Below are 57,671 nucleotides of genomic sequence, written 5' to 3' on the forward strand. Positions count from 1 at the left end.
TAGTTACTAAAAACTTTATTGATTACGTTTTGCTTGTTCAGTTTTCAAGGTTCATTATTTAATAGTTACAACAAGTAACTTTTTATAATTTAACATAATGTTAACTTCGTGTCAACTGTTTATGTTAATATTTTATAAGTTGTTCGTTTGTTTCGTAACAACGTGTTTAAATATATCATCATAAAATCTAGTTTGCAAGAGTTTCATTAAAGTAAAACTATTCTCATTATTTAAAATCAAGTTTCTTCTATATAATGTAGAAAATTAATGATTTAAATTTTTAGGCAGGCTCTATTTTTATTACTTAAAATTCCAAAATAGCTATGTGTTATTTTTGTTGTCAAAGCAGAAAAAGCATCTCAATTGTTAGTACCTTACCTAACAATTGAGATGCTTTTTAAGTATGTTTAACTATCTTACCCAGATGAAGTATGCAAGAAAGACAAAGAATAAACCGTACATCATAGGATGAACTTCTTTTTTACGACCTGCTAATAACATTGTAATTGGATAGAATACGAAACCAATTGCAATACCAGTAGCAATTGAATAGCCCAGAGGCATCATTAGTACTGTAAAGAATGCTGGTACTGCTATTTCAAATTTATCCCAATCAATTAAACGTAATGATGATACCATCAGTACACCTACAATTACTAATGCTGGTGCAGTAACTGCTGGCGTTACTACCGCCAATAATGGAGAGAAGAATAACGCTACTAAGAATAAAACTGCTGTTACTACAGCTGAGAAACCAGATCGAGCACCCGCAGCTACACCAGAAGTTGACTCTACGTATGCAGTCGTCGTTGATGTACCAAATAAAGAACCGATTGTTGTTGCAAGTGCATCAGCCATCAAAGCACGACCTGCACGTGGTAATTTATTATCTTTTACTAAACCTGCCTGTGTTGCCACGGCCATTAAAGTACCTGCTGTATCAAAGAAATCAACAAACAAGAACGTTAATACAACTACTAAAAACTTCACGTTAAATAGTGATTCAATATCTCCAAGTGGTTGTAGTGCGACCATGAATGTAGAATCCACACTTGGAATAGCAGAAACAACTGCCGTTGGAGGTTCAATAATACCTGTCACCATACCAATAATCGCAGTAATAACCATCCCTAAGAAAATACCAACACTGCGTAATTTAATAATTAGAATAACAGAAAGAATAATTCCGAATACCGCTAGTAATGTAGCTCCAGTAAAAGTTCCTAAAGTTACTAATGTAGCTGGACTATCTACAATAATTCCTGCACCTTGTAAACCTACGAAAGTAATAAACAATCCAATACCTGCTGAAACAGCATATTTAAGTTGCACTGGAATGGCGTTAATAACTGTTTCACGAATACCTGTTAAAGATAAAATGATAAAGATAATCCCTGAGAAGAATACACCAGTTAAACCAGTTTGCCAAGGAATACCATAAGCACCTACTACAGTAAAGGCGAAGAATGCATTTAATCCCATACCAGGGGCCAGTGAAATTGGGAATTTAGCGAATATACCCATAATCAAAGAACCAACTGCTGCAGCTAATGCTGTTGCTACGAAAACAGCACCTTTATCCATCCCCGCATTTTCTAGAATACCTGGGTTAACAGCTAGAATATATGCCATTGCAAGGAAGGTTGTAATACCGCCTATAATTTCGCGGCGATAATTAGTTCCTAATTCATCAAACATGAAATATTTTTTCATTATAAAAAAATCCTCCGTGTGGTCGCCTTCAATATCGAAAACAAAAAAGACACGCTGACTACTCTACTAGTCGCATGTCTACGATATATTTCATCACTATTAGTGTGTGAAATAAATTAGTGTTTATACATCTTTATATAAACCCAAATCGTAGTCAAGTTATTTACGGTAACTTGGTAGAAACTCACGGGCCTTATTCCCGACATTATACGACGACTTATTTAATTTACATTCGTAATATATCATTTCACATTTTAGATTTCAACCCCATTTCCGAACATTTTCATAAAATAAAATACGAAAGTTCGTGTAAAATTCTTATTTAATGTTCATGTTCTAATAAATCCTTGCTAAATTGACTAAGTACTGAACATTACATAACCCAGCAATAACTAAAAAATCCCCCAGAATTCATTCGAATTCTAGAAGATTCTCTGATTGCTCTATGTCTTAATTCATCACTTTACTTTCCAAGAGTTGAATTCTTTTTTCTAATTTTTCTTTCCAATCTTCTGCTAACGCATCCACTGCTTGTATTCGTTTCATAGCAATCGCATCTTTGTTTTTAAAGTACTCTTCATTGCCATATAAAACTGAAATACGCGCAGGATGCTTTTCAACAACTTCAATTGTTGAATCTGCACAAATTACCCCTTCTTCCAGTACGCGTGCGAGGTAGCCTGTATAACCTGTTTCAATTAAACGTTTAAGTAATGTGTTTGCCTCTGTATACCGATCAATCGTACTACATGGAATACGTCCTTGTGTAATTTGGATGATAGCATCACCTATTTTATAAATATCACCGATACAAATATCCGTTTCTAACATATTCGTTACTGTTAAGTTTTCGCCAAATGCAGCAGTAGGCAACGCTTTACCAAGTTCCTGTTCCCATTGTTGGTAATGTTCCGCAGGGTATAAACAAACTGCACGGTCAGGACCACCATGATGTTTTTTATCTGCCACATCATCTCCCTCAAAGCCATGAGATGACAAATAAACTTCTTGTATTTGTTGCTTTTCAATCCCTGTAATCATTGAACGCCCTTTGCTATCAAGCAACTCTTTCGGCATTCCAACAGCAAGTGTGTGAATCATTGGCATATTTTTCTCCATTTAAATCCCCCTAATCTAAATAGTACAATCCTTTTGCATTCATTTAGTTTACTACATACAACACTTTACCAGCAATTGTTGCTTTAACCTTGATATAATTCGAATCACACAATCTATGTATAGCCTAGAAGTGATCAAATCAAAAAACCCTAAAAATCTCTTAAGGCTTTTAGGCCAGTTGCTACTATTCCCACGCAATCATCACTGGTGGTTTAGAAGTAATGTCATACAGTACGCGGTTAACACCATTGATATATAAGGGATATACGATTTTTATCAAAACGAAAAATCAGTTCAATCAATGTAATTCTTGTCTCAAATTGTAGCAGGTGCCCCTGTATGAAGAGTTTTTTGGCACCGAATATAAAATTTAGGAGAATAATAACCGCTAGCATCAAATGAAAAAAAGAACTTCAAATAAGAAAAACATAGGGAGATTTTATTCTTCCTATGTTTTCATTCTTATTTATCTGTTTGGTCTTGCTTCTTTTTCAAATACTCCGCACGTATTTTTTCAAGTTGTTGCTTTTTATCAAATTTGACAGGCTTATGTTTTTCATGATACTTTGCCACAGCTACCTTACCTTTGGTATCCAATTGATATTTCCCCACTTTGTTCACCTACTTTTCTTGTCTTTAATGAGAATCTATTCAACAAATATAATATACCTTATTTTACTGAAGTAAACTTTATTAGTGTACTGCCTAACCTTCATCTATCAGTAAAAACATAAAAAACTTAGCAATCGCCAAATGGTATTCATTATACTTATCTTCGCAACCTTGAATTTTGACAAAAAAAACCCCTTCTAGTTACTTGTTATAAATAACTAAAAGAGGGTTTAATTTTTGAAATATAAATAGTTGCACGTTAATCACGATGTAGTTCTTAACAAACTACACTAGACATTGTTATGACTACAACCCGTTTGAATTACTGAACAGTCCTATTCCCACTCAATTGTTGCTGGTGGCTTAGATGTAATGTCATACACTACGCGGTTCACGTGTTTTACTTCGTTTACTAAACGGACAGAGATTTTCTCTAGGACATCCCATGGGATACGTGCCCAGTCAGAAGTCATACCGTCGATTGATGTTACGGCACGGATACCGATAGCATAGTCATACGTACGTGCATCGCCCATTACGCCAACTGAACGGATATCAGGTAATACCGTGAAGTATTGCCAGATGTCACGATCAAGACCAGCATTTGCGATTTCTTCACGTAGGATGAAGTCTGATTCGCGAACGATTTCTAATTTTTCTTCTGTTATTTCACCAAGTACACGGATTCCTAACCCAGGACCTGGGAATGGTTGACGCCAAACGATTTTTTCATCAAGACCAAGTTCTAATCCTAGCGCACGTACTTCATCTTTAAATAATGTTTTCAGTGGCTCGATTAATTGGAATTGCATATCTTCTGGGAGACCACCAACGTTATGGTGTGATTTGATTGTTTGTGCAGTTGAAGTACCCGATTCAATGATATCAGTGTAAAGAGTTCCTTGTGCTAAGAAATCCATACCTTCAAGTTTTGATGCTTCTTCATCAAATACATAAATGAATTCATTACCGATAATTTTTCGTTTTTTCTCTGGATCAGATACACCTGCAAGCTTGTCCATAAAACGTTTGCGTGCATCAATTTTAATAAGATTCATGTCGAAGTCTTCTGTGAATGTTTTCATTACTTGTTCAACTTCACCTTTACGGTTTAAGTTGTGGTCTACGAACATACAAGTTAATTGATCACCGATTGCTTTGTGGATTAAAACAGCCACAACTGATGAGTCAACACCACCAGAAAGTGCACATAAAACTTTTTTATCGCCTACTATTTCACGAATCTTAGCGATTTCAAGTTCAATGAAGTTCGCCATTGACCAATCGCCTTTCGCTTCACAGATATCAAATACGAATTGACGTAATAAGTCATTACCGTAAACAGAGTGACGTACTTCTGGATGGAATTGTACAGCATACAGTTTGCGTTCTACGTTAGCCATTGCAGCAATCGGACAAGATGCACTTGTTGCGATTACTTCAAATCCAGCTGGAACTTCTGTTACATGGTCACCGTGGCTCATCCAAACGATTTGCTCAGTTGGTAACTCACCAAATAACTTATTTGAAGCAGTTACTTTGATTTCAGCTTTACCATATTCACGCGTTTCTGCCCCTTCAACTTTACCGCCATTTGTATGGGCCATTAATTGCATACCATAGCAAATACCTAAGATTGGTAAGCCTAAATCAAAAATGGCTGGATCCACATGGAAAGCATTTTCATCATAAACAGAGTTTGGGCCGCCTGAAAAAATAATTCCCGCTACGTTCATATCTTTAATTTCTTCTGCAGTCACTGTATGTGGATGTAATTCACTGAAAACACCAAATTCACGGATACGACGTGTAATTAATTGGTTAAATTGGCTACCAAAGTCAAGTACAACGATTTTTTCTTGCTCTTTTATTAAAGGGCTAGCTGTCAAAATTTCCACCTCTTCTATTATTTTTTAAAGGATATTTTCATTTGTTCATAGAAAAACGCGAAGAAAGTAAAAAAACTCTCTACGCGTTCATAAGCTCTTGATTATTTATAAAGGCGAATGCGTAGCAAAGTAAAGTGATTTACTATACTTTTCACCTAACGAAAACATCCGCCTTCATAGAGAAACCATTTAAGGTGATTTCGTAGAAACATCCGAACCCTATTATCGAACTTATATGAAAGCAATCCTTGCATTTAATTTTTTTCATTTTACTCTTTGTCTAGGTTAAAATCAACTGATAGTGCGATTGATTAAATATTCCCAACTTTCTTTCAGCTTTATAAAATCAACTTCATGTTTATCCTTCCCATAAACATGCTGCTCATAAACTGCCGTCAGCTTTTGCATTTCATCTGTCTCTAGAGATGCATCTACTCGCTCTGCAAACGTATGTAACGTTTCCCCATCTCTTCTGCGCAGTCCAATACGAGATAACTGCTTCAATAAAACATGGTAAGAAGAATCGAAGTTAGACCAATCCGCTACTTTTTTGCGATATACTCGCACATGCATCTTCGGAATCCATGTTTTACGCTGTAAGAATAAAGAAATTCCACCAATAACCAGCAAAATAATGGTGATAATCCAAACATAAGTGAATTTCTTCACCCATGTCCACACCGCATCAAAGCTAAATGTTGAGTTAGACTCTTCCTTCTTTGATACCTGTTCTTGTGGTTTTGGTTGCTCTGGTTTTTTCTCTGGCTGTAACACTTCATCCTGTTCAGACGTATCTAATTGGATATCATAATCAATGTTAACATTGCCTGTAAAGCCAACGGTAGGTTCAAACTCCATCCAGCCCGTTCCAGGTATATACGCTTCCACCCAAGAGTGTGCATTGTCATTCGTAATTACATATTCACGTAGTCCGTCTGACATTGGTCCTGCAGTTCCTGGCGCAAAACCTTTAACCCATCGAGCAGGAATTCCTACTGAACGTAAAAGAACAATCATTGAAGTTGAGAAATTATCACAATACCCTATTTTTGTATCAAACAAAAATTGATCAACATAATCTTGATCTTCAGCAGGAATTGCCACTTCTGTTTTATCGTATCTAAAGCCGTTAGTCCTAAAATAATCTTCCACAGCCTTAATTTGATCGTATACAGTACCTTTATCTTGCGTTATTTCATACGCCAAGTCCCTTACACGTTGTGGAAGTTGGTTTGGTAACTGTAAAAAACGGTCAAACGATGAGTCCAATGTTTCAAGCGTAGTAGGATATGACAATTGGAGTTGATCCATACTATAGACTGGTTCACTATAAGACAACGAATAATTTGATAATGATTTTGATTCACCCACCTGCTGCTCTATTGTCATCTTTTCAGTCTGCTCATCTTGAATAAATAAAGTGGCATCTTGAGCCGAAACCGATAACAAACCATACGTTTGAATTAAAAACGGCATTGGAACAGCAATATCTAATTGAATCTGTCGTTCATTTTCAGGTGATCCCACTTGTAAAGAGGTCAGAATTGGTGTATCTGTCTCATAGACGTTTTTCCCAAAGTTCCCATCTGAAACAATCCAGCCTTTCGACGTATACGTATCTTTTGTTTCAATGCGCCAATAATGACGATCACGAGATGAGGCAGTGAAAATTAATGTATTATCTCCTTGAAACGGTCCACCTAGTTGACTATCATCTTGGCTATAACCAACTGATTTTTTACCAGTTCCACTTCCATCTTGCCCAGTAACTCCTTGGATAAACGGTACGGGATCTGCCCATGTTGGTCCCGTTTTTGGTAAAAAGAATGCTACAGAGCTGACAAGGAATACCGACACAAGCATCGGAATAACAATTTTCCATTTCTCCATTACAGTACTAGTCGTTTCAACTTGAAGCCATAGACGTTTGACAAAGAGTACACCTGTCATGATTAATCCTAGAACAATTACTTTTACAATAGCCGCTTTACCATCGTAGTCGCTAAACGTATCTAATGTGGCAATGAAGAATACCGTCATGACAAAAAAGTAGAATATATTTTTCCGCACTGAAACCCAATGGTGGATTAAATAAACGAGCATCCAGATCAACACAAGAAACAGCACTGTTCTAAAAGCATCTGATACTTGCCCAAAATCCCCTGATAGTAAAGTGGTCATATTCCCTTTCCATTCAGACAATAAGAACGGGAAAGTCTCTCCGGATAACACAGGACTCTTGCTATAAACGAAGACGACAAACCAAGTAATATAGCCAAACTTCACTAATCCCGATAATACAGGATGTACTCGGAATAAACTTAGTGCTAGAGACAGGCCTATAAAGACTAAGAAGAGATTCATTCCACCAGTATTTGTTAGTTGCATAATAGGAATAAGCCATTCCCGCAAAATAAAGAATACAATCACATAAGCAATGGTTAATTCCAAAAATTCCATTAACGATTGTTTCACGGCTTCATCACCTCCGTGAATAAATCATAAAAATCTGTTGGGTCTACATAAACAATTTGAATATGTTTATAACGCATCATAAACTCAGAATGCATAGGTGGCTGTTTTGCCACTACAAAACAAATACAGCTCTTCACTATATTCGCAAGAGTATGTAATACTTCATTTGATACATCACTTGTCACATAAAGCAATGTTGCAACTTGCTTAAAGGCTTGTTGGTCATAAAATCGGAATTTGACATTCTCTGTGGGTTTTATAGCCGCTAAATGATACATTACCTGATCTAACTGCTTCTCACCCTGTATAACTGGGAATACTTTCGTCACTTCCCCAGCGGAAATAAAAGATATATCTCCTCGTTCTTGAACGATCATCTGTAGCATAGATGCCACTAACTCCACCTTTTCTTCAAACATGGAGGATTTTTTTGCATCGAGTACTAACATTAACTCAGAAGATTGTCGATCCTCGAATTCCTTAGATTGTAAGGTCTGCGTTCTCGCAAATGATTTCCAATGAATCCATGAAAAACGATCCCCTGGAACATATTCTCTTAAGCCAACAGCCATGGATGTATCCTTTACAATGGAATATGGTGACATCATTGGACCAACATCATATTTTGTTTGAAGAGCAGTGTATTTCATCTCCCTTATCCTCGGGTAAACTAAAATAGTTTGTTCCTTTTCTGCTACGACAATCTTTTTTGCCCAGCCAAAAAAATCATAGAAAACTAAAGTAACCCCTAAGTAGCGATGTTCCCCACGAGGCATATTTTCCAAGTCATAATGCCAGCTAAATTTTTTTCTAAAGCCAACGAATTTAACAGCATTCGAATTTTGTATTTTAGCTGTGACTAATTCCTCACTATCTACAAGTTCCTCCATCATGATATATGCGAACGGAAAACGTGTTTTTCGTTCTATCGTAATAAAAACCTTCGCTGATTGCCCTCGTTCTATATGCATTGGTTCAATTTTTCGTTCTACTAATAAAATATTTTCTCTAACAATTAAGAACATTAGTGCGTACACTAAAAAAGGACTAACCGCAAAAAACACAAACCAGCTGACAAATCCGCCTTGAAACATAGCATAACAAAATGTTACAACCATCAAGAAAGTAACTAATAGGAAATGTTTACTTTTCTCTAAAAAAGCTTTCCATTGCGTCATTGTTCTGCAAACCTCTTTGTCGGAACTGGTGTTTTGGCAATAATACGCTGGATAATTTCGGCTGCTGTTACGTTATCATAGCGTGCATCTGGTTTTAACACTAAGCGATGACTAAAGACAAACGGCATTAGGTACTGAACATCATCCGGTGTAACAAAGCTACGACCTTTCATAAATGCGTAAGCTTGAGAAGCTTTCATTAGAGCTATCGTTGCCCGTGGGCTCACTCCTAAATGAACATAGCTATTTTCCCTCGTTTGGGTAGCTAGCTCCACCATATAATTTTTGACCGAGTCTTCAACATATACACCTTGAACAAGCTCCTGTAATTCAATTAATTGTGCTACAGTTAATACCGCTTCGATTTTTTCAATCGGCTTACCATTTTCAGCTCTACGCAATATCTCTACTTCTTGCCCTCTTGAAGGGTAACCCATTTTTATTTTCAATAAAAAGCGATCCAATTGCGCTTCCGGTAACGGATAGGTACCTTCGTGTTCAATTGGGTTTTGTGTGGCCATAACAAAAAACGGCTGGTTAATCATCATTGTATTACCGTCAATTGTAACTGAAGCCTCCTCCATACCTTCCAACAAGGCTGATTGCGTTTTTGGTGAAGTACGGTTTATTTCATCTGCTAGTACAACATCCCCCATGATCGGCCCTGGGCGAAATTCAAACTCCATTGTCTTCGGATTGTAAATGGAGATCCCAACTACATCCGATGGCAATAAATCTGGTGTAAATTGAATACGCTTAAACTGAGCGTCAAAAGATTTTGCAAGTGCGCGTACCATCATCGTCTTTCCAACTCCAGGTACATCCTCTAACAATACATGTCCTCTGGCTAATAATGCGACAAGGCTCAGCTCAGCAACCTCTCTTTTACCAATCATTACTTTTTCTATATTTTCTAAAATATCCTGTATTTGAGAATTCATATGTCGAAAAACCTCCCATTCCATCAGACAATTGTGTGAATTGCATGATAACTACTAACATAAGCATATCGAAATCTGTCTTGTAAAACAATTATCAGAAACTTCTTCCTGCTACTAACATTAATAAAGAAGGCTTGTTTGAATGTTATCAAACAAGCCTAAACTTTATTATATAACGCCATTATGAAATAGAATGTTACAATTTTAATCTTTTTAACCATATTTCTTCTAAAGATGTAGAATTTTCTTGTAAAAAAATATCAGCTATCGCCCCAGAAATAATAATTTTCCCTTCATGCAGAACTAATACATCCTCCGCTATTTCTTCAGCAAAAGATAGTAAGTGTGTAGAGAATATGACCGTATTTCCTTTCTCCTTTTCCTCCAACATCATATTTTTCAGCTGCGCTATCCAAAATGGATCAAGGCCATTTGTTGGTTCATCTAAGATCAGCAAAGAACCGCTGCCGAGTAAGCTTTGCGCAAGGTTTAATCGTTGTAGCATTCCCTTAGAAAACTGTTTAGCTTGTTGCTTGCGAACATCCCACAAAGAAACACGCTTCAATACTTGCTCTTGTTCATATTTATCTACTTGTTTTAAAGATGCCAACAACTCGATAATCTCAGCGGCAGTTAGCATAGTGGGGAAATGTACATCGTCAGGCATATAACGAATTGCTTGTGGTTTATGCCAGATTATATCACCGGATTTTTGCTTTTCTTGACCCGTTAATAAACGAATCAACGTACTCTTTCCAGCTCCATTACCTCCAACCAACGCTAGAATTCGACCTGAATGCAGTGTAAATGTAGCTTCTTTTAAACCCCTATCATTCTCATAGACATTGGCTACATTTTTCGCTTCTAAAAGAATCATCGTTGCCGGTCCTCCTTTAATAACTTCGTAGCAAGCATAAGCGGTAGAACGATCCAAAGTGTCGTTACGATCCCGTATATCACGTGGCCCAATGGCGACATATAAAACTTCGTTACTCCATAAAACGCTGGCCCAAGCACACTAGCTTGATTGCTGAATATAAAATAACCAAAGCGCAGCCATTCCACAGGATTTATATGTATCGTTACAATGATAAGCTTTTGTAAAACATGACCAGCTACAAACGCACCTAGCGCCATTAAAGCATAAGAAATGAGCAATAAAAAAAAGGACCATACAACAAGCGATAATGCTAATGCAAACAACTTTGTTTGGGCAAATGCCCCCAGTACAATACCTACTGATACAAAAATAAAGATACATAATAACGTAAGGATAACTAAAACAATCGGTAATCGTACGCCGCCTAAAAAACCACCTAATGCTAATACAACACCAAATGCCACTAACACCACTAATAAAAAAGCAAGTGATGTAGCTACATATTTACCTATAATATATTGCCGACGTTTCATCGGATAGGTTTTTAATAACGAATACCAGCCAGATTCTATATCACCAGCTATATTCATACTTCCAATGCTCACGATAAATAATGGCAATAGAAACAATAACACATTTAAAAATGATGCTGTTTGCCGTGTAAAGCCCTCGGTCTCAGGTAAAGCCATTTGTTGAATGACAATGATCGCTACAAAAACAAATGTAAAAAGAAAGGCTACTAGTTGCATCCAACGGCTTCTTAAAATTTGCTTCAGTTCTATTTTCACAAACATCACTCATGAATCCCCCAATTAAACGTTAGCAAATCCTGATAAGCTAGTAATTGACCATCTCCTTCATTAGTCATCCATTTTTGCGCTTCGTCTTTTGTCGCAAATGCGAGAACGCCATAGTTCATCGGAGTCCAATAATCTTTGTTGTACACAAAGGTCGCTTTATAAATGTCAATCCATTCATTGTTTGCTTTATTTTTAATATAGGCTGCACCAACTTCATCCTCACCATTTAGTTCAAGATATTCCATCAGACACCCAATATCATCAAAAATCTCGTAATCTCCATTTTTCAAAACAATTTGTCCTGCATATTCATTATGAACAATACTCATATTACAAATTTTACAAACATCTGTTTCACTGATAATCTCACGTGGTTTATATGTTCTATCGCTGCAACCTACCAAAATGGCACCGCATAAAATAACAATAGTTATCCACCTATTCATACTCGCATCCCCCTTTTCCAAAACCATAAGCCACACATTGACACCACTAAACCAATGAGCAATTGTATGCTATTTATCGAAAATGCTGTCTCTTTCATATCACTGAGCAATTTCGGTTCATTATCTACGAGTAGGTTTTGTTCTGTTTTATTAATTTGCTGATCTAGTGACGTCAGGATCATGACGCTTGGTGATGCTACAAAAAATTGATAAACTGGTTGTCTCACCATCCACTGTCCAAAGCTCGACACAGCCACGTATGGAACATCCCCGAAACCATCACCCGCAACATCTATCCCTGTATAATCATCATAAAAATTGCGAACGAGACGAAAACCTTGATGATCTGATCTTGCCGTTAATATATTTCCTGTAAACTGGTTATCGTTTACGATTGAGCCATCATCTACCTTTGTACCTTCTAATGCAGTCTGATTCATCTGAAAGCGATTTTCTTGTATTTGAATGACTGAACTTTTTTGCAACGCTACACCTACCCGATTATTTTGAAAACTATTTTTTCTTATCATTGCCTGCTGAGTATCATACATTAAAAGACCATAGCTATTGAAATCGTTATGGCTACTGACGGTATTATTGGCTATTTCTAAGTTGGTAGTCATCATGACCATAAGACCTGTAACATTATGTAAATACGTATTAAAAAGTACCTCCACACCACTTGAATACATAAAGTGTGTCCCGTAACGGCTATTTTTCACCTTGTTTCGTTGAACATTGATTTGCTTCACTTCTTCTACGTATATACCATCTTGCACTTGTTCAATAGTATTTTGTTCGATGGCAATGTCCTCACTTTTAAACACAGCAATCCCATTACCTTTTTCAGCATAATGTGACTGATTACCAACAACTCTATTTTCTAAAATTCGAACATGCTTAGAACGTTGAATATGGATACCCACTTGAACATCTTTTACCTCAATCGCTCTCAGTTCTAAATTCTCTGCTTCATGAGCAACAATTCCTTTGTTTTTTGCACGTATCATTATATTTTCTACAGAGACATTAGCAGCATGTTCAATTTTTAATACAGGATTATTATTTTGAGAATACAGCTCAACCCCTTCTTCTCCGCGCAGTATAATTGGTTTCTTCACCATGAAATTTCCTTCGTAACGACCAGCAGGAATATGAATAATATCTCCAGTTTTTGCTTGATCAATTGCAAATTGAATATCAAATTCCGCATATGCCGTTTGACTTGTAAATAGAAAAAACAAAAGGAAAAAACCTAGTTGCTTCATCACTCTTTACCTCCTCATTCAGCATGAAAAGACTAGAGGAATGCCCCCTAGTCTATGGTGTTAATGACTGTGTCCCTCTTGTTCATGATTCATCTCATTCGAATGCACGGAACCAGATTCACCATTTTCTTCCTCAGCCTTTTTTTGCATCATTTTCTTACGTCTCTCTAATGCGTCATCTGTAATTTTTTGTAGATCTTCAACATAAGCATTCGAATTTTCTTGGATATATTTATCCGCTTCAGCCTTGTCCACGAAATAAATATAGCCCCAGTTCATCGGAGATTTCAGCTCTGTTTTCACAATAGTTACATCTTCAACCTTTGCCCAATTCTTCGTAACAAAATCACGGACAAATTTTTCATTTTTTTCTTCATTAGCAACCTCTGCATTTAACAAACAGCCAATATCGTCATAAAAAGCAATGGACCCATCTGCTTTTATTGCTTGCGCTGAAAATACGCCCATCTCATGATCTTTCATGTAAACCTTCATATTACACATTTCACAAACTGTGTCTTCCTTTGGCTCTTGTAACCGTGGATCTACTAGTGAAGCAACTTGTACAGAATCTTTCATTGTTTCTGTTTCATTTTTCGTAGCCTCTTGCTCCGTTTCCTTCTCTTTATCTTGGGCTTTTTCGCTACCACATGCTGCAAGTACAAATAATAATAGTAGTGCAGGTAACCATAATTTTTTCACAACTATTTCCTCCAAATTTAGTTTTCTGTTGCCATACTCTACATTACAGATTAGTTGTGAAATTAGTTAAAAATCGCGGTGAAGTATTGGAAAAATTCTCTTGAACATTCAATGAACATCTTTACTTCAAATATTTTGAATTGAGAGCAATTCTTTCGTTCACTCTCATCAACATAAAAACTCTCCACACCCATAGATGTGGAGAGTCCGGCACTTATATGGAAGAACGGTAACTACTGAGTCGCTTCTTTTGTTTGCTTAAACGACTTAGCTTTATTGCTGTTTCATTTAAATCATGACGAATTTGTAAATCACTAGTACTATTCATATGAATAGGTGCACTATTTTTAAGTTGTTGCTGTTGTTTTGGCCCAGTAATCGTACCGTGCTTCTTCTCTTTATTTTTTTGCAAACTATTTTTAAATTGCTTTTGTGGATTTTGCCCAAAGTTATGGCTAAGATCACCAGCATGTAAATACTGATTTTCCTGCCGAAAAATACTACTTGTCGTTGCACTTACTCTAGAAGTCCTCATAAAAAGTTACCCTCCTCTTCATTTTATTATCCCTATAGGTAATACTATCGACATTATATGCTGTTACTTAACAACATAGAACTAAATAGCATAAAAAAAGAGAGAAAAGAGCTATTTTAAAAGTGAATTTCACTTTTTTATAACTCTTTTCACTCATCTTACTTCCAAAAATCATCAAATATCGTAATTGGCATATGGCGTTTATGTTGAGAACGTAAATAATATCCCTCTAATATCCGACGAGGTTCTTCAGGAATTTCCTTCCCTTCTAGGTAATCATCAATTTGATCATACGTCACGCCAAGTGCCACTTCATCTGGCAATGACGGGCGATTTTCCTCTAAATCAGCAGTTGGCACCTTCATATAAAGATGCTCAGGACATTTGAGTGCTGCTAGTAATTGTTTCCCTTGTCGCTTGTTTAAACGAAAGATTGGCATTAAATCTGCTCCACCATCGCCAAATTTTGTATAAAAACCAGTGATGGCTTCAGCAGCATGATCTGTTCCTAAAACAACTGCCCCATTCATTGCAGCAATCGAATATTGCACCTTCATACGCTCACGTGCTTTTTCGTTCCCCTTCACAAAGTCATTCAGTTCAACACCTGCATCTCCTAAGGCCATCACACTGGCATCAACAGCATTTTTTATATTTACTGTAAAGGTTTTCGTCGGCTTTATATAATCAATCGCATCCTGACAATCTTGTTCATCTGCTTGCACGCCATATGGTAAACGGACAGCAAAAAATGAGTACTTCATTTCTCCGGCTTCTGCATTTAGCTCATCAACTGCCAACTGTGTAAGTTTCCCTGTTAACGTCGAATCTTGACCGCCTGAAATACCAAGAACAAATCCTTTTACAAAGCTATAGCGTTTTGCATATTCCTTTAAAAAATCAATGGATTTACTTATTTCATCCTGCACTTTAATGTTAGGTAATACGCGTAATTCCTCAATAATTTGATGCTGTAAAGTCATTGTACCCGTCACTCCTCCTATTACATTTGCTTAACCATACTGTGTACTTCTTCAATATTCCGCATCTTATTATCCCAGCATTTTTGACTTAGATCGACTGGGTATTCTTCAGGATTCATCGCTCGTTTATATTCATCCCACAATAATTCTAAGTTTTCTGCAGCATAATCACGCATTTCCTCTAAAGTAGGATTTCGATAGTTTATTTCACCATTTTTAATCACATGCTGATGTAAATTTTTTGCTTCGAAATTTGTGACAAACTTTGATACGAACGTATGGATTGGATGGAACATTTTAATACGTTCTTCAGCTTGAGGATTTTCATCTTGCATCGTGATGTAATCTCCCTCTGCTTTTCCATTCTTTTTATCGATAATACGATAGACATTTTTTAGTCCAGGCGTTGATACCTTTTCAGCATTTGCTGAAATTTTTATCGTATCTTCCAGTTGTCCTTCGCTATTTTCGATAGCAACCATTTTATAAACAGCACCTAATGCAGGCTGATCATAAGCTGTTATGAGCTTTGTGCCAATTCCCCAAACATCTACTTTTGCACCTTGGGATTTTAAATTTAATATTGTATATTCATCTAAATCATTTGAAACAATGATTTTGGCATCAGGGAAACCAGCAGCATCTAACATACGACGAGCTTCTTTTGATAAAAAGGCAATATCTCCACTATCTAAACGTATGCCAATGAAATTAATTTTGTCTCCTAGTTCTTTGGCTACTTTAATAGCAGTTGGAACACCAGATTTCAATGTATTATAAGTATCCACCAAGAACACACAATCTCGATGACGTTTAGCATAGGAATGGAATGCATCATAATCATTTTTATAAGCTTGCACTAACGCATGTGCATGTGTACCAGATACCGGAATATTAAAAAGCTTACCTGCTCGCACATTACTAGTGGAAGCAAAACCTCCGATAAACGCTGCACGAGTCCCCCAAATAGCAGCATCCATTTCCTGCGCACGTCTTGTACCAAATTCCATAGCCACTTCATTTTTTATAATTTGTTTAATACGGCTAGCTTTTGTAGCAATTAATGTTTGGTAATTAACAATGTTAAGTAATGCCGTTTCAATAAGCTGTGCTTCTACTAACGGAGCTTCAATCCGGACAATTGGTTCATTCGCAAAAACAAGTTCCCCTTCTACCATGGAATACATATCCCCTGTGAATCGAATATTTTTTAAATACTCGATAAAGTCCTCTTTGTAGCCTACTTCCTCACGTAAATAGGTAATATCGGATTCACTAAAATGAAAATCACGTAGATAATCAAGCATTCGCTCTAACCCAGCAAATATGGCATAGCCATTACCAAAAGGTAATTTTCTAAAATATAATTCAAAAACTGCTTTTTTATTATGTATGCCATCCGCCCAGTAGGACTCTGCCATATTAATTTGATATAAGTCTGTGTGTAGCGCTAAGCTATCATCTGCATAGTTTGATCTCACAAGAAACCCCTTCTTCCGCTTTGATAATTAGTCCTAGTATACACTATATACCCAAATTCTTGCGTTTTACATTCCTTCTATTACATGTTAGGTTTTCTAACATAAATAGTCAGAAAATTTTGAACTGTTCACATTTTAGACACAACTTTTAATACCGCTTTCATTCCCTTTCTAAAAACCTTTTAATCAATATATTTCGTGAGCAGAAATATATCATGTAATAAAACCTAACACACATTTCAAAAAAACAATTGCACAGTTTTCCATACCGTTTTAACATGTAAATTAAATTTACGCAAGGAGCTGGTACAAATGAAAAAAATAGAAGCAATCATTCGTCCTGAGGTTTTTGGAGCTGTTCGGGACGGACTTGCACAGGAAGGAATAGCAGGTTTAAGCGTTTCTGAAATTGCCGGCTGTGGTCGTCAGTTAGGTAGAACGGGTCTATTTCGCGGCAATACGTATGAGATTGAATTTTTGCCCAAATTAAAATTAGAAATGATTGTGGATGACGGAAAGGTCGATGCTATCGTAGAAATATTGTTGCGTGAGGCAGCAACTGGCAAGGTTGGAGACGGGAAGATTTTCATTTATCCAGTAGAACAAGCAATTCGCATCCGCACAAAAGAAGTCGGATCGATTGCAGTAGAATAAGGGGGACGATATAGATGGATGAAGTACTATTATCTGTTAATTTAATTTGGGTGATGCTCGGCACTATTTTAGTATTCTTTATGCACGCAGGTTTTGCCATGGTTGAGGCAGGATTTACCCGTTCAAAAAATGCGGTCAATATCATCATGAAGAATTTCCTTACTATTTCACTTGGAGGCATCGTCTATTTTTTATGTGGCTACGCCATTATGTTTGGTGACACAGTAGGTGGTATTTTCGGTACTAGTGGCTTTGCATTAAAAGGGGTTGATGATCTTTCATTCTTTATCTTCCAAACGATGTTTGCCGCAACAGGAGCAACTATTCTATCTGGGGCTGTTGCAGAACGTACTAATATTTTTGCTTATATCGGAGTCATTATACTCATGTCTTTAGTCGTTTATCCTGTTGTAGGTCACTGGGTTTGGAGTGGCCAAGGTTGGTTAACTGATCTAGGTTTTGTTGACTTTGCGGGCTCTACTGTTGTTCACTTAACAGGTGCTGTAGCAGCATTTGTCGCGGCTGTTATGGTTGGACCACGACTTGGTAAATATGAAAATGGTCGAGTTAATGTCATTACAGGACACAGTATTCCATTAGGAGCTCTAGGTGTATTTTTACTTTGGTTTGGTTGGTTCGGCTTCAATGGCGCCTCTACTTTAGCCGCAGATCCTGAACTCGTTCCTAGTGTCATTGCCAATACATTTTTTGCGGCAGCTGCTGGTGTGGCTGCTACCGCCTTCTATACAAAATTTCGATATGGACATATCGATGGCTCCCTTACATTAAACGGTGCATTAGCAGGGCTTGTAGGGATTACAGCTGGTGCCGCAAACGTCAGCATTACCGGCTCTCTTATCATTGGCATGATCGCTGCTCCATTACTTGTCGAAGGTGTACGTTTCCTAGAGTGGAAGCTAAAAGTTGATGATCCAGTTGGTGCGATTGCTGTTCATGGTATTTGTGGTATCTGGGGGACATTGGCAGTTGGTTTATTTGACATTGGTGGTCAAGGCTTATTTTATGGCGGAGGCTTTGGTCTCCTAGGTATTCAAGCAATTGGTGTCATCGCAACAATTGCCTGGGTTAGCGTATCTGTGGCAGCTGGTTTATTCATCATCAAAGCATTTGTACCATTACGCGTAACAGCTGAAGAGGAGATTGCTGGTTTAGATGTAATTGAACACGGAGCTCCTGCCTACGAATTCCAAGATATTTTCAAAAGCTCTGCAATACGAGGAGAAACCTTCGCTCACCGTTTAACACACTTCGGTAAAACACAGAACAATGCACAGGAAGAACAACACGTATAGCTAGTAAAAAAACTGCCCCTTATCTATAGATCTGGGGCAGATTTCCTTTTTTAATGAACTGCTCTGATTGATTTTAGGAGCACATTGTTCATCTCTTTATCGAGAAAGCTCGAAGCGATTTATATCTTTATCAAAAGTACTTTTAACTACGCTTAAAGTGATCATTCCTGTTAAACCCTTAATTTGACCTCTTAGTAACCTACTTTTTAAAAATTTAAACTTTCTCTAACTCAAGTAAAAACTGTTTCATATCTAGGCCACTTCGAAAACCTGTTAATTGACCGTTTTTTCCAATAACACGATGGCATGGGATGATAGCTAAAATTGGGTTCGCACCAATCGCACTACCTACAGCTCTAACTGCTTTAGGATTACCAATCCGTTGTGCGATATTTCCATATGATGTTATTGAACCATAGGGTAATTCTTTTAAGGCGTCCCAAACTGCTAATTGAAAAGGTGTTCCTTTCACATGGATCGGTAGGTCAAACTCTGTAAGCTCCTTATTAAAGTAGGCTGTTAGCTGATCTTTATACGGTTGTAATTTTTCCGAATTTTCTTCAAAACAATACCCTTTAAAAGGTTTTTTAGCCCATTCTTCAACTTCATTGAAAGATGCATTCGGTGTCCCTATATAAACAAGCCCTATATTTGAAGCCACTATATACATATCCCCCTGTGCATACATTAATGTATCAAAATACAATATTTCCATTCCCACATCTCCCCTACTTTCTTCTATATTAATCTGCAACTCCAGTCATTTCATGCTACAGTTATTTTAATGACGATAACAAAGGAGTATCAGTAAATGAATACGCTGTATGAGCCTGCCATTCACTTTCAACAAGTTCATTTTTCAGTAAATGACAAAATGATATTAAAGTCAATTACTGGATCTTTTCCAAAAGGTAAAATTACTACCCTAGTTGGCCCTTCTGGTGCAGGTAAAACAACTTTACTTAAATTATGTAATGGCCTACTTTCACCAACAAAAGGGCACATACTAATTGATAATCACCCCATCTCTACATATGAGCCCACAGCTTTAAGAAGACATGTTGGTATTGCTTTACAAGCAGCTCCAATGATAGCTGGCACTGTGCTAGAGAATCTTGCACTCCCTCGCATACTACAAGGAAAGGAGCTGTCACAGCAGGAGGCTGTTCAATATTTAGAGGATGTCGGATTAGACGCAAGCTTCTTACAGCAATCAACAAACGAATTATCAGGCGGACAACGCCAAAAGGTATCCATTGCACGAACTCTTATCAATCAATCCTCTATTTTGTTATTAGACGAAATAACATCTGCACTGGATCGTCAATCCGTACAAGAAATTGAAAAGTTAATAGCCACTATTAACAAAAAATACAATGTCACTATGATTTGGATTACACATAATTTGCATCAGGCATTAACGATAGGTCACTATACATGGGTTATGATGGATGGCGAATTAATCGAAACTGGTAAAAGCGCTTTACTCAGCGCACCGACGAACCCACGTGTAGCAGAATTTGTACAGGGGGTAAACAAATGACATTTACTGCTCTATCCCTAACATTAATTTTTGTATGTATTCCTCTACTTTTATCCAAAACATTAAGGTTAGGGCTTGAAAAAGAAACGCTTATTGCGACCTTACGATCCATTATTCAATTGCTCACTGTTGGCTATATTTTAAAATTTGTTTTTGACGGAAGCAGCTATATCTATATTTTTCTCATGGTAGCACTAATGATTATAGTTGCTACGTTAAATGCACGAAAAAAAGGCGAAGGCATTAAAGGAATCACCTCGAAAATAGCACTTACACTTGTTGTGATAGAAATTGTTACACAAGGTGTCTTATTAGGCTTCAAAATTGTTCCAGCAACCGCCCAGTATATAATCCCCATTAGTGGTATGTTAATTGGCAATTCGATGGTGCTGTCCATTTTATTCTTAAATCGTTTTACAGCTGAAATTACTAGCCATAAAGATCAAATGGAATTAATTTTATCGCTAGGTGGCACACCAAAGCAGGCCGTACATCGACAACTAATCAATGCCGTAAAAGCGAGTATGATTCCTACTATCGAAAGCCAAAAAACAATTGGTTTGGTGCAACTACCAGGTATGATGAGTGGGCAAATCATCGGCGGTGCTGACCCGATCCAAGCTGTACAATTTCAACTTTTAATCATTTTTGCACTTCTAACAACTGCAACATTATCCAGCATCATGATTGGCTTTTTAAGCTATCCTGTGCTATTTAATGAACGAATGCAAATACTCGATATGAAATAATTGTTAAGCTGAATTTAATATAGTTTAAATAATTTGTGTTATACTAAGAAGAAAATGCAGTTAGGAGAATGACCATGTTATTACGCGATTTTTTCATCCATTTATCTGAAAACCAACTATTAAATAGTACTGCAAAGAAATATGGCCTAAAATTAGGAGCACAAAGTGTAGTAGCTGGTACAAATATCGAAGAAACAATTGCAAGCATCAAAGAACTAAATGCACATAATATTTCTTGTACAGTAGACAACCTAGGTGAATTCGTTTCAAGTAAAGAAGAAGCAACTGCCTCAAAAGAAAAAATCCTTGCTGTGGTCGAATCCATCCATGAGAACGGTGTTGCTGCACATATTTCATTAAAACCATCTCAATTAGGTTTAGACATCGATGTTGATTTTTGTTATGACAACCTGTATGAAATCGTAGAAAAAGCCGCTTCTTATGATATATTTGTTAATTTTGACATGGAAGACTACGGTCGTCTTCAAACATCATTTGATATGGTAGAAGAGTTATCTAAAACATTTAATAATGTTGGAACAGTAATCCAATCATACTTTTACCGTGCAAAAGATGATATCGAAAAGTTCAAGGACTACCGTTTACGTATCGTAAAAGGTGCTTATAAAGAGCCTGTCGAAGTAGCTTATCAAGATAAATTAGATATCGATTTAAACTTTATTGAGTTGATTGAATATCATTTGCTACACGGCAAATTTACGTCAATCGCAACACATGATCACAATATCATCGCACATGTTAAACGCTTTGTAGCTGATCATAATATTCCGCTTGATAAATTTGAATTCCAGATGTTATACGGTTTCCGTACTGACATGCAGAAAGAGCTTGCAAAAGAAGGCTATAACTTCTGTGTATACGTTCCATTCGGTGAAGATTGGTACGGCTATTTTATGCGCCGTTTAGCTGAGCGTCCTCAAAACCTTAACCTTGTAACAAAGCAAGTGTTTACGAAAAAAACGAATACAGTTCTTGCTGTAGCAGCTGGTGCATTCGTTCTTGGACGTTTAACAAAACGTAATAAGTAAAAATAGAAAAGAACCTTTCCGCTAATGCGGTAAGGTTCTCTTTTTATTTGTTCCATCCTTTTTCTTTAAAGCGAGCAATGGCCTCAATACGATTACCAACGTTTAGTTTTTCTAAAATCGTTGAAATATAATTACGAACGGTTCCAGCAGATAAAAATAGCTCTGCGGCAATTTCCTTCGTAGTCTTACCTTCTGCCACAAGTGTCAGTACCTGACTTTCCCGATCTGTTAAAGGATTTTCGCTATCATCTTCATAGACAAAATCAACGAGTTCTGGTGCATAAATTCGTTTGCCGTCCATTATTGTGCGAATCGCACTCACTAATTCCTCTATAGGACTATCCTTTAGTAAGTAGCCTCTTACACTTGCTTTTCTAGCGCGCTCGAAATAACCTGGTCTAGCAAATGTAGTTAAAATGATGACTTTACAATCAGAGCCAGAGCTATGCATTTCTTCTGCTGCGTCTAGTCCCGTTTTAACTGGCATTTCAATATCCATAATACAAATATCAGGCTGATACTCTTGCACAAGCATCAATGCTTCCTCACCATTTTTTGCTAAGCCAACGACCTCCATATCCTCCTCCATACTAAGTAAAGAGCGAAGAGCGCCTAATAGCATCCCCTGATCTTCAGCAATCACAATTCGTATCATGTCCACAAGCCTCTTTTCTATATGTTCTTCAGATTTCCTTTGCCATTCTGATGCGTAATAGCCACTGGAATGGTTACCGTTAATGTAGTACCTTCAACACTTTCAATCTTAACGGACCCATTGATAAACTCTAAGCGTTCACGCATTCCTTTCAATCCGTTACCAGTTTTCCATGCTTGTTTTTTCGTAATCCCTTGTCCGTTATCTCGAACTACTAAGTAAACTTCTTTAAAGTTTTGATGGAAAGCAATTTCGCATTTTGTTGCCCCACTATGTTTTACAACATTATTGACCGCCTCTTTTAAGCACATTGATAACACATTTTCTACAAGCGGTGGAACTTGCAATGCGTTTTTATCGCCATCAAAGACAAATTCCATTTCTGCCGCCTTTAATATTTGAGAGATTCGCATTAGCTCATCCTCAAATTTCGCGGTGCGCATCCCTGAAACTAATTCACGAACCTCTTTTAAGGCAATACTAGCAGTTTGTCGTATATCCTTAATCTCAATTAAAGCTTGCTGTGGGTCACGTTCAATCAACCGAGAGGCTAGGTCACTTTTTAAACCTATCATGGATAATTTTTGTCCCAATGTATCATGTAAATCTCGAGCTATACGTTGTCGTTCCTCAAAAATAATTAACTCAGCAATACGTTCATTGGCTGTTTCTAACTGTCCCTCTAGGTTTTCACGTTTATTTTTGGAATAAATCGTTAATGGCAATAGCACAACAGCTAATATGGTTAACACAACAAAAGGTAGCTGCGATAAAAATAACTGAAGCTCAACAAAGAAACCAACACCTGTAGAAATAACTGTAAACCCTATATGTAGACCGTACATAATATAAAAGCCGACGGGTCTTCTTATGTTTCCAATAAAAAATGCTGTGAAAATGGATAGATATACATAGCCATATAAAATGGTCATGACAATATTTATGACCATTTCAAAGCTGATCCACATATAAACTAAACCGCTTTTCGAATTCATGGAAAATCGATAGAAAATAAAATAGAGCATTAAAAACGTAATTCCTATAGAAATTTCTATATAAGATGATTTCCTAAAAATGAAGAAAAACGGTAGGAAACAAAAAATAATCCATAAATACACACTGAGCATTGGACTATTCGGGATAATACTATGCCATTTCCTCAACATAATCTCACGCTCTTTCCTACTTTTCCCTTATTATAACAAGAAAATTGATTTTTTGCCTGTGCATGCTTTGGACAAGCCCCTTCCATTTACATAAAACAGCCATCTCCCTTTCAGAGATGGCTGTTATTAGTTAAGCGGCAATACTGCCTCTAGCTTTGCGTTTTATAATTTCATTTACTTCTTTAAACGAAATAAATTTACCTTGCTCTTCATCATACAACTTGTAACGTAATGATTCTAAACTTGTACCTAAAGTAATTGTTGTCGCCATGTGCAATGGTGGTGTTTCATTGTGTGCCTTTTCAAGATTATAGTTCGGTACACGAGGAGCTAAATGATGGACATGATGGAAACCGATATTCCCTGTAACCCACTGTAAAATTTTTGGTAATTTATAGTATGAGCTACCTTCAACTGCGGCTTTTACATAATCCCACTCTGTGTCATGTTCAAAGTAAGAATCTTCATACGTATGCTGAATATAAAATAACCAAATACCTAGGGAACCTGCAATAAATAATGTAACGCCTTGGACTAATAAAAATGCTTGCCAGCCCATGAAGAAAATTAAAGCGGCACAAAGTCCAACAATGACAATATTCGTTAACATTGTGTTGAAACGTTCCTTTTTCTTTGCATCCTTACGATTAAAACGATTTAAGACAAGTACCATATATAAAGGTCCTAACCCAAACATAACGAATGGATTACGATAAAAACGATACCATAATCGTTGACCCTTTGAGGCTTGCATATATTCTTCCACTGTCATCATATCAATATCACCGATACCACGCTTGTCTAAGTTCGAGCTTGTTGCATGGTGAATTGTATGTTCACGTTTCCATTTTTCATATGGGAATGATGTTATCACTCCTGTAAAAAATCCAACCCAGTCGTTTGCCTTTTTACTTTTAAAAAATGAACCGTGTGTACAATCGTGAAAGATTATAAAAGTTCGTACAACAAATCCAGCTGAAATAACACTTAAACCGGCTGTTAACCAAGGTGAAACATCCACTAACAAATAACCAGCCACCCACAACGCAATTAACGGTACAATTGTATTTATCATTTGAAAAACACTTTTACGCATATCAGATTTAGCAAATGGCGCTACATCTTGGCGTAACTTTTTCGTTTTTTCTTTAATTGTTGCCATCTTTTACTCCCTCGTTTCCTTTTCCTTATGATCTCATCATAAAGCAAGAGTACAAGTCAGTAACAGACGCAAACATCACAAAAAGGATATGACATTTGTCATATCCTTTTATGATTTTGGTCCAATCAAATGTAGCTGATAGAACACAAGGTCTAGCCATTGTTCAAACTTATAGCCTGCATTTTTTATTGTCCCTGCATATTCAAAGCCTAATTTTTCATGTGCTTTAATACTACCTATGTTTTCTCCGTCTATGCCAGCTACAAGTGTTTTTACACTATTCTCTTCTGCAATTGCTATCAGTCTGTGCATGAGCTTTGTAGCAATGCCTTTTTGATAATGCTCTTTATGCACGTAGACGGAGTGCTCCATTGTATGTTTATAACCTGGATAAGGACGGAATTGACTATAGGTTGCAAAGCCAGCAACAACACCATTTTCTTCAAATACTAGCAATGGATTTCCTAATGTTTGCTGCTCCTTAAACCATTGCTCTTTTTCATCTAAAGTTTGTATTTCATATCGATAGACTGCCTTGCTTGTTAAAATAATATCATTATAGATGTCCAAAACCTCAGGTATATCTTTTATTGTCATAAATCGAATCACTTTGCTCACGTCCTTCCGAAATTATCCTCATGTTTAATGGCAAGAGAAGTAGATATAGATAGGCTTTCAATCCACTATCTATATCCATCCTATTTTACTCCCTATACATTGAAGTAACGAGCATCAGGATGAGCAAAAACAATTGCTGATACAGATGCTTCTGGCTCCATCATAAAACCTTCTGTTAGATGAACGCCAATATCCTCAGGCTTTAATAAACCAAATAGTTTTTCCTGATCCTCCAAGTTAGGGCATGCAGGATAACCGAATGAAAAACGTTGGCCTTGATATTTTGCTGCAAAACGATCTCTCATTGTGAAGTCTGTTGCATCAGGGAATCCCCATTGGTCACGAATTTCTTGATGCATACGTTCAGCAAAGCCCTCTGCTAATTCTAGTGCAGTTGATTGTAAGGCATGACTTTCAAGGAATTTACCATCCTCTTTTAATTGGCGAGCTTTGGCCATAACACCTTGTCCTGCTGTTACCACCATGAGAGAAATATAATCCATTTCACCACTCTCCACAGTTTTTAAGAAATCAGCAAGACATAAAAATGGTTCAACCTGCTGACGTGGGAAGGTAAAACGTTCAATTTCTGTCTTTCTATCAGCAGGATCATAAACAACTACATCATCGCCATCTGCTTGAGCAGGGAAAAATTGATACAAACCTGAAGGCTTTAATAGATCACTTTTTAAATAATCATCTACTAAATCCTTTAACTCTGTTGCTCTTGTATCACCAGCATCAAGCAACTGCTGAACTTGCCCTTTCAAGCCTAAATGGTGTCCCAGTAATGTACGCATATTAACATATGGATATAAATGCGATACTGCATAATCTTTCTTCACATGGCGGCGTAAATCAGCTGGTAAAAATACGGATGCTTCCTTTACTGTACGCGCAGGCTTTATCGTTACCTCTTTCGCGGGACGAGCAGCTCGTTTTTCATCAGCCTCTAACCGTTTTTGACGAGATTCCGCAATTTCTGCTAAGAAGTTTGCACGTGTCCCATCACCCATCAATAAATTTGCTTGCTCTAATCCTTGCATAGCATCCTTTGAATAAATAACTGGACCATCATATTCATTGGCAATTTTTGTTTCTGTAAAGCGTCGAGAAAGTGCAGCTCCACCAACTAAAATAGGTACATCTATTCCAGCCTCTTTGAAATCTTGTGCAGTAGTGACCATCTGCTGCGCTGATTTAACCAGTAAACCGGATAGCCCAATAAAATCTGGTTTTTCCTTGCGAATAGTTTCTATCAATTGTGCAGGCGTTACTTTAATTCCTAAATCCACAACCTTAAAGCCATTATTACTTAAAATAATATCAACAAGATTTTTCCCAATATCGTGCACATCACCTTTTACAGTGGCAAGTACCATTTTCCCTTTACCGGCACTCTCTTCATCCTTCTCCATGAATTGCTCTAAATGTGCAACAGCAGCCTTCATAACTCCTGCTGATTGTAAAACTTCTGCTACAATGAGTTGGTTATCATTAAATAATCGACCTACCTCAGCCATACCCTCCATTAAAGGACCATTAATAATATCAAGCGGTGCCTCAAAGATTTCACGTGCAGCATCTAAATCCTCAATTAGACCTTCTTTTGTACCTTCTAATATATAGTAAGCTAAACGACCTTCAACCGTTTTCGGAATATCTGCTTCGGTTTTTTCCTTCTTTTTATCACGATAGAAATCTGTGAACACAGCCAATGTTTCATCATTTGTATTAAACAGCAAATCATTTGCTAGTTTAATTTCCTCTTCAGGAATGGATGCATAACGCTCCAGCTTCTCTGTATTAACAATGGCATAGTCTAAACCAGCCTGTGTACAATGATAGAGATACACAGCATTAAGAACTTCACGACCGACTGGTGGTAAACCAAATGAGATATTACTTACACCAAGTACGGTTAATGTCTGTGGCAGTTTTTCTTTGATCAAACGAATCCCCTCAATTGTTTCAAGAGCTGAGCCAATATACTGCTCATCTCCAGTACCTACTGGGAACATCAATGGATCAAAGATGATATCTTCTGGTTCAATTCCCCATTTTTCGGTTAATAGCTGATAGGACCGTTCAGCAATTTCAAGCTTGCGATGACGATCAACCGCCATTCCTTTTTCATCAATTGTTCCAACGACTAAGGAGGCGCCATACTTCTTCACGAGTGGCATTACTGCATCAAATCGTTCTTCATCATCTTCTAGATTAATAGAATTAATGATGGCTTTCCCTTGGGAATATTTTAATGCTTCCTCAATTACTTTTTCATCTGTTGAGTCAATAACAAGAGGAACCTTAACTTTTTTCACAACCTCCTGCATAAAGCCACGCATATCAGCTAATTCATCACGATCTGGGTTGGCTAAGCAAATATCAATAACATGGGCACCATTTTTTACTTGTGCACGTGCAATTTCCGCTGCTTCCTCAAATTTCCCATCAATAATCAAGTTCTTAAATTTTCGAGAGCCAATAACATTCGTTCTTTCGCCAATAAATAATGGGCGCATAGAATCGTCATACAATAATGGCTCAATACCTGACACTACGTGACCATGTGTTTTTTCTGGTAGCTGGCGGGGTTGTTCATTTTTTAAAACTTCACGAATGGCTGCAATATGAGCTGGAGTCGTCCCACAGCATCCACCTACAATGTTAAGCCAACCTTTTTCTGCAAAGCCTTTTAACTTTTGCGACAAAGAATCTGGAGACTCATGATAACAACCTTCTTCATCCGGTAAACCTGCATTCGGATAACAGCTAATATAGCCTGTTGAAAGTTCTGCTAATGAACGAATATGATCCGTCATAAACTCTGGTCCTGTCGCACAGTTTAAACCAACTGATAATGGTTTAATATGCTCTATAGAAATATAAAAAGCATCAATCGTTTGCCCTGCAAGTGTAGTACCCATAGGCTCAATTGTTCCTGATATCATGACCGGTAGCTCTTTTCCAGTAGCTTCGAAAGCACGTGCTACGCCAAGTGTACCTGCTTTTACATTTAACATATCCTGACTTGTTTCTAGTAACAGCACGTCTGATCCTGCCTCTATTAATGCTTTCGCTTGTACATAGAAATTTTCCTCAAGCTCATCAAATGTAATACCACCTGTTACTGACAACGTTTTTGTTGTTGGACCCATAGCTCCTGCAACAAATCGTGGCCAATCAGATGTTGAAAAATTATCAACTGCTTGTCGAGCAATTTCGACAGCACGTTTATTAATTTCTTCTGCTTTTGCGCCAAGATCATATTCATTTAATACAAGTGGTGTTCCGCCAAATGTATTCGTACAAATAATATCTGCGCCTGCCTCTAAATATTTTTGGTGAATTTTCTCAATGACATCAGGTCTCGTTAGCACAAGATTTTCATTACAACCATCAAGCTCCTCACCACCAAAATCCTCTGCTGATAAGTTTTCGTTTTGTAGCATTGTTCCCATTGCGCCATCAAGAATTAAAATACGTTTCTCTAGTTGTTCTTTAATCAAGTGCTTAGCCATGTATACTTACTCCTTTTTTCTGTTCATCCAATTGCTCTATATATTTCATCAACTCTAGTGTCACATCGTAGCGTAAAAATGGTGTAATGAGGTAAATGCCGTTGAAATATTGTGCAGCCACTTCTACTAATTCCTTGGCAATGGCAATTCCTTCAAAGGTTGCACGTTTCTTATCATCACCACAGGCCTTCATCCTCGCTAATGCATCTTCAGATAATTTTATGCCCGGTACTTCATGATGTAAAAATTCAGCACTTTTATAACTCGTAACGGGCATAATCCCAATATAAATCGGTGCTTGTAAATGCTTTGTTGCCTCATAAATTTCCACAATTTTTTCCTTTGTGTACACTGGCTGTGAAATAAAGTAGTCTGCACCATGTTCAATTTTCTTCTCTAAACGTGCCACAGCACGATCTAATACACGGACATTTGGATTAAATGCAGCAGCAACTGAAAAATTTGCTTTTTTACGAAGTGGTTTACCTGAGAATGAGACCCCTTCATTTAACTGCTTAATTAATTGGATAAGTTCCATTGAAGATACATCATAAACACTTGTTGCACCTGGGAAATCTCCAACTTTTGTTGGGTCACCTGTAACAGCTAATACATCATGAATCCCTAATGCATTTAACCCCATTAAATGTGATTGCAGACCAATTAAATTACGATCTCTACATGTAATATGTGTAAGTGGTCTTACACCATAAGTGTTCTTCAACAATGCCCCCATGGCAATATTGCTAATTCGTGGGGAGGCTAGTGAATTGTCCGCCATCATGACTACATCTGCGCCTGCATCATATAATTGTTTTGCTCCTTCAAGGAATCCATCAATCTCTAAATGTCTAGGTGTATCTAGCTCTACAATTACAGAGCGTTCACGTTTTACTCTTTCATGAAGAGGTTCATATTTTGTTGGCTCTGCTTCGCGAACAACCTCAATCTTTGCTGGTTTTGCATGTTTTTCATTAACGGGTGATAACTCTTCTAAATATTTCTTCGCTGCTGCTATATGCTTTGGTGTCGTACCACAGCAACCACCAATTAAGCGCATTCCTTGGTCACGCAGCTCCACAGCCGCTCGACCAAAATAATCAGCCTCTGACTCATAAACAACACGCCCATCTTCTAAGTCTAGAAGTGAAGCATTCGGATAAGCTGACATAAATGCCTTCTCAGGAAGTTCTACACCTTCAAATGCTTGAATTGTATGATGTGGTCCTAGTCGACAATTGACACCAACAATATCTGCACCTAGTGCCTCTAGTTCATGTAGGGCGTTATTTAAAGACATACCATTTTGTAAAACACCAGGCTCATGCATAGACACTTGTGCAATAATCGGTAGATTTGTTTTTGCACGTAGCATCGTTAATGTAGCTGTTAATTCTTCAAAATCATAATAGGTTTCGAGTAAAAGGCCGTCTGGATTACCTGCAAGTAAAACACTCGCTTGTTCTTCAACAGTCGCTATTATTTCATCTAATGTTGCATCACTTTTACGAATACCACGAATACCTCCAATTGTCCCTAAGACAAATTGACCTCCGTCTGCCGCAGCTCTCTTCGCAATTGTGATAGCCGCTTCATTGAACTGTTGGACACGTGATTCTAATCCATAGCGAGCTAATTTGATGGCATTTGCACCGTACGTATTCGTTTGAATAATGTCAGCACCAGCCGCAATATACTCTCTATGAATCTTTTCAATTAACTCTGGTCTTTGAACATTCATTTCCTCATGACAATACTCCAAACCATAGCCATAAAGCACTGTCCCTATTGCACCGTCTGCCGTCAATACATGCGTTTTTAACCTTTCAAGCAATCCCATAAAACTAGCCTCTCTTCCTATATCTCTGTATAATAAAAAGCCTTCTTTTATAAAAAGAAGGCTTTAACGATTCGTCATTGTTGTTCCTTCTCATCTTCGACTCAGCGGTCTTCTGGATTTAGCACCTGACAAAAAGTTGGTTGCTGAAGCTTCAATGGGCCAGTCCCTCTGCTTCTCTTGATAAGAATTAAGTATGAATTTTTTAAATAATTAAAAGAATCATATCGTTTACTAACGAATGAGTCAAGACTATTTCACGTAACAAAGTAATTTTTCGCTTAAAATCTTAGAAATTGGCTAGATCCTCCGCAAGCGCCTCTCCAATTTTTTTCCCATTTTGAATGCAAGCACCAATACCTACTCCAAAATAAGAACAACCTGCAATCGATAGATTCGGATAGTTTTCATTCAGCTCCTGTAGTAACCCTTGTAACGCTTCTCGGTGAGCTAAGTCATATTTAGGCATCTGATCAATCCATTTAGTTACATTAACAACTGTTGGCTTGTCCTCTATTCCGAGGCTTTTTCTAACATCTTCTAAAGCAACGGCTGTCAATTCTTCGTCAGTCATAGCACGTAATTGCTCATACGCTGGATTGATACTTTTATAAAAGAGTCGTACAAGTAATTGGTTGTCTTTTGATGTATGCTTCCATTTACGGCTTGTCCAAGTTGCGGCATTACAAGTAACGTCAGAATGATGTGAGACGATATAGCCAGTACCATCTGCTGGCAGTTTAGAATCTGGCACATCAAAACCTAAATACATGGTAATCGCTGATGCTGTAGTAAATTGGTCAAAATAACGGTTTAATGATTCATCCTGTATTAGACTTTGTACAGCTTCATTCGGTAATGCTAGAACGACATAATCTGTCTCAATATTTTCTCCATTTGCTAAGGCAATCGTGTACTGGTTATGTTGTTTTTTAACATTTATTGTTGCGACACCTTTGATGATTTCTACATCTGTTAATGTTTGTTCAAGTCGATCGATTAAAGAAGATAAACCATTTTTAAAAGATATAAATTTCTTGTTAGCAGCTTTAACAAATTGCTCACGATTCGCATCAAAACCTTTAATGATGCTTCCATAATCATTCTTATAGTCAATCAAATACGGTAAAGTAGAGGCAATGGAAAGCTGGTGTAAGTCACCTGAATAGACACCTGCAAGAACTGGTGCAATTTGATTTTTCACAAGCTCCTCCCCTAAATAATAGGTTAAAAACTCTCCTATCGAGCTTTCTTTCGTGAAATCTTGGTTTGGTAACGTCAAATCCTTTAATGCTTCTTGTTTACCTTGCTCTGAGATCAGTGTACTTTCCTCAAGAGATGCCAAACTCATTGGTATACCGAATGTAGAATCTGCTGGAATAGCATGGAGTTCATTATTCGTATAAATATAGGAAATACCTGTTTCGTTGTAAACTAGATCCTTTTCAAATCCAAGCTCCTGAACTAACTCCATCACGCCTTTATGACGGGCTACAATTGAATCCGCACCCGTTTCCATGATAAAGCCTTGTTCATACGCTGAATATAATTTACCACCTAAATATGTATTCTTTTCTACAAGTACTAGCCGAACATCTAAATGCTTTTTCTTCACTTGACGTTGTAAATAATGCATTGTGCATAATCCTGTAATACCGCCACCTAATACAACTACTGTTTTCATAGTAAACCGCCCCTATTTTTAGTTCTTTCTATAAGTATAAACCTATTTTGATTTAATATTACGTTCAATCCTTTACAAATTTAGCAAAAATAGAGCTACCTCATCATTGAGATAGCTCCTTCTTTTTGGATTTAGAAATATGTAGCTCTTTAAGATCCAAGTATTATTAGATGGACTACACAACACACATATTAATAGGTACTATAGTGTTTAATAAGCCTAAAAATATGAAAACATTGAAGTGACTACTAGTAGTCTATCCTTTTAAATTTTGGGCAAAGCTCGCTAAATTCTCTGCTGAATTCGTTACTTCAGTAAATGAAGTACCTAACTCACCTAATATAGCAACGATTGCTTGTATTTTCGTAGCCATACAATCATTTTGATCTTTTGCTTCTGTCATTGCCCCCAATATGCTTGTAAATTGGCCTTCTGTCTGTAACATATTTTCCTCACCAGACGCCACTTCTTCTTGAATATTTGTAAGCGAAAGCTCTAATTTCTCTGTCCGTTCACTCGTTTTTTTCAATAGCAATGCAACTGCTGTAACCGATTCTTTTGTTTGAATAGATAATTTACGAACTTCATCAGCTACTACACTAAAGCCCTTACCCGTTTCTCCAGCGCGGGCAGCTTCAATTGCAGCATTCAAAGCCAGCAGATTAGTTTGATTAGCAATATTAGTAACGACACTCATAATCGTTTCCATTTCCCTAGACATACCTGATAATTGTTCTATGTTTTCTTCTATATCATGAAGTAAATGAATAATATTGTGCATATTCTGTGATTGATTTTTTAGACGTTTTCGACCTTCAAGTGCTTGATTTTCAGCTAATGTAGACACATCAAGTGATTTTTTAGCCAGTAGTTTAATTTCATCAGATTGCTTACTTAGGTAGCAAAATGAATTATTTGTCTCCTGAGAGATTGTTGCAAGTTCTTCGGAAGAATCTACAATTTGTCGTTCGATTGCTTCTTTCTCATGCTCCATTTTTTCTTTCAATTGTTCGACAGTGTTTTCAAAAGCTTCTAAAACGAGCTGTTGCTCAAAATTACAAATTTTCGATATAGCTCTTATCGTATTAAACTGATCTTGGGGGTGTTCTATATTTTTTTCAACCAAATCAATAAATGATATAGATAAATCTTGGAATGCACATATATACCATTGTGTTCTAAGCCCAATGTGGACATGCACCTTTGCAATCTTTACACGCCTTTGGTAATACACCTCATCAATCGTTCCGTTAAACATTTCAATAATATGCTGTCGTAACGTTACTTTAAGCTTTTCTACTGAACTATGATGACTAATAATATCTACCAAATGATGTTCTGTTCCTATCATGTTGTAAAAACGGTTTACGATGTGATCTACATTCTCCTTAACATATGGCTGGAAAGCCTTTAAATATTGTAAGTCTTGTTTTGTTAAGTTCAGCATCTCAATTTGCTTCACCATAGATTGGCTATTAGACAAATCCATTTTCACTGTGTATTGCTGTAAATCCAACACCTTGGTCTTTCTCTGCTTTTGAAAAATCACACATCTTCCCTCTTTCATTCCGTTTACTTTCAGCAGGCTGAGAAACATCAAATACCCTTTAACATATTGATTGATATAAGAAAAAATACCGATAAAATCAGATTAGCCCTATTTCTATGTTTACATAGGCTAGTTCTATTTTATCTGACCCACTTCCTCCAAAAGCGTGTCGAACATCTTATAAAAGGTAATCTGCACTCAGCTAACAGATCTAGTCAATACATGACTAACAGTAGTTTTATTTAAGTATGCTTCTTTTCAAAATCACTCATATACCTTAATCATTTTATAAATGACTGTCAATCTTATAAATACCATTTATTTACATAAAATGCACAGAAAGTCCTTCTAGTCAAAATAATTATAGTAGAAAAGAAAAAAGCTACCACTATATCATTTGGTAGCTTTTTCACCTATTTTCTTGTTTAATATGCATGTTTTTTTTATATTTTTTCTATTTTCTTATTTATCTTCTTTAAATTTCACTATATTACTATTTTTTAGCTTACTCTACGATACCCTTATATACCTAATTAAACATAGATATAATAAACATAAGTACCTACATTACATAGTTGAATAAATAATTCTAAATTCCTACGTATTATTTACACGAAATTTACAATCCTTTAAGTTCCTGTAATATTTTAACGGCATCTTCAATGCCAGCATCTACTGCGAGTCCATACCACTTGATGGCTTCTTTCAGATTTCTAGCAATTCCTTCACCTTTATTATAAATATGCCCAAGTTGTAGCTTTGCATCAGCATCCCCTTGAAGTGCAGCCTGTTTAAACCAATGGATACCTTTTTCAACATTGCGTATACCTGCTAATCCATTACTCCATATATATCCTAAATCATAGAAGGCATCTACATGATATTGAGAAGCGGCTCTTTCATACCAGAATAGTCCACGATTTATATCTTTCGTTTGCCCTAATCGCCCCTCTAAATATAGCCCACCAAGACGATATTGTGCTTCCACATATCCGGTTTCAGCAGATTTTTTATAAGCACTGAAGGCTGCTTCTTCATCTATTTCAACGCCTAACCCCTGCTCATAGATAATCCCTAGTGTAAACATCGCCTCTGCAACGTTCTTTTTAGCAGCATAGTCAAACCATTTTTTTGCTGATGTAAAGTCCTTTAGTACACCCTCACCATTAAAGTACATATCTGCTAAATTATTAGCAGCATCCGCATGTCCCTGTAAAGCTGCTTTTTCATATAATGAAAATGCTTGAGCATAATTTTCTTCAACACCAATGCCCTCAAAGTAAAAATTCCCTAGCACATATTGGGCATCGGCATTACCCTGAACAGCAGCTAATTCAAACCATTTTAAAGATTTTTCAGGTTGAAAATGTTCGCCTTCTTTCGCGTTGTAGTATTCCCCTAGTTGATATTGGGCGTCAGCATCCTGCTCCTCGACCGCCTCTTTATATAAATCAATAATTACCTCATGATCTAAATCCTCTTCATCTAAAATAACGACTTGTTCATCTTGATGACGGAAATACCATTCAACAATATCAAGTACATCATCTACAACTTCTATATTATTTGCTAATTTTTCTAGCGAAGAAATTTGCCAAACAAGAATATAGATAGGTTGGGGGATGGCATCACGCAAGACATCATCATATTCCGCTAACAGTGTTAATACATTCTCCTGTACGGATTTGGCCTGTTCTGAATGGACAATTTGTAAATGACGTTGTTGCTGTTCTTTTAATAGCCCCCGCACTATTTGATACAATATTTTTTGCAAGGCTGTTAGGTTAACTTCAGCAATTGTAAGTAATTTTATATTTTGAGCAAACCATTGATTTTCTGTTTGTGTTAGATTTTGTAGGGAATCAATTCGTTCTTTATTTCGCTTAGCTAAAATTTGCTCGTACATTGTTTTCCTCCCTTGCGCACTATGTAAAAAAACTGTCTTGCCACTATTATATGGAAGACAGTTGAAATTTGGTTACACATATGCTCTCAATAGTAACCCTACGAATAGCGTAATGATTAAAAAAACTGTAATATGGGTCCATTTATACATCTCTAATAAGCCTATAAATTCTCGTGTAAAGGCATTTGGAACATAGTAAAAAGCTGTCTTTGAACCAATTCCTTCTGCATCTAGCTTTGCCTTTTTAGCATAGATACTTGCGCGAAACACGTGAAAATTATTCGTAACAAATATGGACCGATATTGTTCTACTTGAGCATGTTGGTCCATTATTTTTTTCGAAAAGGCCATATTTTGTTCCGTATTGGTCGATTGATCCTCCATCAGAATCTTGTCAGTGGGAATATGGTGTATATCTAGTAAGTATTGTTTCATGGCAAATGCTTCTGATACCATTTCATCATTCCCTTGACCACCTGAGACAATGATAAAAGGTCTCTCTCCATACTTTCTATATTGCTTGACTGCTTCATCTAATCGACTTGCTAAAAGTGGAGGTACTTTATCACCAATTAACCCTGAGCCCAGTGCAATGATATAATTTGGTTCATAACGTATAGGTGTAAAATGATACAATGTGGCATAAGCAAGGACACTTGTGTATAAAAACATTGTATAGCCAAAAATCAAAAATGCATAGAAGAAAAGAATATGCCAAAATACATTTTCAATTTGAATAAAAATGATGAATACATACCCTATCATCATAATCACAAAACTTAGACCCAAGATGGCTAACATTAAATTACGTACTTTACGCCCTTCCTTCTCAAGCAATACTTTACTATTGAAAAACATGGCTATTGATAAAATAAACATGATGCTTGGAAAGCTTCCTAATATAATAAATATCCCCATTTCTGAAATAATTCCCTGATCATCTGGTAGCAATAAAGGATAATGAATAATGAGCGCTCTGACAATGTATACACCTATCAGACCAAGAGCTACCGCGTTGAGAAAGCGCCTTTTTTCTGTCAGGAACAATATCAAAAATATTGAGATGAAAATTGTTAAAGTTAGTAGCATTGTTTCACTCCTTTCTATTGCATAGCTTTTACAATTACTTCTTTTGTCACTACTTGTTCAAATTTTTAGATATAGCTCAATTATTGAAAGCGTTTATTTTATTTTTCACTATAGTTCATGTAATATTACTATATAAGTAATAGTTTATGACCAAATTCAAAATACTATTGGAGGAATGTAAGTAATGAAAAAAATTCTTGCCGCTCTTTTTGCAGCGACACTGATATTTTCGACTGTTGGTGCAACATTATTCATTTCGGATACACCAACGGCAGAAGCTAAATCTTATAAATCGGGTAAAAAAGGCTTCTCTAACAACAATAATAGCTCAAATATCCAAAATTCTAAGGATACTTCTAAAGATCAAAACAATGCAACAACAAATAAAAATAATTCTACAAATAAAGCAGATACTACTAAAAAAGGTGGCTTTTTCTCAGGTGGCCTGATGAAAGGTTTAATGCTTGGAGGTCTTGCTGGTTTATTATTCGGTAGTCTTTTTAGTGGCATGGGGATACTTGGTAATATTTTAGGTTTATTAATTAACGTAGCTGCAATTGTCGTTATTGTGATGCTTGTCGTAAAAATTATGAATATGTTTAAAGATAAAAAGCGCAAAGAGGAAGCACAATGGCACAAATAATCATCGAACAAGACATTATTAATGCTATTTGTTTATCTCAAGCTTATTATAAAAACATTCGTCCAGAGGATGTTCTTGTTGAATTGACATACGATGATGATGCAGGCTTTGGCGCAGAGGTTGAAGTAAACGGTCAAATCGAGATGCTCAATACAGCAGCAATGATTGGTGCCTTACGTGTTTGGATTAAGGATGTTTTACATGGTGATCCATTCTCAACAGGAATTGAACTTGTTTTAGACGATGAAGAAGGCATAATTGCAAAACTATCATAAAAAATAGCAGTACGATGAACCATTCATAAGGTTCATCGCACTGCTATTTTACTTTTTCAAACGTTTTTTAACCTCTTCTTTTTCTTCCTCATTAAGAGAAAAATCTACGATAGAATGACCCAGCATTAATAACATGATAAACATTACGCCTGTCCCAACAATTAAATAAATCATTGTAAAAACCTTGGAATAAGCAGTTGTTGGATATAACCCTGTTTCTACGCCTGTTGGAATCAAACTCACTACCGCAAAATACATGGCATCTAACCAATACCATCCTTCTGTCCCTTTGTAAAACAACGTTCCTGATAGAATGATTAAAAATAGTGTTGTAAATAATGATAAAAACTGTGGACGTTTAAATGACTTCCACAAACCTTGTACTAATCTTTTAGAAGATAATATAAATGACAGCATCCCCATTCTCCTTTTTTCATTACCCTATATGTACGTTCTACAACATAGTTAGTATTTAACGAAAACATCAAAAGGTAGAGGTGATGCTACCTAACCTCTACCTTGTTAATATTATTTAGTTAATAAATCACTAAAGTTTGTAAATATTTTAGCTGCTTGACCTCGTTTTGTGATAGCTTCTGGTGAGAATGACCCTTCATCCCCTGTCACAATTCCTAACTCATATAACATTGTAACTGCACGTTTTGTTTCAACATTATAAGAAGCTACATCTGAAAATGGCAATTCTCCTTTTGCTATATATGGTTGATTAAACTGCTGTTCATAGGCACGATTAATCATTAAGGCTAATTGAGCACGCGTCACTGGCAATCCAGGGTTAAATTTCCCATCCGTTCCCTTAATAAGACCATGCACATACGCAGCTGCAATTTCTGATTGCGTTTTTGCATCATAGTTGGAGATGTCAGTAAATGGCGCTTTCTCCGCTGTGGATAAACCTAAACTTCTTACAAGAATAGCAGCAGCTTGCGCACGTGTCACACTACCCTCAGGTCTAAATGTGTTATCTGTATAACCATTCATAATACCCGCCTCTGCTGCTTTTTGAATATACTCTTTCGCCCAGTGATTCTCTGTATCTGTAAAGTTTAATGTTCCTCTCGTAGTGAATGTAATCGCAGGTTTTTGAACACTTTCATTGCCAGCTGCATCTATTGCTTTGATTGTTACATTATAGACTGTGTTTTCTCTTAAATCTTCAAGCATAATCTCGGTAGTATCTGCGTTCAATGTTGACGATAATTTTCCATTCACATAGACATTGTAATTCGCCACACCTACATTATCCATCGCTTCTTGCCATCGTATCTTTACAGTTGCGCTATCTTTCATATCTACTTGAATAGCCTTCGTTACATCCCATAAAGAGCTTGTTTTAATAATTGGTAAAAATGCTTCGTTTGCTACAGCTAAATAACCCGCTTCACTTAAATGAATGTTTTCAGGATTTGGTAAATAGTTTGGAACATCTTTTGCAACTACATCATAAGTTGGTACAAAAATTGCGCCTGTTTTTTCAGCAGTTGTTTTAATTGTTGAATTCATTGTAGCCAGTAACAATTTAAATTGCTTTTGTAAGTTCTCGCTATAGTAGGGGAAAGAATTGTAATAGCCCATCACATAAACTTCTGCTTGCTGATTGATCTTTTTGATTTCAGTTAAAATTGTAGCAATATTTGTGACAGCATCTTTTGTAGCTTTTAAGATAGCAACTGTATCAATGCCAGTTGTTTGCGACTCTTTTAATATTGGCAATAAATCATTCGCCCCAACGGTTAATGTAATAATCTCTGCATCTTTAATAGAAGCTCGTAGCTTTGCTTGTTCCTTTGTATAACCAAAACCTGTCACTGTTTTTTCCACATCATTCTGGAGATCTGCCAAAACATTTTTTGTTGTGTATCCTGACATGGCAAAACCTTTATTATATGAAGTAATGAAGCCATCTTGCTGTAAAGCCTGTGCAATAAAATCGGTGTAGCCTAATCCAATTACACCTACTTCATTCATGCCATGCGCTAATGAATCACCCAATGCCACATAATCTTTCTGAACAAGCCAACTTGGTGCTATGTAGTCACTTTGTTCCTCGGCATTAGCTGCTACAGGTACGGCTAATTGCAAAGCTAGTATACTGGCAGCTAAAAAACGAAATTTCTTTGAAAATCGCATTTACTCTCTCCTCTGTAAAATAGTAATTGTTTTCACTATTTTACTAGAGGTGAGTTAAAAATAGGTTAAATTACCACAATTTTTTTGATTTTTTTCATCTTTTATCTATTCAATCTGTATCTTTCCATAAATTCCACCACCACCTATTTCTATAGCCAGTTGACCTGTTCTAGCTAATTCAATTAATTTAGCAATTTTATATGGCACAACTTGTTCAAGCTGTTCTATCGTTACTCGATGCAAAATATTCATTTCTGTATCAAATGCTTCTATTAAACGTTCCATCGTTTTAGGTCCAATACCAGGAATAAAATCAAGAGGTATCTGATGAATGTAAGGTGGTCTATTTCGTTCATTCTGAAAATCTTCTGATAGCTCCTGAATACGTGTAGCTACCCCCTTTATGATTTGTGTACTTTTACAGTTAGTACAAAGCGTAGCTTCGTCCCCTAGTTGTTCACCACATTTAGCACATACGGTTCGATGATATTTGCCAAGCAAAGGATTTAAGCCATAATTGGCTGTTACCATTCGACCTTGTTGTTCATGAAGGGCCATTTTTAATTCTGCAAAATTTGCCTCTGCTAATTGTAACCTTTGATACTCACGTGCCAATTTCCCAAGAGAATGTGCATCAGAATTGCTAACGAATGTGTATGCTTGCAACTCTTTAATATGACTCACCATGTTTGTATCAGAGCTTAAGCCTAATTCAATTGCATCGATAAGCTGTGGATCAAAAACTTCTGCTAAACTGCTACGCACCCCTTTGCCAAACAAACTTTTAAAGGGCGTAAATACATGTGCAGGAATAAAAATACCCTTCAATTCATGCACCTTTTGCTGCAATGTTCGGCCGTCACAATAGATACGCTGTGAACTTAAGTGGATATTTTTCATATGCTGAGACATCCAATTTGAGAACTGCTTCATGAGCATGAGTGTAGGAAAGTACACAAGCACATGAATAGGTCCATGACAACATTGATCATAAATTTCTATTTCTGTTCCTAAAATCAGTGTTGTTTCTTGATAACGTAACCCTCCCTTTGATAGCTCCTTTAATTCACCTTGGTCAATCATCTTTACCATCTCATCTATAACCTCTGGTGAATGACAATCAATGATTCCAATAATATCTAATCCTTTTCTTGCACTAGCAGTCTCTAATATTCGTGCTAATGTTAACGTTTTACTGCCAGTAATCTTAACAGCACGTCCATTGGATGTACGTCCATTATGAATATGTAAATCTGCATAGAATTCTTTCAATTAAATCACTCCACTTTGATATATCTTTAAGATGAAAATACCTTACATCTCTGCAAGGCATTTCTCACTTCATTATGATGGATGATTGCTGCTAGTGCTATTATTCGTCTCATAAGCACCAGAACCATGTGATGGCATTGTTGAAGAATCATAGGCAACTAATGTCACACCCATCTTTTTCTCAAGCTCATTAATTTTTGCAAGTTGTTGTGAATCTAATTGAGCAAATTTAATATCTTCCATTGTCATCAATCCTTTCAACCATAAAGTTCCCCGAAATAAAGTGAACTATACAATATCAATTACGACTCGACGTAATTGTCACTAATACTTCTCTTCGCGCAGATAAACAGTGTGTTCAAATTTTTTTGAGCTGTGTCAAAGTGAACCTAAAATTGCAACATCCTGTGACAACGATAAAATGGCCTGCGTCGTGCAGACCTCACTTCAAAATCTGTGACATGCGCTGGATCAACATAAAAATGACTGATAGTCAGTCATTTTTCGTTGACATATTTTTTCTTATCCTATAACATATTAAACAAGTAAGGCAAAAGTGAGGGATTGCATGTCAAAGGAAGAAAAAATTATTCAAGCTGCAATTGAAGTTTTTCGCGAAAAAGGGATTGAAAAGACAAAAGTTTCAGATATCGTCAAAGCTGCTGGGATTGCTCAAGGAACATTTTATCTCTATTTCCCATCACGCCTTTCTGTTATGCCTGCTATTGCAAAGAATATGGTAGAAAGAATTATTGCTACCCTAGATGAAGGTGTTTCTAGACATAAGCCATTTGAACAGCAACTTGAAGAGGTTGTTGAGATGATTTTCATCATCACAAAGGAATATGGCGATATCGTTGCACTCATTTATGCAGGTATTGCTCAAACAGAGCATTTAAAAGAATGGGAAAGTATCTATGCACCTTATTATACTTGGATGAGTAATTTTTTATTATCTGCACAACAACAAGGAATGATTCGTGATTCTATCGATCCTTCACGTTCATCTAAGCTTATTATTGGTCTAATTGAATCTGCTGCAGAGCAAATTTATTTGTTTGATGATAGCAAAGACGAAACGATGAAACTGCTTAAGCTTGAGCTTCATGACTTTTTATATCATGCACTGGGCCTACGTCACGAATAAGTGACGTTCTCTTTTACTACAAAAATGACTGAACGTCAGTCATTAATACACTTCATGAAAGGAATTTATTTATGCAAAAAGAATGGATGTATGTTGGACTAACAAGTTTATTTGAATTGTTTTGGATATTTGGTTTTAATGTAGCAAACTCATGGTGGCATTGGGTTATTATCGTATTGATTATTGCTATCGATTTCTACTTCTTATCAAAGGCTTGTGAAAACTTGCCTACTGGTACTGTCTACGCTATTTTTGCTGGAGCAGGTGCAATCGGTACTACATTAATGGATATTTTTATTTTCGACGGAGAGTTTAATACAATTAAAGGTATTTTTATGTCTATTTTAGTTTTAGGTGTTATTGGATTAAAATTAGCGGATAACTCATCAACAGAACAGGGTGAAAAGAAAGGGGCGAATGCATAATGGGTTGGGTATTTATTGTATTAGCAGCAATATCTGAAATTATAGGTGTTGTTGGTTTACGCTTTTATAGTCAAAATAAAACTGTACGAAATTTATTAATATACGTCGGTGGTTTCGGACTATCTTTTGCCCTTTTATATGCATCCTTCAATTATTTACAGCTAAGCATTGCATATGTTGTTTGGGTTGGTATTGGTACGGTAGGTGCCGTGCTTGTGAATATAATCTTCTTTGGTGAATCCAAAAATTTAACACGCATTATAAGTATCATTGCTATTATCATTGGTGTAGCAGGATTAAAAGCAGTATCTTAATCATTCTACGACACAGGACGCCCCTCTTATTTCGAGAGGCGTCCTTTTTTAATCTACTGGTTGATGTAGCCAATCTTTCCCCTCTAATGTTCTTGTAACAACCATACTTGCCACTGTATCACCTGTAGCGTTTACCATTGTAGCAGGAGGGTCCACTACTACTCCTATAGCAGAAATCATCGGTAAAGCTTGCATTGGGAGACCATATAATGTGACAATTAACATTTCTCCAATGAAGCCTCCACCCGGAATACCACTCATAACAATTCCAGATAGTAAGGACACTCCAATTGCAGCTAAAAATGTACTGACTCCTGAGAAATCCATATTAAACACACCGAAAACAAACGCTATTTTTAAAATGGCTGACAAGCAAGAGCCATCCATATGAATAGTGGCTCCGAGTGGCAGTACCGTTTCACGAATGTCTTTTGGTACGCCAATCTGTTTGGCAGCGGTTAAGTTGACAGGTAAGGTCGCAAAACTACTTCCTGTACCAAATGCTGTTGCAGCAGGGGTTAAAATATTTCGCCAAAACCTGCTCACCCCTTCTTTTCCACCTGCTATAAAGGCATATAATGTAAAACCGATTAGAAAATATAGTATGGCCACTGGATAGTAGAGGATAATGGCTTTAGCATAATCTCCGAGCAATGCCGCTCCAAAATCGCCAATTAATGTAGCGAAATAAGCCAATAAACCAATTGGTGCATAATACATCACCAACTTGATGACCTTCATAAATACTTCTGAGCCACTTATTAAAAAGCGGCAAAATGGCTTACCTGCATCTCCTGCTAATCCTGTTCCAAGCCCTATTAACACAGCAAATAAAATAAGTGCCAGCATATTACCTCTAGACAGTAGATTCAAAAAATCAGGAACAGTAAAGGTGTTGACTAATTGCTCTGCAAAGCTTAGTTCCTCAGTTGCTTCAGGAGATACTACATCAATCGAAACCCCAGCTCCGGGGGGATATATAGTAACAGCAATTAGCATAATAATCGAAGCAATTATGCCTGTAGCTATAAAGACAACCATCATTGAGCCCATAATTTTACCTAAGCGTTTGAAGCTTTCCATACTTGCAACAGACGAGGCAATGGAGAAAAACACCAATGGAACAACAATCATAAATAATAAATTAATGAAAATATCTCCAAAAGGCTTTAGCACTGTGGCACTTTCACCGAAAAGCAAGCCAATTATAACACCGAGAAGAATCGCAATTAATAAAATCATTGAAAACCGATAAGCTCTCAGTTTTCCCATCTTCACATCCTTTCATTGATCAACTATACCTCAGCGAGATTCCGTCCATGCTTTTCCAAGCACGCATAAAATGATCCTCATTAGAGTACGTGACATCTGCCGGAGACTATAAAATAAAGTAAAACAAGCGTTCATCTCCCCTCTATAGAGAAAGGAGTCTTCAGCTGAATCAAGGTAAAAATTCGTAAATACCCTCTGCAATAAATTCTGCTGGCCCTCGCATCCAAATATGGTCATTGTTAGCCCATCGTATGATTAGGTCACCACCACTAAGATGGACGATTATTTCTTCTTCTCTCTGACAAAAACCATTTAAAATAGCTGCCACTACTGCTGCACTAGCACCTGTGCCACAAGCTTCAGTTATACCAGAACCTCGCTCCCAAACTAGAAATTTTAATTCTTTCGAATGAACGACCTCAACGAATTCTACATTGGTGCGATTAGGAAATCTCACATCATTTTCTATAACACCACCTAATGTTTTGAGCGGGGCTTTTTCAATGTCACTGACAAAAAATACAGCATTTGGATTCCCTAAAAACATCGCTGTTACGAACAAATTATGTTGGGGTAATGTAAATAATTCATTGATGACGAGTTCATTAGGGTTTCCTAACATTGGTATATCTTTGCGATACAATAAGGGTTTTCCCATATCGACAATCACTTCTGTTACCCTGTCGTCATGAACCACTACTTGTACATGCATAATGCCCGATTTCGTTTCAATCGTAAAATGTTCCTGTCGCACAATATGACGTTCAAAGATATACTTGGCAACGCAGCGGAGACCGTTACCACAATTTGTCCCCTCTGTGCCATCTTTATTAAAAATTCTCATGCCACAGTCAGCAGTTTTAGACGGTTGGATAATGATTAAGCCATCCGAGCCAATTCCTGTATTGACATTGGCCATTTTTTTAGCTAATGAACTAAAGATGTCTTCCTTGTAATCATGCTGGAAAAGATCCAGATAGATATAGCTGTTCCCAATACCATGCATTTTCGTAAAGGCAATTTTCATACATTCACTCCTTGTAAAGGATGTTTTATGTATCTAGATAGATGACCATATTTCCCTAAACTTGGCTGACCTTCTTTGCAAATTGATCAGGGATATATGTGAGATAGGGTTTACCAGTTAATGCATGTGTATGAATATCAGCAAAAACACCAAATACTTCTTTCAGCAATGCTGGCGTAAGTACTTCCTCTGGTGTTCCGTGGCAAACAATTCGTCCATGCTGTAAAACGTAAAGTTGATCACAGTACATTGCAGCGATATTCAAGTCATGTAAAGCTGCGACAACTGTTAAATGTAAAGTTTGAATTAAATCCATTAGCTGAAGTTGATGTTGAATATCTAAATGATTTGTCGGTTCATCTAATATTAGTACCTGTGCTTGCTGTGCGAGTGCTCTAGCAACCATTACACGTTTTTTCTCCCCTCCCGAAAGAGAGCTAAAGCTACGTTTTGCTAAATGAGATATACCGGTTTGCTGTAGGGCATCTTTAACGATTTCAAAATCTTGTTCTTGATCAAGCTCTAACAGCTTTTTATGTGGCGTTCTCCCCATACTGACTAAATCATGCACGGTGAAATCAAATAAAACAGGTGTTTCTTGACTAACAACAGCTAAATTTTTAGCAATCAATTTACTAGATTGCTTTAAAATATCCTTCTCATTTAATAAAACCGTACCGCTTTCAGGCTTTAGAAGACGATACATATTTTTTAGCAATGTCGATTTACCGCTACCATTAGGGCCAATTAACCCAACAAATTGCTTTTCCTTAATGTGAATACTTACTTCATGTAATATACGCTGATCGTAAATGGAGAATGATACTTGCTTTGCTTCTAATGACATGTAAATTAATCTCCTTCACCGAAAGAATAATTGTTACGACGGAGTAGCCAAATGAAAAATGGTCCTCCACAAAAAGCCGTAATAATACCAATTGGCATTTCCTGCGGAGCAATAATAATTCGAGCAAATGCATCTGCCCACACTAAAAAAATCCCCCCTATTAATGCACTAATAGGTATTACATATTTATAGTTAGATCCCATAATTAACCGCACTATATGTGGAATAATTAATCCCACAAATCCGATAGAGCCGCTGACTGCGACAAGTACACCTGTTAACAGTGAGACAAGTAATATGAGCTGAACACGAAATTGCTGAAGATTAACGCCTAACGTCACTGCAGCCTCTTCCCCCATTAATAATAAATTTAAATTTCGATAGTTTAGCCATAGCAGCACAAATACGACAAAAAATATTACAGCTGGAATCATAATATTATTCCATTTAGCTCCAGCCAGACTACCTAACATCCAAAACATAACGGCCTTCAAAGCACCCTCTTGCTTTGACATCATTAAAATAAAATTTGAAACGGCTGTTAAAATAAAGGACACAGCCATACCTGCCAATAGCAAACGGAAAATGGAAACACGTCCTCCAACTCGTGATAAGAAAAAAACGAGCATAATGGCAAGCAACGACCCTAAAAACGCTGATACAGAAAGAGCGTAAATACCTAGAAATGAAAAAGCTCCTAAAATAATCACAGAAGTAGCTCCGACGGCTGCCCCTGAAGAAATCCCTAAAATATATGGGTCAGCAATTGAATTTCGGACAAGTGCCTGAATAGCTGCCCCTGCAATAGCTAATCCCGCTCCAACAATAGCAGCTAGCAAAACACGAGGAGCTCTTATTTGCCAAATGATGATTTCTTGTGAACGGCTCCAATCTTGCTCTATTAAATTTTGTATAAAGGGAATCTTAGAAAGAATAACCTTCCATACATATAATGGTGTGACCGATACAGAGCCAACCATTACAGCAAATGTCATTGAAACGATTAAGACAAAGAAAAGAATTAAGGAAAAAAACATAAATTTTTTATTCATTCGTTTTAAACTCCTACTGAATATTGATAAATGAAGCAATAAAAAAAGGTATTCCATGCGAAAATACGCATAGAAATACCCTAGATTAAACAAAGTCAGAAAATATCCAGCTATTGTCCGTAATTGCTTGCATCCTCGTGGGCATTACAGGTTTTACCAATTGGCAGGTCTCCTGGCTTCGAATCAACACCCTATAATTGCCTTCCCATTCTTATACAGTGGCAAAAAATATCATAGGACTCCTCTTTACAGTTGCGGGACAGCGCCGGACTTTCACCGACTTCCCTTTTAAGTGACATATAAAATGTCACACCAATAGTATTTGAAGTTATAAAATTGTGACGATTCTATCATACATTTTAAAAGATCGTTAGTCTACTTATTTAGCAATAATTGAGTTAACCTATAAATTATTTTAGGTTGACACAAATACTTTCGTTTTTTACACTATCAGTACAACTTACAAAATAGAGGTGAAATCATGGCAACAGTTACACAACAAAGTCATCACAAATTAAGAACCGTTGATATTGCCTACATTGGATTATTCTCTACCTTAATGATGGTGGGTGCTAATATTACTTCCTTTGTACCTTTTATGAAAATTAGTGGTGTGCCGATTACGCTACAAACCTTTTTTGCTATTTTAGCAGGGCTTATTCTTGGTAGCAGAAAAGGTGCACTCGCATGTACAGTCTATATGTGCATAGGATTAGCAGGAGCACCTGTCTTTGCTCGCTTCAGTGGAGGATTTGGTCAAATTTTAAGCCCTACCTTTGGGTTTATTATTACATTTATTTTAGCAGCATTTGTTGCAGGTCTTATCGTAGAACGACTCGGAACAAAGAAAAGCTATATAGTGGCTGCCTCATTGGCAACGGCTATTATTTATTTATTCGGCACAAATTGGATGTATTTTGCTTACAAGCTTTGGGCAAGTGCACCAGAGAATTTTTCATATAAATTAGCTTGGTTTTGGATGATTCCTCCATTACCCAAAGATATCATGTTAGCCATTTTTGCAGGTATCTTCGCCTACCGACTACAAAAAACACTGAAAATCATACCCATCCGATAACACATTTCTTCACCTCTTAGTGTCAAATGCAAGAAGTGTTTTTGTCATAGATAATGTCCATCATTTCTGCACATTTGTTTGCTACAGTAAGGGCAAATAGTGAGGAGGATCTAACATGACATTCAAACGAAAATGGTCGATTGGACTACTATCAGCAGCAGCTCTAATTAGTTTATCAGCTTGTACGGAGGATAAAACAGGTACAAACAATAGTGCTGGAACAGAGCAACAAGCAGAAATGGATCATTCTACGATGAACCATTCAAGTTCAGGCGAAGTTCCATCAACATTAAAAAACGCTGAAAATCCAAAGTTTCCTGTTGGGAGTACAGCTATTATTACTGACGGGCATATGGACGGTATGAAAGGTGCTGAGGCAACAATAGTTGGTGCATATAATACCACTGCTTATATGATTTCCTATGAGCCAACATTAGGTGGAAAGCGTGTAGAAAACCATAAGTGGGTCATTCACGAAGAATTGATTGATCCAGATGGAGCACCTCTAGCTCCTGGCACAGAAGTAAAAACGGACGCAGCGCATATGGAGGGCATGGAAAATGCAACTGTCCGTATTGATGAAGCTGTAAAAACGACTGTTTATATGGTTGATTACACTTCAACCACAAATGGTGAAGCAGTTAAAAATCATAAATGGGTGACAGAAGCAGAGTTATCTACGAAATAAAACGAACAACCTCTCCCATTACCACTGGCAGAGGTTGTATTCTAGCTTTTATTTTCTATCGGCTTACTATCTGCTGACTTGTGCCATTTATAGCCGATGCCCCAAACTGTTTGCAAGTAATCATCGGCTGGGAAACCACTTTTCCTTAATTTTTCTCGTAAATTACGCACATGTGAATCAATTGTTCGATCTTCAATTGTCACAGTATATCCCCAAACTATATTGATTAGATGTTCCCTAGAAAATACTTTATTTTGATGATCTAAAAATAATGCAAGCATGGAAAATTCCTTTGGAGTTAATGGGATTGCCTCCTGGCGGAAAAATAATTCAACGGATTCTTTATCTAATCGTAGTCCCTCAAAGCTAACAACTTTTTCTTCTGTTTTAGATCTCCTTAATACAGCATGGATACGTGCTAATAACTCTTCCTCATCAAAAGGCTTTACTATGTAGTCATCTGCACCAATATTTAAACCTTTAACAATATCAGCATGCTCCCCTTTTGCTGTGAGCATAATGATGGGCACATCCCAAAACTTTCTAATTTCTTGGCAAGCCTGCCACCCATCCATCACTGGCATCATAATATCCAAAAGAACTAAATCTACCTGCTCTTTTTCCAAATAAACCAAAGCCTCTGGAACGGACGATAAAGCTCTACAATGAAATACAGGTTCTAAGTATAGAGTTAATAAATCTAACATTCTTGGTTCATCGTCAATGCATAAAATAGTTTTCATCCGCTTCTACTCCTTTAAACGATATTTCAAAAGTAGTCCCTTTATTTTCTTCACTACTAACAACCACTTTTCCCCCATGTGCCTGTACAAGCTCTTTGACAATAGCAAGCCCTAGTCCAGAACCACCTAATGCACGACTACGAGATTTTTCTACTCGATAAAAGCGTTCAAAAATATAAGGTAAATCCTTCTTTGGAATCCCTTTTCCTGTATCTTGAACGATGATGGTTAAAACGTCATTGTAATTCTTTACATAGACAGAAGCTGTATCTCCTGGTGCACAGTAGATTAATGCGTTATTTAATAGATTAAACAATATTTGCTCAAGTCGTGCTTCATCTGCCCATAATGTTAAATCCTTTTCACAACACACAACAAAACGTATACCTTTTTCTTGAAAAGCAGGGCTTAATTTTGCTTCAATGCTTGTAAAAAACGTATTTAAATCAAGACTTTGTTTCTCGATAATAAACGAATTTTCATCCATTTTAGCTAAATCAAATAAGTCTTTGATTAATCGAGAAAGTCTATTGGTTTCTTCTATTATAATAGCTAAATATTCTTGACGATTTTGCTCTGTTAAATCTCGTTTATAAAGAATGTCGGTATAACCTTTAATAAAAGTTAAAGGCGTCCGAAGCTCATGTGCTATGCTCGATAAAAACTCATTGCGCTCCTGCCTTAAATGATTTAAATCATTAGATAACAGTTGGATTGCATTCGATAAATCCCCAAGCTCATCTTGTCCATTAGAAGAAAGAGCGACAGTAAAATCACCTTTGCTCATTTTCAATGTAGCCTCTTTCATTTGTATTAATGGTTTAGCAAGCTTTCTAGATAGAATGATAATGACAGCAATTGTTACGAGACCAGATACGACGCCAACGATGAGAAAATGTTTATTTAAGCGTTTCATTAACGCATGGATGGAGTCAGTATTTTGAAACATAAATACGTAGCCAATGGTTGTTTGCTGATTTTGAATAGGACTGATAGTGGCTATAGCTTGCACCTCTTGCCACTTATCTTGTAAGACCTTCCCCTCATAAGGTATGTTTCCCTCTATATTGTTTATCATATCTCTGATTTCAGGATGTGGTTGCGAGGAGTCCAGTATTGTTCCCTCATGATCAGTAACCACTACATCTGTACTTTCTTCCGATTCCATAAGAACTACGTGTGCTAGTGTTTCCTTATTGAAGTTCTGTTCTAAAATCGTTCGATGTGAGTTCCCTCTTGCTTGCAAACTCGCTAATTCCTCCTCTACTCTTGAATTGGTCAAAGAGGTATGTAAAAAAAACATCATAAATGTTTCGATACAAAATAATGTGATGAAAAAGATAATGCCAAGCTTCAGTGATAATTTTTTCATCTGTAACCACCATTCTAGAATTTCTTAAAAGTATAACGTGAAAGTGTGAAGATTTCATGCAGAAGTAACATCTTGCCAAACGAAAAAGTATTCATAAGTATTTCTTGCCATAACAAAGTTGAATAGACCATTACTTGACATTGATGATTCAATCTATTGTAACAAAACTATAATTTAGAGTTCATAAAACAATTTGTAAGGTTGATTTCAGTACTAATGTTGTAAATTCATTCTATTTTCTTATGTTGTGATATGTTAGCAAATTATTTGATGAGTAGTGGGTCGTTGAGTTGATTGAAGTGGAGAACGAGCGACTTCTTGGAGATTGGCATCACAAATCAGACTTTGGAGCGAGTCGAACGCACCCAAGAAGCTTGCTTTGAGTGGATTGTAGCGAGTCCATTCAGAACGGAAATCACCCCATGCTTTACTGAAATGCAATTTTTCTAATAAGATGACCCATAAGTATATGTATACTTATGGGTCATAATTTAATTAAATGTATTTTTTTGCCCAGTTTAAGAAGTTATCAATTACTACATCAAGGAATTTCACTGTACCTTCATCAGTTAAATTACCTTCTGCATCAAATTTAGTATGAACAGCACCGATATAAACGTCATTGCCGCTTAGTAACGGTGAGTTAATGCCTGGAGAGAATAATATATCACGTAAATGTAATTGTGCTTTTACAGTACCTAAATTCCCCATAGATGCTCCCATAATGATAGATGGTTTGCCAATCATTACTTTATCTACACGAGACAACCAATCAATTGCATTAACCATAACACCTGGAACTGTACCATTATATTCTGGTGTTACCCATAATACAGCATCTGCAGCTTTGACTTTTGCTTTAAAATCAAGAACTGCTTGTGGTGCTTCGTTTTCTATATCTTGATTATACATTGGTAGATCCTTTAGGCTTAAAACTTCAAGATCTAACTTCTCTGTATAACGTTTTTGAATAAATTCAGCTAATTGCATATTATAAGATTCTTTACGGATACTGCCTACGATGGCAACTACTTTCATGATGTTTCCTCCTAAATGTACATTATTCTTAGTATTTATATAGCTATTCTATTTTATACCACATTAATAATAAATGGCAAATTCTTCAACTGGTTTACGATAACCACGTAAGCGTCGACTACTTTCTTTTTCTTTGCCTATTGTAATCATCAGAGCAATTTCATGTGTTTCTGGCACATTAAACAGTTGGCGCATTTTTTGATCGTCAAACCCAATCATTGGACAAGTGTCCCAGCCACGATTTTTCGCAGCAAGCATAAATAACATGGCAGACAAAGATGCATTTCGAATAGCTTCGCCCTTCATAAATGTCTCACCGCGTTCTTCATAAAATTTAGTATTCTCTGCAACAATTTCTTCTAGTTCACCGGCTGTAATTATACCTAAATCAACCATGCCTTGACTTAGTTCAGCAGTATCTTTATACGCTTCCTTATCACCTAGGACAAGGATTACCCCAGAAGCTGAATGCACTTTATATTGACCAAATGCTGCTTCACGCACCTTTTCCTTCATATCCTTATCCAGCACAACAATATAATTGGCGTGCTGTAAGTTAAAGGCCGATGGTGCGAGCTTAACATCCTCTAAAATGGGACGTATATCATCCTCGGTCATCTTAACGTCCTGTAAAAAATTATTAGCAGAACGGCGCTTATCAATTAGCTTAGAAAATTCCATTTATTAAACCCCCAATGCATTTATGTATTTATCCAGTAGAGAGGCTTCTTTCTCTACTGAATAAAATAGTATTACTCATATTCTTTATCGTACATAATGGAGCTTCTTACAGTGTCAATTGGACGAACTAGGCCTTCAATCTGCTCACGTTTTGGTTCTAAAAATGGTGGTAATGAAAGTTTTTCCCCTAAAGTTTCATACGGCTCATCTCCCATAAATCCTGGTCCATCTGTAGCCAATTCAAATAAAATTTGTGGTGCTACTCGGGCATACAACGATTCAAAGAAGTGACGGTTTACATACCCAGATGTGTGGAATCCAAAGCTTTCGAAACGTGCAGTCCATTCATCTAATACCGCACGATCCTCTACACGAAAGGCAGCATGATGAACCGTACCAAAGCCTTGACGAGCAACTGGTAACACAGTGTTGTGCTCTACAATAATTTGAGCACCATTACCTCCCTCACCTACTTCAAATAGGTGGAAATCGCCCTCTTCTGAGATTTCTTTAAAAAGCATTACTTTTTCTAGCATGTCTTTGAAATATTGCAAATTAGCCACACGGACAAATACTGGACCTAATCCTGTAATCGCATATTCAAGGGGGATAGGGCCGTCTTGCCAAGGGGTACCTGATTCAACACCTGTATTATGCTCATCAGAAATAAGCTGATAGTGTTGATCGTCAAAATCAACAAAGGACAGTGTTTTCTTACCAAACTGTTCTTTAATACCCGTATGTTTTACAGCTAAACGATCGAAACGCTTTACCCAATAATCTAAAGCTGCATCGGTTGGTACACGGAAGGAAGTTTTTGAAATTTCATTTGTTCCATGTACGCCTTTTGGTATATTCGGAAAATCAAAGAATGTCATATCTGTCCCTGCACTACCTCTATCATCCGCAAAGAATAAATGGTATGTTTGAATATCATCTTGATTGACGGTTTTCTTCACTAAACGCATCCCTAATACAAACGTAAAAAATTTATAATTTTCTTCAGCACTACTTGTTATAGCTGTTACGTGGTGTACACCTTTTAAATAATTCATACCATATACCTCCTAATTTATCTCGATTTCGAGATAAATACGTAAAATTTTTTTATTGTTGAATAGCGTTTTTGCCAACTTTTTTAAGAGACAAAATCATTGTGTCCAGCTCCTGAGAATCCAATACTTCAAAAATCTCATTTATTTTTTGTTCATGCTTAGGAAAAATTTCTTCCATTAAAGCCTGGCCCTCATACGTTAGCAATACGTAAGTAACACGTCGATCCCTCGGACATGCCTTCCGATATACATAGCCTTTTTGCTCGAGCTTATCAATGACGTAGGTAATACTACTGCTTGCAATTAATATTCTTTTTCCGATCACTTGAATAGGTTGCTCTCCACGATGGTACAAAAATTCAAGGACCGAAAATTCGGTTTGATTTAAATCATACTGAAGTAAATCGCTTTTAGTTGCATCCTGAATCGTTTGATATGCTCGGAACAAGACCGTAAATGCTTTTAAGTTACGATTGTCTTCCTTCATACGACTCCCTCATTTTATTTCGAATTTATTTATCTTTAATTCGAGATAATAATAACACATCCATTTTTAATCAGCAATCTTTTTGTTTCGTAAGATAATTGAAAATGACTTACTAATTGGTTAATTCTTGAAACGTTTGCCACCACTTTGTCAGTCCTTTAATGATGGCATATATGTTACTAGTGCGTTCCAAGATTCCTATCACCAATCTAAAGCAAGTCTATCAACACTGCTAAACATAAACATTGGGTACGTTAATTAAATTTTAAAGCCAACTCACCTATTTTACTGTAAGTTGGCTCACCACATTTATTTAATCCGTTTAAATTCTTTTTCATTTCCGTCAACAAACTCTACATCAACCTCAATGGATTGATAGTCTTCTTCAATATTAAAGACTTTAATGACTTGATCAATCACTTCATCATTAGGCGCTGTAGAATCAAAATTCAACTGCTTAAATAACGGCTCTAATTTTGTATAGGCTTCATCACCTTGCAGCCTTACATTTTTTCGATCATCCTGTAACTTTGCCTCTATTCCTGACTTTTTATCTTCGTATTCTACCTCATAAGACTCCGTTGCAGAGTAATCAACATCTAATGAAAACTCTAAAAAGTTGAATGTCACTTGGTCAGTGGGCGTATCGCCAGTTTGTTGTGTAGCATTCTGATTTGCTGGTGCGTTAGCAGGCACGTCCTTAACCTCATCCTTATTACAGCCATATAGAATGGCCGTCATTAAAGAAACAGCTAATAAAAATTTCAATTTCATACTATACACTCCTTTCTGTACATATTATTTCCCCTTTCAGCTATAAACTAACCCAAAAAAGGACATCTCCTACAATGAGGAAATGTCCTTTCAATGATTTAACTAATAATAGAAATTACGATCAACGTTACTTTCTTGAATTGCTTTTGCCAAACGGACTGTTGACACAGCCAAATCAGCATAGGACACACTCTTTGTAGCATTAAAGTTATTTTGCTGTGCATCAATCAGACCCATACCACTCGCTAACGCAATATAGCCTGTATATGCTGGATCAATAGAAGTTGCATCAGCAAAGTTTAACTTGTAAATATCTTTATACTTTGCAACATTTTCTAGTTGTAGTATTTTTACAGTCCACACAGCTAGATCTTGGCGAGTTAATGTTTCATCCAATGCGAATTGATTTGCAGGCTGTAAAACGCCCATTTTTACTGCTTGTTCCACTACACCATACAGTGGATGATTTTTATCGATATTGTTAAAGGATTGCTTTTCTCCATCTCCATTACCGAAATAGCCATATGTTAAAGATTTTAGTAGAATCTTTAATGCTTCACCCTTTGTTACAGCAGCATCAGCATTAAAGTTTGCTAAATCTTTTACTTCTAGCACATTTTGATTTACAAGATAATTTAATTCATTAGCTGCTGTTGGATGTGAAATTACAGGTTTTTCTTTGGTGTCACCTACCTGATACAACCATTCACCAGAAATTGCATCAATCTGATTCTCTAAACTACCATTGTAAGTTGGAGCATAGACTAGATCATAATGTTGTTTACCTTCAGTATCTTGTTTAGCATATTGTAGCTGTAATGTAAGTGCCTTACTATAAGCTTCTTTTGCTTTATCAACCGGGATTACCTGGCCTACGGATGGCCAGTTATCAATTTTAAGTTTATTAATAAACAATGAGCGTAATGATCCATCATAGCCTACACCTACGTTGATTTCATCTCCAACAACTGCAATACCATTCACTATACGAGGGAAGGAGAAGTAATAATCTTTACTATATTCATCATATACAGGATCACCGATTGGCATTGAATACTCATGTAAATAAGAAGGAGCCCATTGTTTTAAATAATCAACCGCCTTTGCCAATGCAGCCTCCTTAGAGATAGAATTTGTTTTGTCAGTGTTTGTAAAATCTCTCTTTAGATCGTGGTACTGCACGATTTCGCCTGTTGCCTTATTAATTTCAAAAGAGGAACCAGAACCACCATTATTGTACATATACGTATAATTAATAGTATAAATCGTCTCACCATTGTCATTTTCTCGTTCATCAACCATCTCAATAGTGAGCTTCGCTTTGTCTTCATCAACCTTTAATAAAGTTTTCGCAAGCTCTTCGGCTTCAGCTGCTGTCATACCGCTTTTTCTAGGTGGCAATGGCTGTGATGAAATTTTTTCAGCACTTTTCGTCTTTGGAACTTGTGCAGAAAAACCATTCGTTGTTTGCCACTGCCCAGTTAAAGCATGTACACCATTAAATCCTGTGACTGGCATATAGACTAATTTCATCTTACGTTGATCGGTAGAATAATCAACATAATAACGAAGTTCAACTGCTAGGTTGTCACGTACTTGTGCAACAATTTCTTCCTCGCTCTTTTTCTGATTTAAACTATCAAAGGTAGCTTTACTAATAGATTCTGTATTGCGGTACATTCCTGTTATTTCTCCATTAGCAAGAACTTCAATAGAAATACTTTGGTCACCAATAAGCACATTATTATACGTTGGTGAATAAACAAAGGAATAGGTAATTGGTTGTGATAATGGTCGATTTATTTGCATG

54 protein-coding genes and 4 riboswitches (1 of these 58 running past the window's edge) are annotated in these 57,671 nt (G+C 36.7%); of the genes, 12 read left to right on the forward strand and 42 right to left on the reverse strand.

Features of this window, described 5'->3' with window-relative positions; genetic code table 11:
• Window positions 1-411: 411 nt before the first annotated feature.
• The 15 genes from GJU32_RS19950 to GJU32_RS20020 form a co-directional block, all read right to left on the reverse strand.
• Complete coding sequence (locus tag GJU32_RS19950; RefSeq protein ID WP_155593675.1) at window positions 412-1,713, reverse strand: NCS2 family permease; 1,302 nt, start codon at window positions 1,711-1,713, stop codon at window positions 412-414.
• A 131-nt stretch (window positions 1,714-1,844) separates the two neighbouring features.
• A riboswitch (purine riboswitch) is annotated at window positions 1,845-1,946 on the reverse strand.
• A 217-nt stretch (window positions 1,947-2,163) separates the two neighbouring features.
• Entirely contained in the window at window positions 2,164-2,832 is a 669-nt protein-coding gene (locus GJU32_RS19955; protein ID WP_155593676.1) for an MOSC domain-containing protein, read from the reverse strand.
• 462 nt (window positions 2,833-3,294) lie between these two features.
• Window positions 3,295-3,444 (reverse strand): hypothetical protein, encoded by a 150-nt coding sequence (locus tag GJU32_RS23230; protein ID WP_196426750.1) that lies wholly within the window; start codon window positions 3,442-3,444, stop codon window positions 3,295-3,297.
• A gap of 335 nt (window positions 3,445-3,779) precedes the next feature.
• Complete coding sequence (gene guaA, locus GJU32_RS19965) at window positions 3,780-5,333, reverse strand: glutamine-hydrolyzing GMP synthase (RefSeq protein ID WP_155593678.1); 1,554 nt, start codon at window positions 5,331-5,333, stop codon at window positions 3,780-3,782.
• A 157-nt stretch (window positions 5,334-5,490) separates the two neighbouring features.
• A riboswitch (purine riboswitch) is annotated at window positions 5,491-5,592 on the reverse strand.
• A 32-nt stretch (window positions 5,593-5,624) separates the two neighbouring features.
• Window positions 5,625-7,808, reverse strand: a complete 2,184-nt coding sequence (locus tag GJU32_RS19970) for a transglutaminase TgpA family protein (protein WP_155593679.1) — start codon at window positions 7,806-7,808, stop codon at window positions 5,625-5,627.
• Window positions 7,805-8,986, reverse strand: a complete 1,182-nt coding sequence (locus GJU32_RS19975; protein WP_155593680.1) for a DUF58 domain-containing protein — start codon at window positions 8,984-8,986, stop codon at window positions 7,805-7,807. The genes GJU32_RS19970 and GJU32_RS19975 overlap by 4 nt, the downstream gene beginning before the upstream one ends.
• Complete coding sequence (locus tag GJU32_RS19980; RefSeq protein ID WP_155593681.1) at window positions 8,983-9,927, reverse strand: AAA family ATPase; 945 nt, start codon at window positions 9,925-9,927, stop codon at window positions 8,983-8,985. The genes GJU32_RS19975 and GJU32_RS19980 overlap by 4 nt, the downstream gene beginning before the upstream one ends.
• 196 nt (window positions 9,928-10,123) lie before the next feature.
• Window positions 10,124-10,804, reverse strand: coding sequence for an ABC transporter ATP-binding protein (locus tag GJU32_RS19985; protein ID WP_155593682.1), 681 nt, complete (start codon window positions 10,802-10,804; stop codon window positions 10,124-10,126).
• Complete coding sequence (locus tag GJU32_RS19990; RefSeq protein ID WP_155593763.1) at window positions 10,801-11,601, reverse strand: ABC transporter permease; 801 nt, start codon at window positions 11,599-11,601, stop codon at window positions 10,801-10,803. The genes GJU32_RS19985 and GJU32_RS19990 overlap by 4 nt, the downstream gene beginning before the upstream one ends.
• Window positions 11,601-12,053, reverse strand: coding sequence for a nitrous oxide reductase accessory protein NosL (locus GJU32_RS19995; protein ID WP_230875102.1), 453 nt, complete (start codon window positions 12,051-12,053; stop codon window positions 11,601-11,603). Before GJU32_RS19995 ends, GJU32_RS19990 begins: the two co-directional genes overlap by 1 nt.
• The gene (locus GJU32_RS20000; RefSeq protein WP_230875103.1) at window positions 12,050-13,321 is read right to left on the reverse strand and encodes a NosD domain-containing protein; all 1,272 of its coding nucleotides are present in this window, start codon (window positions 13,319-13,321) and stop codon (window positions 12,050-12,052) included. The genes GJU32_RS19995 and GJU32_RS20000 overlap by 4 nt, the downstream gene beginning before the upstream one ends.
• 60 nt (window positions 13,322-13,381) lie before the next feature.
• A complete protein-coding gene (locus tag GJU32_RS20005; RefSeq protein WP_155593683.1) occupies window positions 13,382-14,023 on the reverse strand; it encodes a nitrous oxide reductase accessory protein NosL in 642 nt (213 codons plus the stop codon).
• Window positions 14,024-14,237: 214 nt separating this feature from the next.
• On the reverse strand, window positions 14,238-14,558 hold the full coding sequence (locus GJU32_RS20010; RefSeq protein WP_155593684.1) for an NAD synthetase: 321 nt from the start codon (window positions 14,556-14,558) through the stop codon (window positions 14,238-14,240).
• Between the two features lie 158 nt (window positions 14,559-14,716).
• Complete coding sequence (gene nadE / locus GJU32_RS20015) at window positions 14,717-15,541, reverse strand: ammonia-dependent NAD(+) synthetase (protein WP_155593685.1); 825 nt, start codon at window positions 15,539-15,541, stop codon at window positions 14,717-14,719.
• Window positions 15,542-15,561: 20 nt separating this feature from the next.
• On the reverse strand, window positions 15,562-17,022 hold the full coding sequence (locus GJU32_RS20020) for a nicotinate phosphoribosyltransferase (protein ID WP_155593686.1): 1,461 nt from the start codon (window positions 17,020-17,022) through the stop codon (window positions 15,562-15,564).
• Window positions 17,023-17,334: 312 nt separating this feature from the next.
• Here GJU32_RS20020 and GJU32_RS20025 point away from each other — a divergent pair, with 312 nt between their 5' ends.
• Complete coding sequence (locus GJU32_RS20025) at window positions 17,335-17,676, forward strand: P-II family nitrogen regulator (RefSeq protein WP_016995352.1); 342 nt, start codon at window positions 17,335-17,337, stop codon at window positions 17,674-17,676.
• Between the two features lie 14 nt (window positions 17,677-17,690).
• Window positions 17,691-18,989 carry an ammonium transporter gene (locus GJU32_RS20030; protein WP_155593687.1) on the forward strand — a complete coding sequence of 433 codons (1,299 nt, stop codon included), beginning with the start codon at window positions 17,691-17,693 and terminating at the stop codon, window positions 18,987-18,989.
• Window positions 18,990-19,203: 214 nt separating this feature from the next.
• On the opposite strand, the gene GJU32_RS20035 is transcribed toward GJU32_RS20030, so the two are convergent.
• Window positions 19,204-19,704 (reverse strand): methylated-DNA--[protein]-cysteine S-methyltransferase, encoded by a 501-nt coding sequence (locus tag GJU32_RS20035; protein WP_155593688.1) that lies wholly within the window; start codon window positions 19,702-19,704, stop codon window positions 19,204-19,206.
• A gap of 96 nt (window positions 19,705-19,800) precedes the next feature.
• On the opposite strand from GJU32_RS20035, the gene GJU32_RS20040 reads away from it, so the two are divergent.
• The 3 genes from GJU32_RS20040 (at window position 19,801) to GJU32_RS20050 (ending at window position 22,330) form a co-directional block, all read left to right on the forward strand.
• Window positions 19,801-20,532 carry an ABC transporter ATP-binding protein gene (locus GJU32_RS20040; protein ID WP_155593689.1) on the forward strand — a complete coding sequence of 244 codons (732 nt, stop codon included), beginning with the start codon at window positions 19,801-19,803 and terminating at the stop codon, window positions 20,530-20,532.
• The gene (locus GJU32_RS20045) at window positions 20,529-21,281 is read left to right on the forward strand and encodes an ABC transporter permease (protein WP_155593690.1); all 753 of its coding nucleotides are present in this window, start codon (window positions 20,529-20,531) and stop codon (window positions 21,279-21,281) included. Before GJU32_RS20040 ends, GJU32_RS20045 begins: the two co-directional genes overlap by 4 nt.
• 74 nt (window positions 21,282-21,355) lie before the next feature.
• A complete protein-coding gene (locus tag GJU32_RS20050) occupies window positions 21,356-22,330 on the forward strand; it encodes a proline dehydrogenase family protein (protein WP_155593691.1) in 975 nt (324 codons plus the stop codon).
• Window positions 22,331-22,373: 43 nt separating this feature from the next.
• Here GJU32_RS20050 and GJU32_RS20055 read toward each other — a convergent pair whose 3' ends face one another.
• From GJU32_RS20055 to GJU32_RS20100, 10 genes are all read right to left on the reverse strand, one after another.
• Complete coding sequence (locus GJU32_RS20055) at window positions 22,374-22,985, reverse strand: response regulator transcription factor (RefSeq protein WP_155593692.1); 612 nt, start codon at window positions 22,983-22,985, stop codon at window positions 22,374-22,376.
• A 17-nt stretch (window positions 22,986-23,002) separates the two neighbouring features.
• Window positions 23,003-24,151 carry a sensor histidine kinase gene (locus GJU32_RS20060; protein WP_420798393.1) on the reverse strand — a complete coding sequence of 383 codons (1,149 nt, stop codon included), beginning with the start codon at window positions 24,149-24,151 and terminating at the stop codon, window positions 23,003-23,005.
• Between the two features lie 130 nt (window positions 24,152-24,281).
• On the reverse strand, window positions 24,282-25,313 hold the full coding sequence (gene desA, locus GJU32_RS20065; protein WP_155593694.1) for a Delta(5) desaturase DesA: 1,032 nt from the start codon (window positions 25,311-25,313) through the stop codon (window positions 24,282-24,284).
• Between the two features lie 108 nt (window positions 25,314-25,421).
• Window positions 25,422-25,922 carry a GNAT family N-acetyltransferase gene (locus GJU32_RS20070; protein WP_155593695.1) on the reverse strand — a complete coding sequence of 167 codons (501 nt, stop codon included), beginning with the start codon at window positions 25,920-25,922 and terminating at the stop codon, window positions 25,422-25,424.
• A gap of 101 nt (window positions 25,923-26,023) precedes the next feature.
• A complete protein-coding gene (gene metH, locus GJU32_RS20075) occupies window positions 26,024-29,455 on the reverse strand; it encodes a methionine synthase (RefSeq protein ID WP_155593696.1) in 3,432 nt (1,143 codons plus the stop codon).
• Window positions 29,448-31,295, reverse strand: coding sequence for a bifunctional homocysteine S-methyltransferase/methylenetetrahydrofolate reductase (locus GJU32_RS20080; protein WP_155593697.1), 1,848 nt, complete (start codon window positions 31,293-31,295; stop codon window positions 29,448-29,450). The genes metH and GJU32_RS20080 overlap by 8 nt, the downstream gene beginning before the upstream one ends.
• A gap of 87 nt (window positions 31,296-31,382) precedes the next feature.
• Window positions 31,383-31,482, reverse strand: a riboswitch (SAM riboswitch).
• Between the two features lie 99 nt (window positions 31,483-31,581).
• On the reverse strand, window positions 31,582-32,976 hold the full coding sequence (locus GJU32_RS20085; RefSeq protein ID WP_155593698.1) for a protoporphyrinogen oxidase: 1,395 nt from the start codon (window positions 32,974-32,976) through the stop codon (window positions 31,582-31,584).
• Window positions 32,977-33,232: 256 nt separating this feature from the next.
• Window positions 33,233-34,525: a globin-coupled sensor protein gene (locus tag GJU32_RS20090; RefSeq protein ID WP_155593699.1), complete on the reverse strand. Its 1,293-nt coding sequence runs from the start codon at window positions 34,523-34,525 to the stop codon at window positions 33,233-33,235.
• A 619-nt stretch (window positions 34,526-35,144) separates the two neighbouring features.
• A complete protein-coding gene (locus tag GJU32_RS20095; protein WP_155593700.1) occupies window positions 35,145-36,431 on the reverse strand; it encodes an SEL1-like repeat protein in 1,287 nt (428 codons plus the stop codon).
• Between the two features lie 72 nt (window positions 36,432-36,503).
• Entirely contained in the window at window positions 36,504-37,520 is a 1,017-nt protein-coding gene (locus GJU32_RS20100) for a YdcF family protein (protein ID WP_155593701.1), read from the reverse strand.
• Between the two features lie 184 nt (window positions 37,521-37,704).
• Here GJU32_RS20100 and GJU32_RS20105 point away from each other — a divergent pair, with 184 nt between their 5' ends.
• Complete coding sequence (locus GJU32_RS20105) at window positions 37,705-38,163, forward strand: hypothetical protein (protein WP_155593702.1); 459 nt, start codon at window positions 37,705-37,707, stop codon at window positions 38,161-38,163.
• Window positions 38,151-38,438 carry a DUF2653 family protein gene (locus GJU32_RS20110; RefSeq protein WP_155593703.1) on the forward strand — a complete coding sequence of 96 codons (288 nt, stop codon included), beginning with the start codon at window positions 38,151-38,153 and terminating at the stop codon, window positions 38,436-38,438. Before GJU32_RS20105 ends, GJU32_RS20110 begins: the two co-directional genes overlap by 13 nt.
• A gap of 48 nt (window positions 38,439-38,486) precedes the next feature.
• Here GJU32_RS20110 and GJU32_RS20115 read toward each other — a convergent pair whose 3' ends face one another.
• The 4 genes from GJU32_RS20115 to GJU32_RS20130 all read right to left on the reverse strand — a co-directional run bounded on the left by GJU32_RS20115 (window position 38,487) and on the right by GJU32_RS20130 (window position 42,104).
• Window positions 38,487-38,855 (reverse strand): ion channel, encoded by a 369-nt coding sequence (locus GJU32_RS20115; protein ID WP_196426751.1) that lies wholly within the window; start codon window positions 38,853-38,855, stop codon window positions 38,487-38,489.
• A gap of 111 nt (window positions 38,856-38,966) precedes the next feature.
• A complete protein-coding gene (locus GJU32_RS20120; protein WP_155593704.1) occupies window positions 38,967-40,589 on the reverse strand; it encodes an S-layer homology domain-containing protein in 1,623 nt (540 codons plus the stop codon).
• Between the two features lie 105 nt (window positions 40,590-40,694).
• Entirely contained in the window at window positions 40,695-41,861 is a 1,167-nt protein-coding gene (locus tag GJU32_RS20125) for an endonuclease Q family protein (RefSeq protein ID WP_155593705.1), read from the reverse strand.
• Window positions 41,862-41,933: 72 nt separating this feature from the next.
• Window positions 41,934-42,104 (reverse strand): hypothetical protein, encoded by a 171-nt coding sequence (locus GJU32_RS20130; RefSeq protein WP_196426755.1) that lies wholly within the window; start codon window positions 42,102-42,104, stop codon window positions 41,934-41,936.
• A 325-nt stretch (window positions 42,105-42,429) separates the two neighbouring features.
• On the opposite strand from GJU32_RS20130, the gene GJU32_RS20135 reads away from it, so the two are divergent.
• The 3 genes from GJU32_RS20135 to GJU32_RS20145 all read left to right on the forward strand — a co-directional run bounded on the left by GJU32_RS20135 (window position 42,430) and on the right by GJU32_RS20145 (window position 43,747).
• Window positions 42,430-43,008, forward strand: coding sequence for a TetR/AcrR family transcriptional regulator (locus tag GJU32_RS20135; protein ID WP_155593707.1), 579 nt, complete (start codon window positions 42,430-42,432; stop codon window positions 43,006-43,008).
• A 71-nt stretch (window positions 43,009-43,079) separates the two neighbouring features.
• Window positions 43,080-43,433: a DMT family transporter gene (locus tag GJU32_RS20140; RefSeq protein ID WP_155593708.1), complete on the forward strand. Its 354-nt coding sequence runs from the start codon at window positions 43,080-43,082 to the stop codon at window positions 43,431-43,433.
• Window positions 43,433-43,747, forward strand: coding sequence for a DMT family transporter (locus GJU32_RS20145; protein ID WP_155593709.1), 315 nt, complete (start codon window positions 43,433-43,435; stop codon window positions 43,745-43,747). Before GJU32_RS20140 ends, GJU32_RS20145 begins: the two co-directional genes overlap by 1 nt.
• 48 nt (window positions 43,748-43,795) lie before the next feature.
• Here the strand turns inward: GJU32_RS20145 and GJU32_RS20150 are convergent, their stop codons facing one another.
• The 4 genes from GJU32_RS20150 to GJU32_RS20165 all read right to left on the reverse strand — a co-directional run bounded on the left by GJU32_RS20150 (window position 43,796) and on the right by GJU32_RS20165 (window position 47,945).
• Window positions 43,796-45,019, reverse strand: a complete 1,224-nt coding sequence (locus GJU32_RS20150; protein ID WP_155593710.1) for a dicarboxylate/amino acid:cation symporter — start codon at window positions 45,017-45,019, stop codon at window positions 43,796-43,798.
• Between the two features lie 169 nt (window positions 45,020-45,188).
• Window positions 45,189-46,046 (reverse strand): diaminopimelate epimerase, encoded by an 858-nt coding sequence (dapF, locus tag GJU32_RS20155; protein ID WP_155593711.1) that lies wholly within the window; start codon window positions 46,044-46,046, stop codon window positions 45,189-45,191.
• A 55-nt stretch (window positions 46,047-46,101) separates the two neighbouring features.
• Window positions 46,102-46,893: an ABC transporter ATP-binding protein gene (locus GJU32_RS20160; RefSeq protein WP_155593712.1), complete on the reverse strand. Its 792-nt coding sequence runs from the start codon at window positions 46,891-46,893 to the stop codon at window positions 46,102-46,104.
• A 5-nt stretch (window positions 46,894-46,898) separates the two neighbouring features.
• On the reverse strand, window positions 46,899-47,945 hold the full coding sequence (locus tag GJU32_RS20165; RefSeq protein WP_155593713.1) for a FecCD family ABC transporter permease: 1,047 nt from the start codon (window positions 47,943-47,945) through the stop codon (window positions 46,899-46,901).
• Between the two features lie 145 nt (window positions 47,946-48,090).
• Window positions 48,091-48,277, reverse strand: a riboswitch (cobalamin riboswitch).
• Window positions 48,278-48,426: 149 nt separating this feature from the next.
• Between GJU32_RS20165 and GJU32_RS20170 the strand changes: the two genes are divergently transcribed.
• Both GJU32_RS20170 and GJU32_RS20175 read left to right on the forward strand, forming a co-directional pair.
• Window positions 48,427-49,023, forward strand: a complete 597-nt coding sequence (locus GJU32_RS20170; RefSeq protein WP_155593714.1) for a biotin transporter BioY — start codon at window positions 48,427-48,429, stop codon at window positions 49,021-49,023.
• A 115-nt stretch (window positions 49,024-49,138) separates the two neighbouring features.
• Entirely contained in the window at window positions 49,139-49,711 is a 573-nt protein-coding gene (locus GJU32_RS20175; protein WP_155593715.1) for a YdhK family protein, read from the forward strand.
• Window positions 49,712-49,752: 41 nt separating this feature from the next.
• On the opposite strand, the gene GJU32_RS20180 is transcribed toward GJU32_RS20175, so the two are convergent.
• The 8 genes from GJU32_RS20180 to GJU32_RS20215 all read right to left on the reverse strand — a co-directional run.
• A complete protein-coding gene (locus GJU32_RS20180; RefSeq protein ID WP_155593716.1) occupies window positions 49,753-50,454 on the reverse strand; it encodes a response regulator transcription factor in 702 nt (233 codons plus the stop codon).
• Window positions 50,432-51,826: a sensor histidine kinase gene (locus GJU32_RS20185; RefSeq protein WP_155593717.1), complete on the reverse strand. Its 1,395-nt coding sequence runs from the start codon at window positions 51,824-51,826 to the stop codon at window positions 50,432-50,434. Before GJU32_RS20185 ends, GJU32_RS20180 begins: the two co-directional genes overlap by 23 nt.
• A 495-nt stretch (window positions 51,827-52,321) precedes the next feature.
• Window positions 52,322-52,864 (reverse strand): NADPH-dependent FMN reductase, encoded by a 543-nt coding sequence (locus GJU32_RS20190; protein ID WP_155593718.1) that lies wholly within the window; start codon window positions 52,862-52,864, stop codon window positions 52,322-52,324.
• A 63-nt stretch (window positions 52,865-52,927) separates the two neighbouring features.
• Window positions 52,928-53,545 carry a nitroreductase family protein gene (locus GJU32_RS20195; protein WP_155593719.1) on the reverse strand — a complete coding sequence of 206 codons (618 nt, stop codon included), beginning with the start codon at window positions 53,543-53,545 and terminating at the stop codon, window positions 52,928-52,930.
• Between the two features lie 71 nt (window positions 53,546-53,616).
• Window positions 53,617-54,600, reverse strand: a complete 984-nt coding sequence (locus tag GJU32_RS20200; RefSeq protein WP_155593720.1) for a ring-cleaving dioxygenase — start codon at window positions 54,598-54,600, stop codon at window positions 53,617-53,619.
• Between the two features lie 52 nt (window positions 54,601-54,652).
• Entirely contained in the window at window positions 54,653-55,087 is a 435-nt protein-coding gene (locus GJU32_RS20205) for a MarR family winged helix-turn-helix transcriptional regulator (protein WP_155593721.1), read from the reverse strand.
• Between the two features lie 309 nt (window positions 55,088-55,396).
• Window positions 55,397-55,861, reverse strand: a complete 465-nt coding sequence (locus tag GJU32_RS20210) for a YusW family protein (RefSeq protein WP_155593722.1) — start codon at window positions 55,859-55,861, stop codon at window positions 55,397-55,399.
• Between the two features lie 102 nt (window positions 55,862-55,963).
• Window positions 55,964-57,671, reverse strand: the 3' portion of a protein-coding gene (locus GJU32_RS20215; protein WP_155593723.1) for a YcdB/YcdC domain-containing protein. It continues 500 nt past the right edge of the window; the window shows 1,708 of its 2,208 coding nt (coding positions 501-2,208); the start codon falls outside the window, past its right edge — the gene reads right to left on this strand; the stop codon is at window positions 55,964-55,966.

The sequence above is a fragment of the Lysinibacillus cavernae genome, from assembly GCF_009724685.1.
Classification (GTDB): domain Bacteria; phylum Bacillota; class Bacilli; order Bacillales_A; family Planococcaceae; genus Lysinibacillus; species Lysinibacillus cavernae.

What these genes read in the sequence shown, in the direction of transcription:
- GJU32_RS20030 (WP_155593687.1), top strand. Translation starts at nt 17,691, where the DNA reads ATGGATGAAGTACTATTATCTGTTAATTTAATTTGGGTGATGCTCGGC.
- GJU32_RS20100 (WP_155593701.1), bottom strand. Translation starts at nt 37,520, where the DNA reads ATGCTACTAACTTTAACAATTTTCATCTCAATATTTTTGATATTGTTC.
- GJU32_RS20135 (WP_155593707.1), top strand. Translation starts at nt 42,430, where the DNA reads ATGTCAAAGGAAGAAAAAATTATTCAAGCTGCAATTGAAGTTTTTCGC.
- GJU32_RS20050 (WP_155593691.1), top strand. Translation starts at nt 21,356, where the DNA reads ATGTTATTACGCGATTTTTTCATCCATTTATCTGAAAACCAACTATTA.
- GJU32_RS20000 (WP_230875103.1), bottom strand. Translation starts at nt 13,321, where the DNA reads ATGAAGCAACTAGGTTTTTTCCTTTTGTTTTTTCTATTTACAAGTCAA.
- GJU32_RS20120 (WP_155593704.1), bottom strand. Translation starts at nt 40,589, where the DNA reads ATGCGATTTTCAAAGAAATTTCGTTTTTTAGCTGCCAGTATACTAGCT.
- GJU32_RS20145 (WP_155593709.1), top strand. Translation starts at nt 43,433, where the DNA reads ATGGGTTGGGTATTTATTGTATTAGCAGCAATATCTGAAATTATAGGT.
- GJU32_RS20160 (WP_155593712.1), bottom strand. Translation starts at nt 46,893, where the DNA reads ATGTCATTAGAAGCAAAGCAAGTATCATTCTCCATTTACGATCAGCGT.
- GJU32_RS20200 (WP_155593720.1), bottom strand. Translation starts at nt 54,600, where the DNA reads ATGAATTATTTAAAAGGTGTACACCACGTAACAGCTATAACAAGTAGT.
- GJU32_RS20130 (WP_196426755.1), bottom strand. Translation starts at nt 42,104, where the DNA reads ATGGAAGATATTAAATTTGCTCAATTAGATTCACAACAACTTGCAAAA.
- desA (WP_155593694.1), bottom strand. Translation starts at nt 25,313, where the DNA reads ATGGCAACAATTAAAGAAAAAACGAAAAAGTTACGCCAAGATGTAGCG.
- GJU32_RS20055 (WP_155593692.1), bottom strand. Translation starts at nt 22,985, where the DNA reads ATGATACGAATTGTGATTGCTGAAGATCAGGGGATGCTATTAGGCGCT.
- GJU32_RS20165 (WP_155593713.1), bottom strand. Translation starts at nt 47,945, where the DNA reads ATGAATAAAAAATTTATGTTTTTTTCCTTAATTCTTTTCTTTGTCTTA.
- GJU32_RS20185 (WP_155593717.1), bottom strand. Translation starts at nt 51,826, where the DNA reads ATGAAAAAATTATCACTGAAGCTTGGCATTATCTTTTTCATCACATTA.
- GJU32_RS20110 (WP_155593703.1), top strand. Translation starts at nt 38,151, where the DNA reads ATGGCACAAATAATCATCGAACAAGACATTATTAATGCTATTTGTTTA.
- GJU32_RS19995 (WP_230875102.1), bottom strand. Translation starts at nt 12,053, where the DNA reads ATGAATAGGTGGATAACTATTGTTATTTTATGCGGTGCCATTTTGGTA.
- GJU32_RS20150 (WP_155593710.1), bottom strand. Translation starts at nt 45,019, where the DNA reads ATGGGAAAACTGAGAGCTTATCGGTTTTCAATGATTTTATTAATTGCG.
- metH (WP_155593696.1), bottom strand. Translation starts at nt 29,455, where the DNA reads ATGGCTAAGCACTTGATTAAAGAACAACTAGAGAAACGTATTTTAATT.
- GJU32_RS20140 (WP_155593708.1), top strand. Translation starts at nt 43,080, where the DNA reads ATGCAAAAAGAATGGATGTATGTTGGACTAACAAGTTTATTTGAATTG.
- GJU32_RS19985 (WP_155593682.1), bottom strand. Translation starts at nt 10,804, where the DNA reads ATGATTCTTTTAGAAGCGAAAAATGTAGCCAATGTCTATGAGAATGAT.
- dapF (WP_155593711.1), bottom strand. Translation starts at nt 46,046, where the DNA reads ATGAAAATTGCCTTTACGAAAATGCATGGTATTGGGAACAGCTATATC.
- GJU32_RS20040 (WP_155593689.1), top strand. Translation starts at nt 19,801, where the DNA reads ATGAATACGCTGTATGAGCCTGCCATTCACTTTCAACAAGTTCATTTT.
- GJU32_RS20095 (WP_155593700.1), bottom strand. Translation starts at nt 36,431, where the DNA reads ATGTACGAGCAAATTTTAGCTAAGCGAAATAAAGAACGAATTGATTCC.
- GJU32_RS20195 (WP_155593719.1), bottom strand. Translation starts at nt 53,545, where the DNA reads ATGGAATTTTCTAAGCTAATTGATAAGCGCCGTTCTGCTAATAATTTT.
- GJU32_RS20045 (WP_155593690.1), top strand. Translation starts at nt 20,529, where the DNA reads ATGACATTTACTGCTCTATCCCTAACATTAATTTTTGTATGTATTCCT.
- GJU32_RS19975 (WP_155593680.1), bottom strand. Translation starts at nt 8,986, where the DNA reads ATGACGCAATGGAAAGCTTTTTTAGAGAAAAGTAAACATTTCCTATTA.
- GJU32_RS20190 (WP_155593718.1), bottom strand. Translation starts at nt 52,864, where the DNA reads ATGAAAGTAGTTGCCATCGTAGGCAGTATCCGTAAAGAATCTTATAAT.
- GJU32_RS20180 (WP_155593716.1), bottom strand. Translation starts at nt 50,454, where the DNA reads ATGAAAACTATTTTATGCATTGACGATGAACCAAGAATGTTAGATTTA.
- GJU32_RS19990 (WP_155593763.1), bottom strand. Translation starts at nt 11,601, where the DNA reads ATGTTTGTGAAAATAGAACTGAAGCAAATTTTAAGAAGCCGTTGGATG.
- GJU32_RS20115 (WP_196426751.1), bottom strand. Translation starts at nt 38,855, where the DNA reads ATGCTGTCATTTATATTATCTTCTAAAAGATTAGTACAAGGTTTGTGG.
- GJU32_RS20175 (WP_155593715.1), top strand. Translation starts at nt 49,139, where the DNA reads ATGACATTCAAACGAAAATGGTCGATTGGACTACTATCAGCAGCAGCT.
- GJU32_RS20035 (WP_155593688.1), bottom strand. Translation starts at nt 19,704, where the DNA reads ATGGAAATATTGTATTTTGATACATTAATGTATGCACAGGGGGATATG.
- GJU32_RS20210 (WP_155593722.1), bottom strand. Translation starts at nt 55,861, where the DNA reads ATGAAATTGAAATTTTTATTAGCTGTTTCTTTAATGACGGCCATTCTA.
- nadE (WP_155593685.1), bottom strand. Translation starts at nt 15,541, where the DNA reads ATGACTTTACAGCATCAAATTATTGAGGAATTACGCGTATTACCTAAC.
- GJU32_RS20085 (WP_155593698.1), bottom strand. Translation starts at nt 32,976, where the DNA reads ATGAAAACAGTAGTTGTATTAGGTGGCGGTATTACAGGATTATGCACA.
- GJU32_RS20105 (WP_155593702.1), top strand. Translation starts at nt 37,705, where the DNA reads ATGAAAAAAATTCTTGCCGCTCTTTTTGCAGCGACACTGATATTTTCG.
- GJU32_RS20025 (WP_016995352.1), top strand. Translation starts at nt 17,335, where the DNA reads ATGAAAAAAATAGAAGCAATCATTCGTCCTGAGGTTTTTGGAGCTGTT.
- GJU32_RS20060 (WP_420798393.1), bottom strand. Translation starts at nt 24,151, where the DNA reads ATGTTGAGGAAATGGCATAGTATTATCCCGAATAGTCCAATGCTCAGT.
- GJU32_RS19955 (WP_155593676.1), bottom strand. Translation starts at nt 2,832, where the DNA reads ATGGAGAAAAATATGCCAATGATTCACACACTTGCTGTTGGAATGCCG.
- GJU32_RS20080 (WP_155593697.1), bottom strand. Translation starts at nt 31,295, where the DNA reads ATGGGATTGCTTGAAAGGTTAAAAACGCATGTATTGACGGCAGACGGT.
- GJU32_RS19950 (WP_155593675.1), bottom strand. Translation starts at nt 1,713, where the DNA reads ATGAAAAAATATTTCATGTTTGATGAATTAGGAACTAATTATCGCCGC.
- GJU32_RS20205 (WP_155593721.1), bottom strand. Translation starts at nt 55,087, where the DNA reads ATGAAGGAAGACAATCGTAACTTAAAAGCATTTACGGTCTTGTTCCGA.
- GJU32_RS20010 (WP_155593684.1), bottom strand. Translation starts at nt 14,558, where the DNA reads ATGAGGACTTCTAGAGTAAGTGCAACGACAAGTAGTATTTTTCGGCAG.
- GJU32_RS19980 (WP_155593681.1), bottom strand. Translation starts at nt 9,927, where the DNA reads ATGAATTCTCAAATACAGGATATTTTAGAAAATATAGAAAAAGTAATG.
- GJU32_RS20170 (WP_155593714.1), top strand. Translation starts at nt 48,427, where the DNA reads ATGGCAACAGTTACACAACAAAGTCATCACAAATTAAGAACCGTTGAT.